Annotated in this window: 47 protein-coding genes and 3 pseudogenes (1 of these 50 running past the window's edge); 29 read left to right on the top strand and 21 right to left on the bottom strand. The window is 62.4% G+C overall.

All coding sequences use genetic code 11. The features are described from left to right. The 3 genes and pseudogenes from HLH25_RS10915 to HLH25_RS10905 all read left to right on the top strand — a co-directional run. Positions 1–272 carry the 3' portion of an ion channel gene (locus HLH25_RS10915; RefSeq protein WP_182974096.1) on the top strand. It extends 679 nt beyond the left edge of the window, so only the last 272 of its 951 coding nucleotides appear in the window; its start codon lies off the left edge, out of view; its stop codon occupies positions 270–272. A 142-nt stretch (positions 273–414) separates the two neighbouring features. Next, positions 415–2,280: a methyl-accepting chemotaxis protein gene (locus HLH25_RS10910; protein ID WP_182974095.1), complete on the top strand. Its 1,866-nt coding sequence runs from the start codon at positions 415–417 to the stop codon at positions 2,278–2,280. A gap of 188 nt (positions 2,281–2,468) precedes the next feature. Further along, positions 2,469–2,669, top strand: a pseudogene (locus tag HLH25_RS10905) (IS3 family transposase); the annotation flags it as partial. A gap of 98 nt (positions 2,670–2,767) precedes the next feature. On the opposite strand, the gene HLH25_RS10900 reads toward HLH25_RS10905, so the two are convergent. From HLH25_RS10900 to HLH25_RS10885, 4 genes are read right to left on the bottom strand one after another with little or no spacing between them, the layout of a single operon-like run. Continuing rightward, on the bottom strand, positions 2,768–3,082 hold the full coding sequence (locus HLH25_RS10900) for an antibiotic biosynthesis monooxygenase family protein (RefSeq protein WP_182974094.1): 315 nt from the start codon (positions 3,080–3,082) through the stop codon (positions 2,768–2,770). Next, the gene (locus HLH25_RS10895) at positions 3,067–3,903 is read right to left on the bottom strand and encodes a heme ABC transporter ATP-binding protein (RefSeq protein ID WP_182974093.1); all 837 of its coding nucleotides are present in this window, start codon (positions 3,901–3,903) and stop codon (positions 3,067–3,069) included. Before HLH25_RS10895 ends, HLH25_RS10900 begins: the two co-directional genes overlap by 16 nt. Before the next feature lie 10 nt (positions 3,904–3,913). Further along, positions 3,914–4,942: a FecCD family ABC transporter permease gene (locus HLH25_RS10890; RefSeq protein ID WP_182974092.1), complete on the bottom strand. Its 1,029-nt coding sequence runs from the start codon at positions 4,940–4,942 to the stop codon at positions 3,914–3,916. Further along, the gene (locus HLH25_RS10885) at positions 4,939–5,871 is read right to left on the bottom strand and encodes a heme/hemin ABC transporter substrate-binding protein (protein ID WP_310889092.1); all 933 of its coding nucleotides are present in this window, start codon (positions 5,869–5,871) and stop codon (positions 4,939–4,941) included. Before HLH25_RS10885 ends, HLH25_RS10890 begins: the two co-directional genes overlap by 4 nt. 268 nt (positions 5,872–6,139) lie before the next feature. On the opposite strand from HLH25_RS10885, the gene bfr reads away from it, so the two are divergent. After that, positions 6,140–6,628, top strand: a complete 489-nt coding sequence (gene bfr / locus HLH25_RS10880) for a bacterioferritin (RefSeq protein ID WP_182974091.1) — start codon at positions 6,140–6,142, stop codon at positions 6,626–6,628. A 357-nt stretch (positions 6,629–6,985) separates the two neighbouring features. Here bfr and HLH25_RS10875 read toward each other — a convergent pair whose 3' ends face one another. The 3 genes from HLH25_RS10875 to HLH25_RS10865 all read right to left on the bottom strand — a co-directional run bounded on the left by HLH25_RS10875 (position 6,986) and on the right by HLH25_RS10865 (position 9,608). Then, a complete protein-coding gene (locus HLH25_RS10875; RefSeq protein ID WP_182974090.1) occupies positions 6,986–7,549 on the bottom strand; it encodes a hypothetical protein in 564 nt (187 codons plus the stop codon). A 308-nt stretch (positions 7,550–7,857) separates the two neighbouring features. Next, positions 7,858–8,349 carry a hypothetical protein gene (locus HLH25_RS10870; RefSeq protein ID WP_182974089.1) on the bottom strand — a complete coding sequence of 164 codons (492 nt, stop codon included), beginning with the start codon at positions 8,347–8,349 and terminating at the stop codon, positions 7,858–7,860. Continuing rightward, on the bottom strand, positions 8,346–9,608 hold the full coding sequence (locus HLH25_RS10865) for an aminopeptidase (protein WP_182974088.1): 1,263 nt from the start codon (positions 9,606–9,608) through the stop codon (positions 8,346–8,348). The genes HLH25_RS10870 and HLH25_RS10865 overlap by 4 nt, the downstream gene beginning before the upstream one ends. 122 nt (positions 9,609–9,730) lie before the next feature. On the opposite strand from HLH25_RS10865, the gene HLH25_RS10860 reads away from it, so the two are divergent. Further along, entirely contained in the window at positions 9,731–10,072 is a 342-nt protein-coding gene (locus HLH25_RS10860; RefSeq protein WP_182974087.1) for a Rieske (2Fe-2S) protein, read from the top strand. On the opposite strand, the gene HLH25_RS10855 is transcribed toward HLH25_RS10860, so the two are convergent. The 3 genes from HLH25_RS10855 to HLH25_RS10845 form a co-directional block, all read right to left on the bottom strand. Continuing rightward, entirely contained in the window at positions 10,038–10,436 is a 399-nt protein-coding gene (locus tag HLH25_RS10855) for a DUF4186 domain-containing protein (RefSeq protein WP_182974086.1), read from the bottom strand. The two genes, HLH25_RS10860 and HLH25_RS10855, sit on opposite strands and share 35 nt — an antisense overlap. Further along, positions 10,436–11,677, bottom strand: a complete 1,242-nt coding sequence (gene tyrS / locus HLH25_RS10850; RefSeq protein ID WP_182974085.1) for a tyrosine--tRNA ligase — start codon at positions 11,675–11,677, stop codon at positions 10,436–10,438. The genes HLH25_RS10855 and tyrS overlap by 1 nt, the downstream gene beginning before the upstream one ends. A gap of 322 nt (positions 11,678–11,999) precedes the next feature. Then, positions 12,000–12,665: an alpha/beta hydrolase gene (locus tag HLH25_RS10845; RefSeq protein WP_182974084.1), complete on the bottom strand. Its 666-nt coding sequence runs from the start codon at positions 12,663–12,665 to the stop codon at positions 12,000–12,002. Between the two features lie 610 nt (positions 12,666–13,275). Between HLH25_RS10845 and HLH25_RS10840 the strand changes: the two genes are divergently transcribed. The 6 genes from HLH25_RS10840 to HLH25_RS10815 all read left to right on the top strand — a co-directional run bounded on the left by HLH25_RS10840 (position 13,276) and on the right by HLH25_RS10815 (position 19,072). Next, positions 13,276–14,421 (top strand): cysteine desulfurase family protein, encoded by a 1,146-nt coding sequence (locus HLH25_RS10840; RefSeq protein WP_182974083.1) that lies wholly within the window; start codon positions 13,276–13,278, stop codon positions 14,419–14,421. Next, positions 14,418–15,659, top strand: coding sequence for a cysteine desulfurase family protein (locus tag HLH25_RS10835; protein WP_182974082.1), 1,242 nt, complete (start codon positions 14,418–14,420; stop codon positions 15,657–15,659). Before HLH25_RS10840 ends, HLH25_RS10835 begins: the two co-directional genes overlap by 4 nt. Next, a complete protein-coding gene (locus tag HLH25_RS10830; protein WP_182966579.1) occupies positions 15,647–15,961 on the top strand; it encodes a ferredoxin family 2Fe-2S iron-sulfur cluster binding protein in 315 nt (104 codons plus the stop codon). Before HLH25_RS10835 ends, HLH25_RS10830 begins: the two co-directional genes overlap by 13 nt. 102 nt (positions 15,962–16,063) lie before the next feature. After that, positions 16,064–17,176, top strand: coding sequence for a tRNA 2-thiouridine(34) synthase MnmA (gene mnmA, locus HLH25_RS10825; RefSeq protein WP_182974081.1), 1,113 nt, complete (start codon positions 16,064–16,066; stop codon positions 17,174–17,176). A gap of 110 nt (positions 17,177–17,286) precedes the next feature. Continuing rightward, a complete protein-coding gene (locus HLH25_RS10820; RefSeq protein ID WP_182974080.1) occupies positions 17,287–17,955 on the top strand; it encodes a glutathione S-transferase family protein in 669 nt (222 codons plus the stop codon). A 10-nt stretch (positions 17,956–17,965) separates the two neighbouring features. Continuing rightward, the gene (locus HLH25_RS10815; RefSeq protein ID WP_182974079.1) at positions 17,966–19,072 is read left to right on the top strand and encodes a glycosyltransferase family 4 protein; all 1,107 of its coding nucleotides are present in this window, start codon (positions 17,966–17,968) and stop codon (positions 19,070–19,072) included. 4 nt (positions 19,073–19,076) lie between these two features. On the opposite strand, the gene HLH25_RS10810 is transcribed toward HLH25_RS10815, so the two are convergent. Further along, complete coding sequence (locus HLH25_RS10810; RefSeq protein ID WP_182974078.1) at positions 19,077–19,808, bottom strand: hypothetical protein; 732 nt, start codon at positions 19,806–19,808, stop codon at positions 19,077–19,079. Positions 19,809–19,990: 182 nt separating this feature from the next. On the opposite strand from HLH25_RS10810, the gene HLH25_RS10805 reads away from it, so the two are divergent. Both HLH25_RS10805 and HLH25_RS10800 read left to right on the top strand, forming a co-directional pair. After that, a complete protein-coding gene (locus HLH25_RS10805; RefSeq protein WP_182974077.1) occupies positions 19,991–20,977 on the top strand; it encodes a CobW family GTP-binding protein in 987 nt (328 codons plus the stop codon). A gap of 5 nt (positions 20,978–20,982) precedes the next feature. Beyond that, a complete protein-coding gene (locus HLH25_RS10800; RefSeq protein WP_182974150.1) occupies positions 20,983–22,050 on the top strand; it encodes a WD40 repeat domain-containing protein in 1,068 nt (355 codons plus the stop codon). Positions 22,051–22,105: 55 nt separating this feature from the next. Here HLH25_RS10800 and HLH25_RS10795 read toward each other — a convergent pair whose 3' ends face one another. From HLH25_RS10795 to HLH25_RS10785, 3 genes are all read right to left on the bottom strand, one after another. Further along, positions 22,106–23,476: a chloride channel protein gene (locus HLH25_RS10795; RefSeq protein WP_182974149.1), complete on the bottom strand. Its 1,371-nt coding sequence runs from the start codon at positions 23,474–23,476 to the stop codon at positions 22,106–22,108. Positions 23,477–23,670: 194 nt separating this feature from the next. Continuing rightward, positions 23,671–24,567 (bottom strand): cation diffusion facilitator family transporter, encoded by an 897-nt coding sequence (locus HLH25_RS10790; RefSeq protein WP_182974076.1) that lies wholly within the window; start codon positions 24,565–24,567, stop codon positions 23,671–23,673. 4 nt (positions 24,568–24,571) lie between these two features. Continuing rightward, on the bottom strand, positions 24,572–25,642 hold the full coding sequence (locus HLH25_RS10785; RefSeq protein ID WP_182974075.1) for a cation diffusion facilitator family transporter: 1,071 nt from the start codon (positions 25,640–25,642) through the stop codon (positions 24,572–24,574). A 130-nt stretch (positions 25,643–25,772) separates the two neighbouring features. Between HLH25_RS10785 and HLH25_RS10780 the strand changes: the two genes are divergently transcribed. Then, on the top strand, positions 25,773–27,458 hold the full coding sequence (locus HLH25_RS10780) for an NAD(P)/FAD-dependent oxidoreductase (RefSeq protein WP_182974074.1): 1,686 nt from the start codon (positions 25,773–25,775) through the stop codon (positions 27,456–27,458). A gap of 36 nt (positions 27,459–27,494) precedes the next feature. On the opposite strand, the gene HLH25_RS10775 is transcribed toward HLH25_RS10780, so the two are convergent. Next, positions 27,495–28,736, bottom strand: a complete 1,242-nt coding sequence (locus tag HLH25_RS10775) for an MFS transporter (protein ID WP_246402021.1) — start codon at positions 28,734–28,736, stop codon at positions 27,495–27,497. 123 nt (positions 28,737–28,859) lie between these two features. Between HLH25_RS10775 and HLH25_RS10770 the strand changes: the two are divergent. Further along, positions 28,860–29,164: pseudogene (locus HLH25_RS10770) on the top strand (transposase); the annotation flags it as partial. A 189-nt stretch (positions 29,165–29,353) separates the two neighbouring features. Next, positions 29,354–30,349: a GDP-mannose 4,6-dehydratase gene (gene gmd / locus HLH25_RS10765; protein WP_182974072.1), complete on the top strand. Its 996-nt coding sequence runs from the start codon at positions 29,354–29,356 to the stop codon at positions 30,347–30,349. Positions 30,350–30,848: 499 nt separating this feature from the next. Here the strand turns inward: gmd and HLH25_RS10760 are convergent. Together HLH25_RS10760 and HLH25_RS10755 are read right to left on the bottom strand one after the other, a co-directional pair. Next, a pseudogene (locus HLH25_RS10760) lies at positions 30,849–31,191 on the bottom strand (transposase); the annotation flags it as partial. A 62-nt stretch (positions 31,192–31,253) separates the two neighbouring features. Next, complete coding sequence (locus HLH25_RS10755; protein WP_182974070.1) at positions 31,254–34,265, bottom strand: glycosyltransferase family protein; 3,012 nt, start codon at positions 34,263–34,265, stop codon at positions 31,254–31,256. Positions 34,266–34,627: 362 nt separating this feature from the next. On the opposite strand from HLH25_RS10755, the gene HLH25_RS10750 reads away from it, so the two are divergent. From HLH25_RS10750 to HLH25_RS10730, 5 genes are all read left to right on the top strand, one after another. Continuing rightward, positions 34,628–35,563 carry a GDP-L-fucose synthase family protein gene (locus HLH25_RS10750; protein ID WP_182974069.1) on the top strand — a complete coding sequence of 312 codons (936 nt, stop codon included), beginning with the start codon at positions 34,628–34,630 and terminating at the stop codon, positions 35,561–35,563. Positions 35,564–35,729: 166 nt separating this feature from the next. Beyond that, positions 35,730–36,543, top strand: a protein-coding gene (locus HLH25_RS10745; protein WP_182974148.1) for an IS5 family transposase whose coding sequence is annotated in 2 segments (ribosomal slippage) — positions 35,730–35,924 and positions 35,926–36,543 — 813 coding nt in all. Because the reading frame shifts where the segments join, the coding sequence is not laid out codon by codon here. Between the two features lie 459 nt (positions 36,544–37,002). Further along, complete coding sequence (locus tag HLH25_RS10740) at positions 37,003–40,947, top strand: hypothetical protein (protein WP_220791781.1); 3,945 nt, start codon at positions 37,003–37,005, stop codon at positions 40,945–40,947. 484 nt (positions 40,948–41,431) lie between these two features. Further along, a complete protein-coding gene (locus tag HLH25_RS10735; RefSeq protein ID WP_182974067.1) occupies positions 41,432–43,270 on the top strand; it encodes a M3 family oligoendopeptidase in 1,839 nt (612 codons plus the stop codon). Between the two features lie 34 nt (positions 43,271–43,304). After that, the gene (locus HLH25_RS10730) at positions 43,305–44,636 is read left to right on the top strand and encodes an ABC1 kinase family protein (protein WP_182974147.1); all 1,332 of its coding nucleotides are present in this window, start codon (positions 43,305–43,307) and stop codon (positions 44,634–44,636) included. Between the two features lie 22 nt (positions 44,637–44,658). On the opposite strand, the gene HLH25_RS10725 is transcribed toward HLH25_RS10730, so the two are convergent. Continuing rightward, positions 44,659–45,447: a DNA polymerase III subunit epsilon gene (locus HLH25_RS10725; RefSeq protein WP_182974066.1), complete on the bottom strand. Its 789-nt coding sequence runs from the start codon at positions 45,445–45,447 to the stop codon at positions 44,659–44,661. Between the two features lie 120 nt (positions 45,448–45,567). Here HLH25_RS10725 and uvrB point away from each other — a divergent pair, with 120 nt between their 5' ends. The 8 genes from uvrB (at position 45,568) to HLH25_RS20015 (ending at position 54,008) form a co-directional block, all read left to right on the top strand. Continuing rightward, the gene (gene uvrB, locus HLH25_RS10720) at positions 45,568–47,805 is read left to right on the top strand and encodes an excinuclease ABC subunit UvrB (protein WP_182974065.1); all 2,238 of its coding nucleotides are present in this window, start codon (positions 45,568–45,570) and stop codon (positions 47,803–47,805) included. Positions 47,806–48,042: 237 nt separating this feature from the next. Then, entirely contained in the window at positions 48,043–48,930 is an 888-nt protein-coding gene (locus HLH25_RS10715) for an aldose 1-epimerase (RefSeq protein WP_182974064.1), read from the top strand. Between the two features lie 15 nt (positions 48,931–48,945). Beyond that, entirely contained in the window at positions 48,946–49,494 is a 549-nt protein-coding gene (gene greB, locus HLH25_RS10710) for a transcription elongation factor GreB (RefSeq protein ID WP_182974063.1), read from the top strand. 91 nt (positions 49,495–49,585) lie between these two features. Further along, a complete protein-coding gene (gene gshB / locus HLH25_RS10705; protein WP_182974062.1) occupies positions 49,586–50,581 on the top strand; it encodes a glutathione synthase in 996 nt (331 codons plus the stop codon). A 114-nt stretch (positions 50,582–50,695) separates the two neighbouring features. Further along, positions 50,696–51,427: a class I SAM-dependent methyltransferase gene (locus HLH25_RS10700; RefSeq protein WP_182974061.1), complete on the top strand. Its 732-nt coding sequence runs from the start codon at positions 50,696–50,698 to the stop codon at positions 51,425–51,427. Positions 51,428–51,580: 153 nt separating this feature from the next. Beyond that, positions 51,581–52,918 (top strand): cbb3-type cytochrome c oxidase subunit I, encoded by a 1,338-nt coding sequence (locus HLH25_RS10695; protein ID WP_182974060.1) that lies wholly within the window; start codon positions 51,581–51,583, stop codon positions 52,916–52,918. Further along, positions 52,915–53,859 (top strand): heme o synthase, encoded by a 945-nt coding sequence (cyoE, locus tag HLH25_RS10690; RefSeq protein WP_182974059.1) that lies wholly within the window; start codon positions 52,915–52,917, stop codon positions 53,857–53,859. Before HLH25_RS10695 ends, cyoE begins: the two co-directional genes overlap by 4 nt. Before the next feature lie 11 nt (positions 53,860–53,870). Further along, positions 53,871–54,008, top strand: coding sequence for a hypothetical protein (locus HLH25_RS20015; protein WP_183010607.1), 138 nt, complete (start codon positions 53,871–53,873; stop codon positions 54,006–54,008). A 21-nt stretch (positions 54,009–54,029) separates the two neighbouring features. Here the strand turns inward: HLH25_RS20015 and HLH25_RS10685 are convergent, their stop codons facing one another. The 3 genes from HLH25_RS10685 to HLH25_RS10675 form a co-directional block, all read right to left on the bottom strand. Further along, a complete protein-coding gene (locus HLH25_RS10685) occupies positions 54,030–55,484 on the bottom strand; it encodes a transposase (RefSeq protein WP_182974058.1) in 1,455 nt (484 codons plus the stop codon). 73 nt (positions 55,485–55,557) lie between these two features. Next, entirely contained in the window at positions 55,558–56,211 is a 654-nt protein-coding gene (locus HLH25_RS10680) for a VC0807 family protein (RefSeq protein ID WP_182974057.1), read from the bottom strand. After that, positions 56,208–57,581: an 8'-apo-carotenoid 13,14-cleaving dioxygenase gene (locus HLH25_RS10675; protein ID WP_182974056.1), complete on the bottom strand. Its 1,374-nt coding sequence runs from the start codon at positions 57,579–57,581 to the stop codon at positions 56,208–56,210. Before HLH25_RS10675 ends, HLH25_RS10680 begins: the two co-directional genes overlap by 4 nt. Positions 57,582–57,671 lie beyond the last annotated feature (90 nt).

Here is a 57,671-nt window from a genome sequence, read left to right as displayed (position 1 = left end):
TCCTGCGTTTCGCCTTTTCGCCGATGCATGTCATCGACGCGCACAGCCCGCTGAACGGCCTGACGATCGAGGCATTGCGCAAGGAGGAGGCGGAGATCGTCCTGACCGTGACTGGAACCGACGAGGTCTCGGGGCAGAGCGTCTTTGCCCGCACGGCCTACGGCTTCGACCGGGTGCTGTACAATCACCGTTTCGTCGATATCATCGACGCCTCGGCCGACGGGCGGATCACGGTCGATTATACCCGCTTCCATGCGACGGAAGGGGAGTGACCGGCAGGAAGCCTCTCGGGTACCATACCGGGCTGGTAATGCTGCATCGCACAATGATGCGGAACTGAATCTGCCCGCTTGTTTATTTTGGCTGACGAGCGCCTGATTGCGCAAATGCTTGCATTTGGAGATGAGCATGCGCATGACCGGGAAAACCGGCCTCGTTGGCACAGTAGTTGGGGTGACCTGTATTTTTATGCTGGTCTGTGTCGTCTTCGTAGCGACCAGCGTCACGCATGTGGTCCGTCGGGAGATGGAACAGGCGGAGACAGCCAATCTTCGCAATGGCATGCGTGCGGCGGTCGCCATTCTGGAGCGGGATCTTCCGGGCGTGCATGTGGCATGGGGGCCGAACGGCACCGTGGGTCGCATTACCGCCGATGTTCTGCCGGCCCGTTTCAGCAGCCATTCCATGGTCGATGCCGTGGGCGACGTGGTGGCCGGAGGCACGACGCTGTTCGTGCTGGATGAGGCCGGCCATGATTTCATCCGCCGGACGACCAATATCAGGGGACGTGACGGGAAGCGCGTGATCGACACGCCGCTTGACCCCGCCGGCGCACCGTTCAGGGCCATGATGCGGGGCGAAGCTTTCGAAGGCGTGGCCCAGGTTCTCGGGGTGCCGTATTATACTCTGTATCAGCCGATCTTTTCTTCTCAGGGCAACAGGATCATCGGTGTCGATTCCGTTGCGATCGTGGCGACGCGCGTCGATGCCGTGACCGACAATCTGATCTGGACGATCGTCTGGGTCGCGGGCGCGATGCTGGCGCTGAGTGCCGTTCTGATGAGTGTGGTCACCGTTCGGCTGATGCGGCCGCTGCCGGTCATGACCCGCGCGATGAAGGCCCTTGCGCGGGGAGAGGTCGATGCTCCGATCCCCTTTGCCGGGCGTGCGGACGAAATCGGCGCCATGGCCAAGGCGGTAGAGGTGTTTCGCGTGGCCGCCATCGACAATGCGCGGCTTGAAGCGGAAACCGCAGCCAGCCGCAAGGCCGAGATCACACGGCTGGAACGCCAGGCGAAGGCCGATGAAGAGGCCAGGGAACGTGTGCGGGTTGTGACCAGCGGACTGGCGGATGCGCTGAGCCGGGTTGCCGGGGGCGACCTGTCTATCCGGATCGAGACGGCATTTTCCGAAGAGTTCGAAATCCTGCGCAATGATTTCAACCGTTCGGTGGAACAGTTGGCCGGGACGTTCGCCTCGGTCTCGACCACCGTGGATGCGATCGACAACGGCACGCGGGAACTGGCGAGCGGGGCCGACAATCTGGCCAGCCGGACGGAGCATCAGGCGGCATCGCTGGAACAGACGGCTGCTGCCGTCGCCGGGATCGTGGAGAGTGTTCGCGTGGTGGCGCAACGCTCCGAGGAGGCCCGCAAGATCGGTGCGCAGGCGCGGGAATCGGCTTCGCTTTCGGTGACGATCACGGGGGAGACCGAAGAGGCCATGGGGCGGATCGAAAGCGGGTCGAAGGAGATGGCGTCGATCGTGGATGTGATCGACAATATCGCCTTCCAGACCAATGTGCTTGCGCTGAATGCCAGTGTGGAGGCCGCGCGCGCCGGCGAGAGCGGACGGGGCTTTGCCGTGGTGGCGACCGAAGTGCGCGCCCTGGCGCAGCGTTCTGCCGATGCGGCGAAGGAGATCCGCACGCTGATCCGCCGATCGGCGGAGGATGTGCGCGAAGGGGCGAGCCGGGTGCACAGCAGCGGCAACGCCCTGCGGACGGTCACAACCTTTATCGGCGAGATCAGCCAGCATCTGGATGCCATCGCGATGGCGACGAAAGAGCAGTCGTCCAGCCTGTCGGAAGTGAATGTCGCCGTTGGCTCGCTGGACCAGACGACGCAGCAGAACGCCGCCGTGTCGGAGGAATTCAACGCCGCGTCGCGCAGCGTGGCGGGGGAGACGACCCGGCTGGCCGCGCTGGTACGCCAGTTCCGGCTGCCGGCGAACGGGAAGGGGCATCGAGTCTCGCGGCGCGCACCGCTCGCACTGGCCTGAAGCTGGGCAGGTCTTCTGGCAACGGGACCGTCCCGATCCGTTTCCCAGCGCCTTGCCAAGGGTGGCGTTGTCCGTTGTTAAAATAATAATGTCTCACAATTGAGTCTTGCGGATCAGTGATCGGGTCGCGATCGAACCTATTGGTGGGGCGTTTGAAACAGCCACATGGCTGGGGCGGTCGAGGGAACAAGCTTGGCGCGGCAGAGATTTTTAATTCGGATCAGGTCGCAGTTCACGACACCCCGGTTCACGGAAGTGCTGGAGGAACGTCAGGTCCGCATCAGCATGGACGGTCGCTGAAATACGAATGCGTCTATCTGCACGCGTCCGAGATGGGATCGGAGTTGCGAACGGACCTGGCAAATTGGATCGGGTTTTACAACGGCCGATGGCTGACAGTCACGCCGTCAGAATGGCGACGTGACACCAATCGGGTATAGCTTATCAAGGCCGTAAATCTGTCCGAACAACCTGGGGCACCTCTGAATTAGAGTGTGACGTTCTGCAGCACTTCGAACCCTTCGAAGACCGGCGGCCCGATCGTCAGTTTCTTGCCTTCGCCAGCGGTGGCATGGGCCTGGCGGAACTGTTCGGATTGCGTCCAGGCGATGAAGGCGTCACAGGATTCCCAGACGGTGTGGGAGGCGTACAGTATGTAGTCGTCGCGCCGGGGACCCTTGAGGAACTGGAACGAGACGAAGCCTGGAACCGTCTTGAGCAGCACGTCGCGGTCCAGCCAGCGGCGCTGGAAGGCCGCTTCGCATTCGGGGGTGACGCGGAACCGGTTCATGGCGATATACATGATGCGCTCTTTCTTTCGGTTGTGGCCCGGAACCGGGCGAAATCATGCGGAATGACGAACGGACGTTCGGTTTCCACATGGATGCGAAGGCGGGGGGCGGCAATGTCGAACGCCGTCTTCAGCATGTCCGGCGTCAGGACCTCGGCTGGCGCTCCTTCCGCGCAGGTGCGGCCATGGTTCAGCACGAGGATGCGGTCCGCGCGGCTGGCGGCCCAGTTGAGGTCGTGCAGCACCATCAGGCAGCCACCGCCCTGGCGGGCATGGTCGCGTGCGATGTCCATCACCAGGCGCTGCCGGGCGAGGTCCTGGGCCGAAATCGGTTCGTCGAGCAGCAGGAAGCCGGGACGGCCCGCGTGCATGGATGGGGCGAGCTGGGCGAGCACCCGCGCGAGGTGCGCCCGTTGACGCTCGCCGCCCGACAGGCTCATGACATCGCGCCCGGCGAATGCCTCCAGGCCGACGCGTCGCAGGGCTTCGCTGGCGATGGCCTCGCGCCGGGCGGGCGGGCATGGGGGGCGGATGCCCAGCCGGACCAGCTCGGCGACCGAAAAGCGGGCGCGCAGGACCGAATCCTGGCCGAGCATCGCCCGTCTTGCCGCCAGTCGTTCCGGTGGCAGGTCGCCGATCGGGGTGCCGTCCAGGCTGACCGTGCCCGAGGTCGGGGCCACGAGCCCGCTGGCCAGCCGCAGCAGCGTGCTTTTTCCCGCGCCGTTCGGCCCGATGACGGCGACGATCTCTCCCGGATGGAGCGTCAGCGACACGGCATCGAGCAGGGGGCGCTCCCTGCTGTGAAGTGACACGGTGTCGAGGCGCAGCGTCATGGGTGATCCGTCATGACGGGACATCGACATCGTGGAGGCGGATCAGCAGCCAGACGAAGAGGGGCGCGCCGATGGCGGCCGTGACGACGCCCACCGGTACGTCCGCCGGAATGGCGATGATCCGCGCGATCGTATCGGCCGTCAGCAGCAGGATGGCGCCCAGCAGCGCGCTGCCCGGCAGGACCAGCCGGTGGTCCGGCCCGGTGACCATCCGCACCAGATGCGGCACCACCACGCCGATAAAGCCGATGACGCCGACGAAGGCCACGACAGGGCCGGTGGCAACCGAAACACCGAGCATGGCCAGCCGCTTGGCCCGTTCGACGCGGTAGCCCATCAGCGCCGCGTCGGCCTCGCCCAGCAGCAGGGCGTTCAGGGGGGAGGCGAGGCCGGCCATGAGGATCGCGGCCGCCAGCAGGAAGGGCAGCAGCAGGCCGATGCGTGTCCATGTCGCGCCGGCGAGGCTGCCCATGGTCCAGAAGGTCAGGTCGCGCAGGGCGGTGTCGTTGGCACGGAAGATCAGGATGCCGGTCAGCGCGGCGGCGAAGGCGCCGAGCGCGACGCCGGTGAGGATCACCAGGTTGGTGGAGGTCACGCCCTCGCGGGTCGTGATCAGATAGAGCAGCGCCGTGCTGGCGAGGCTGCCCGCCATGCCGCCGACCGGTACGCCCCAGCGCCCGATGGCGCCGCTGCCCAGCCACGCGCCGCCGGCCGCGATGACGATCGCGGCCCCCAGCGCCGCGCCGGACGACACGCCGATCAGCCCCGGATCGGCCAGCGGATTGCGAAACAGCCCCTGCATGACCGCGCCGGAGGTGGCGAGTGCCGCGCCGGTCAGGGCCGCCAGTACCACCCGAGGGGCGCGGATCTGGCTGAGGACCAGCCACGCCACGTCGTCGCGGCCCGCCGAGCCCGGATGCAGCAGCCCGCCGAGGCCGAAGCCGGTGGCGCCGATGGCCAGTGCGGCGATGGCGGTTGCCAGCAGCAGCACCGCCAGGCCGGCCATCGTGGCGCCGAAGCCGGGGCGGCGGATGATCATGCCGGCATCGCGGCGTCGATCATCCGGGCGAGGTCGAGCGCCGCGTCGGGCGTGCGCGGGCCGAAGCCCAGCAGGCGTTCGCCCTCCATGGCGATGATGGCGCCCTTCTGGCCGGCCGGCGTGAGGCGGAAGCCGGGATCGGCGAGCAGGGCGGCGCGCAGGCTGGCGGCGTCCTGTGCCATCGTCAGTACGATATCCGGCCGCAGGGTCAGCAGGGCTTCATCCTCGACGATCTTGTAGCCCTGCATGCCGGCCCCGGCGTTGGTGGCACCGGCCAGCCGGATCACCGCGTCCGCCGCCGTTCCGCTGCCGGCGGCCAGCGGATGGCCGTTGGTCATCCGCATCACGAACAGGATGCGCGGCGCCCGTGGATGGGCGGCCCGCCATGTCGCAAGGGCGCTGAAGCGGGCGTCGATCGCGGCGCTCAGCGCGTCGCCAGCCGCCCTGGCGCCGACCACGCGGGCCAGGAAGCGGGTCCGGTCCCGGATCGCGTCGGTGGAAGGCGTGGACTCCACGAACACCACGGGAACCGAGGACGCAATGAGTTGGTCCATGGCCGTTGGCGGACCCGCATCGTTCATCGCGAGGATCAGGTCCGGGCGCAGGGACAGCACGCCTTCGGCGGAGATCGCGCGCATGTAGCCGAGGGATTTCTTCTCGCGCAGGGCCTGTGCCGGCCATGTGGACGTGATGTCGACCGCGACGATCCGGTCTGCCGCGCCCAGCGCGTAGAGGGTTTCGGTAATGGTGCCGCCGATGCTGGCAATCCGTCGAGCCGGGCCGATTGTGACGGACCGGCCCCGGCAGTCGGTGATCTTGCCTGCGTCGCTGATGCCTGCCGCCATGGCGGAAAGGGGACAGGCGCCAGCGATCGCCATGATCGCCGCGCGGTGGAACTGTCTGCGGTCGAGAAGGCGGGGCTGTCGCACTGTGTCGTCTCCAGAACGGCGAACCGATTGTACCGGCACGCAGAATGTCGATTTTTCGACTCTATATGAGAATGATTATTATTACAAGCATTGCGCATTCGGGCGACCTTCCGCGACCGCGGGTGCCGCCAATTCGGGGGCTTGTCGCTTGCGAGTGATAATCACATCTATTATCATATTGATATATATGCGTTTTATGTTTGCAATCGGAGCGTGGCCGGGTGTAGTTCAGGGAACGAAGCGTTGCCCCAATCATCGGAGACGGCACATGGCCATCAAAGACCCCAAAGTTATCGAACACCTGAACACGCAGCTCACCAACGAGCTGACGGCGATCAACCAGTATTTCCTGCATGCCCGCACGCTGCGCCACTGGGGCGTTACCCTGCTGGGGAAGAAGGAATACGAGGAATCAATCGAGGAGATGCGTCACGCCGACTGGCTGATCGAGCGCATTCTCTATCTCGGTGGCCTGCCGAACGTGCAGCGGCTGAACACCATCCTGATCGGCCAGAACGTCCAGGAGATCCTGGAATGCGATCTGAAGCTCGAGCAAAAGGCGCTCGACGACCTGCGCGAGGGCATCGCCTACTGCGAGAGCGTGCGCGATTACGTGTCGCGTGACCTTCTTCTGAAGATCCTCGATAACGAGGAAGAGCATGAAGATTTCCTCGACCGTCAGTTCGACCTGATCAAGCTGGTTGGAATCGAACGCTACATTCAGCTGAACTCGGCCCCCGCTCCCGACCAGACCTGAGACCCTGCCTGTAAATGCGCGCTGGTGGCGATCCGGCGCGCGTTTCCTGCGCTCCGGTGCTCACGGCCATTGAGGCCGCTCCGCTCCGATGCTCGGAAACACACGACGGGCGCGGCCCTGGCGGGCCGCTCTCGCTCACCAGCCCACATTTCCAGGCAGGGTCTGCGTGGCCGCCTGAGAAAGGCTGCTGACGGCCACCAAGGCTGCTCCGCTCTGGCGTTCGGAAATACACGACGGCGTGTCGCTTTGCGGCGTTCTGGTTCACCAGCCTACATTTCCAGGCACGGTCTGCGTGGCTGCCTGAGAAAGGGGCCTGTTCCGCTTGTCCGGCCGTATTCCCATTCCGGCTGTGAAGGCTCAGGACGCGGCGTGTTCGGGCGCTGTGCGGGGCCACAGGACACGGGTGGTCTTGATATCCAGCCCGTGCCAGCGGGACATGGTCATCAGGCAGGCACCGCCGAGCACCAGCTTTTCTTCCGCCGGGAGGCGCGGCTGGGCGTAGGGCAGCCGGTAGCCGGATGCCGTGAGATAGTCGCCCAGCATCTTTACCGCCGCCACGAACCGGGCATGGACCGAGGGGCGGGAAAAGACACGATACAGGGCCGCGCCGACTTCCGGCGTGTGGCCCTGCTGGGCGGCTGCCGTGGCATGCAGGAAGCTCTGCTCGGTGGCCGTAAGCTGCGCGGCGCCGGCCGTGCCGACCGCGAGGCCGGGCAGGCAGAGATGCGCCATGCGACCGAAGGCGTCCTGGAAGGCGTGCGCCATGGTGGCATGCGCGGCCCGCGAGCGTGATACGGGCGGCTGGGCGGTCAGTCTGTTCGCCTGCCGGGTCGCCCATTGCGCGGACAGGCGCCGGATGATCCGGACCGTCAGTCTCTCAGCGGGAGACAGGTCGTGAAGGCGGGGCATTGCGTCAGTCATGGGACACTCCCGATCGGCCGTTGCGCTTCGTGCGTGAACATGGCCTTAACTGAGAACGCCTCTCAATTGCAATACAAAACCCACTGTTCATCATGCCGTCATGACGCGTGGGGGCGTGTCTGGTTTCCTAAAAGCTGTGATTTTTTGAAGAGGAATCAAGTCCGTCTGGATCCGTGCCCGGTGGCGTTTTTTTCTGCGGGCGGTCTCGTCGGGGGTGATCACGCTTGCGTGAAACGATGACGCCCCGATTCCGTCATCCGAAATCGGGGCGTCGTTCAGTCATGGGCCGCTGCTGGAACCGTCGGGTCTCAGTTCATCGCCTGCAACAGGGCATCGGCGTCCTGCTGGTGGGCGCGCAGCAGGGCGACATTGGCCGGGTTGGGGGTGGGCGCATGCGCATCCGCCGGCGGCGGCTGGCGGATCAGGGACTCGGTCAGCCCGAACGAACTGAGCCCGAGCACGAAATCGCGGGCCGTGAAGCCGTGCGCGGACAGGATCGGCGCCAGGCCCGGTATGGCGGCGGTCTGGTCGATCGTCTGCGCCAGCGACAGGTTCTGGGCGTTCGGCGGGCTGATGTTGGCGGCCCTGATGGCGTTCAGGGTCGCCGTCATGCGCGGCAGGAAGTCGGCCGGCAGCGGATATTGCGCCGCCGTCTGCATGTCGCGCTGGAAAGCCGCGATTTCGGCGGCCGAGGGCTGGCGTGCCTGCTGGGGTTGCTGCTGCCGGGCTTGCTGGGCCATAGCCGCCGCGGGCAGGGCGGCGGCCAGCGCGGCCGCCAGGATCGTCAGTCGTTTTGTCATACCGTCTTGACCCATTCACCATGTTTCATCAGGGGTTCGCGGGCGCCATCCTGGGTGATGGCGGTCACGTCGATTTCGGCCGAGCCGATCATCCAGTCGATATGGATGAAGCTGGTATTCGCGCCTCGGGCCTCAAGCTGCTCCGGCGTCTGGCCTTCGGTTTCCACCATGCATTTCGTGTAGGCCTGGCCCAATGCGATGTGGCTGGAGGCGTTCTCGTCGAACAGCGTGTTGCGGAACAGCACGCCGCTCTGCGAAATCGGGGAGGAATGGGGCACCAGCGCGACCTCGCCCAGGCGCCGGGCGCCGTCGTCGGTCGCCAGGATGCGTTCCAGCACCGTCTGGCCCTGTGTCGCGTGGGCCTCGGTAATGCGCCCGCCCGCGAAGCGTACCGCGATGCCGTCGATCAGCGTCCCCTGGTGGAACAGTGGCTTGGTGGCGCGGACGAAGCCTTCGACCCGTCGCGCGTGCGGGGTGGTGAAGACTTCCTCGGTCGGGATGTTGGGGTTGCACACGATGCCGTTGCGCGCGGGCTCCGAGCCGCCGGCCCAGGCATGGCCGTCCGCCAGGCCGACCGTGAGGTCGGTGCCGGGCCCGGTGAAGTGCAGCGCCGCGAAGCGCCGGTCGTTCAGCCAGTCCGCGCGCCGGTGCAGGGTCTCGTTATGGGCGGCCCAGGCGGCTACCGGGTCGTCGACCGTCACGCGCGACGCCTGGAAGATCGCATCCCACAGCCGCGCCAGCGCCCGCTCGGGGGGCTCGTCGGGGAAGACCTGCTCCGCCCATGCGGGGGTGGCGCAGGCGACGATGTTCCAGTTCACGGCGAAGCTGGTGATCAGTTCCATCGCCGGGCGGCCGGCCAGCGACGCGGCCTTGCCGGCGCGGGCTACGCGGTCGGGGTCCTCCTCGCTCAGCAGCACGGGGTTGCCGCCGGTGATGGCCATGCGGGCCGCGCCCGCGCGGTAGGCATTCGCCATGCCGTCATGCAGCCAGTTCGGCGCGATGTCGAACGCATCGTCCGGCGCGTAATGGAAGCGCGCCAGGGTCACCGCGTCGTCGGCATAAAAGGGGGTCACCAGCGACGCACCGGCCCGATAGGCATGTTCGGCGATTTTCCGCACCAGCGGCACGGCGTCCAGCGGCGCCGTGATCAGCACCTGCTGGCCCGGCGCGACGTTCAGCCCGGTCCGGACCGCGACTTCGCCCAGACGGTCCAGAAGCCTGTCATGGGACAACCCGTCAGGGGACGATGAGGATGTCATTGAAAGCGGATATCCTGCTCACGTTGATGCGCTGACCCTAGCCTGATCGCTCCGGACCGGATAGGCAACCGTCCCGGAAGGATCGGAGGGGAACACAATTGGACGAGGATTGCGGCCGAAGCATGGATGGCTGGGTGCGTCTGTGTGAAACCCAGGCGGCGCGGACGGCGCCGCACCGCGTGGTGCTGGACGGGACGGGGTTGGTCGCGTGGCTCGCGACGGACGGCACGCCGCGCGTCTTCGTCGACCGATGTCCGCATCGTGATGCCCGGCTCTCGGCGGGATATATCGAGCAGGGGCGCCTGATCTGCCCCTTCCACCTCTGGGCCTTCGACGAATCGGGCCATTATGTCGGCCTCGATGGCGTGGCCGACCCGCAATGCGCGGTGGCGCGCTTTCCCGCCCGCGCGCGGGACGGCGCGATCTGGGTCAGGGACGTTCCCGCTCCAGCCACGTCCGGATGACCGTCAGGACGTAGGCGCGACCAGTCGGGTCCAGCGGCTGCCCCTTGGCGAATCCGTGCCATTTCTCCAGGCAGCCACGACAGCAGGTGGCGGTGGCATGCTGGGCGACGAAGACCGGGTGGCCGCGCCACGGCGTCTGCCGGCCGTCACGCGCCGGTCTGGCAGGGGCGAGGCGGCGGGCGATGAAATCCGCCGCGTGCTCCATGATCGTCGGCAGGCCCCTGTCTTCCAGATAGGCGCGGTCTTTCGCGTCCAGATGAAAGCGCGCGCGGAAGGTCGAGCGGGCCAGGGTCTGCCACAGCGCGTCAGGGATCGGCGGGGGCGGGGTGCCGTCGTCGGGTCCCCCGTCCCCCGGCCGGGTCATCAGGCCGGCCGCACCAGCAGGTGATGCTTGCGCCCGGAGGACAGCTTGATCGCGCCGTCCACCAGGTCCGCCGGGGTGACCATGAGCGATTCGTCTTTTACCGCCACGTCGTTGATCCGGGCGCCGCCGCCACGGATCAGGCGCCGTGCCTCGCCATTGCTGGCGGCCATGCCGCTTTCGGCGAACAGGCGGAAGGCGGGGATGCCGGCGCTCAGCAGGTCGGCCGGAATCGTCGTCGCGGGCAGGGCGGCGGGGGATTCTCCGGCCTCGAAGGTGCGGCGCGCGGTCTCGGCGGCTTCCTCGGCGGCGGCCCGGCCGTGGCATAGGGCGGTTACCTCGGTGGCGAGGATCTTCTTGGCCTCGTTGATCTCCGCACCGTCCAGCGCGGCCAGGCGGTCGCACTCGTCCAGCGGCAGGTCGGTGAACAGGCGCAGGAAGCGGCCGACATCGGCATCCTCCACATTGCGCCAGAACTGCCAGTATTCGAACACCGGCAGGCGCTCCGCCGACAGCCACACCGCGCCGCGCGCCGATTTGCCCATCTTGGCGCCCGAGGCGGTGGTGAGCAGCGGCGTCGTCAGCCCGAAGACCTGCTTCTGGTCGGTGCGGCGCACCAGGTCGATGCCCGAGACGATGTTCCCCCACTGGTCGGACCCGCCCATTTGCAGGGTCACGCCCATCGTGCGGTTCAGTTCGCGGAAATCGTAGGACTGGAGAATGGAATAATTGAACTCCAGGAAGGTCAGGCCCTGTTCGCGCTCCAGGCGCGAGCGCACCGAATCGAAGGCCAGCATGCGGTTGACCGAGAAATGCACGCCGACATCGCGCAGCAGGTCGATATAGGAGAGCCGGTCCAGCCAGTCGGCATTGTTCGCCAGCCGGGCGCCGGTATCCCCCTCGAATGTGAGGAACTGGCGCAGGCAGCCTTCGATCCCGCGCAGATTGGCGGCGATCGTCTCCTCGGTCATCAACTGGCGGGCTTCCTCGCGGAACGAGGGGTCGCCGATCCGCGCCGTGCCGCCACCCATCAGCGCGACCGGCCGGTGGCCGTGCTTCTGCATCAGGCGCAGCATCATGATCTGGATCAGGCTGCCGACATGCAGGCTGTCGGCCGTGGGATCGAAGCCGATATAGCCGGCCACCGGGCCAGCCGTCAGGGCGGCGTCCAGGGCCTCCATGTCGGTGCACTGGAAGATGAAGCCGCGGGCCTCGGCTTCCTGGATGAATTCGCTTTTCGGCATGGTCGGCTCACTCTGGTCTCATATGCGGCCCGGCCGGGTGAAAGGCGCCGGACAGGGGCGGCGATCCTCTAGCATGCCGGCCCCGAGACATGAACCCGGAGACGGACCTGTCTGGAAATGCGGGCTGGCGGTGGCCCGGTGGCCCACGGCCATCAAGGTCGCTACGCTGCGGTGCTTGGGAACGCATGGCGGGCGCGGCCCTTGTGGGCCGCTCTCGGTCACCCGCCCGGATATCCAGACGGGTTCCGAGGCCGGGGCGGGGCTGGAGCGCCGCCGATTGCCGTGCCGCCGGAAGGAAGCCCGGCGGCGCGGCAACAGGGGGTCAGTCGGCGGCCAGGGCCAGCGCGCCGCGCGCCATGATGGTGCTGACGTGGTCTTCCAGGGCTTCGGCCACCTGGTCGGCATGGTGGGCGAAGACGTGGTCGGCACCGGTGAAGATGCGATAATCCACCGAGACGCCCTTCTGGGTGTTCAGCTTGTCGACCAGCTTGCGGATCGCGGGTTCGGGAACCAGTTCATCCGCCTCGCCGGCGATCATCAGCCCGCCACAGGGACAGGGGGCCAGAAAGCCGAAATCGTAGTGATTGGCCGGCGGCGCGACGCTGATCCAGCCGGTGATTTCCGGCCGGCGCATCAGAAGCTGCATGCCGACGAAGGCACCGAACGAATAGCCGGCGATCCATAGCCCGCCAGCATTCGGGTTGACCATCTGCATCCAGTCCAGCGCCGCCGCTGCGTCGGAGATTTCACCGATGCCGCCATCGTAGCGGCCCTGCGAACGACCGACCCCACGCGAATTATATCGCATGACCGAGAAACCCATCTTCTCGAACGAGCGATACATCGCATAGGTGATGCGGTTGTTCATGGTGCCGCCATGCAGCGGATGCGGATGAAGGACCAGGGCGAGCGGCGCATTGGGCTCGCTGGAATGATGATAACGTCCCTCAAGGCGGCCGTCGGGGCCGGCGAACATGACCTCAGGCATTCGTATCCCGCAATATGCTTCCCGCGCCCCCTGGCATGGCGTCGGGATCGTTACTGTGGCGGCCGGTGGACGACGATGCCCCGTCGCCTGCCGGCGGATATGGAAGGGCGGCTCACGATCCGCCCCCTACAGATGGGCACATGGCCCTTGCGATCACGCTTGACGTCTGGTCATACCGACAGCGCCGATCCGAACGGGATGGGGGCAAGCCGACATTGCATCCTCATTAGTGGCGCAACGCGAAGGCGGCGCGAAATGCCGGTTCGTCAGGCGTGGATTGCATTTCAGACAGTCATGGAACCCCAGGGAACGCCGCCTGATGCTGGCTGGTTGACTTCCTGCGGGGTGTGGCCATAGTCCATTATCCCTTCATTGCATCAGGGCGGTAGCCACCGTCCATGAAAACCCGTGCGGACGACGCTGTTCCGCCCGGCATTGACAATACTCATCGCGCTTTCGGCGGTTCATGGACCGACCGCCTTGCTGTAGGGATGTATATAGCGATCCGGAATCGCCAATTGCCAGATAATTCGTATTTACATTGGCCGACACGGTCCGCGGCGTGTCGTCATGCCGGACGGGCGGGCACTGGGGGCAGGGGGAGATTGGCATGGAACGGGACTGGATCTATTTCGATGCCAACGCCTCGGAACCGGCACGGCCGGTGGCGCTGGAGGCCATGGTCCGTGCGGCATCCGTGATCGGGAATCCGTCATCGGTGCATCGGGCGGGGCGTCAGGCGCGTTCCGTGCTCGAATCGGCGCGGGAGCGGCTGGCGGGCCTGTTCGGCACCCGGCCGGACAATTGCGTCATGACCTCGGGCGGCACCGAAGCCAACCTGCTGGCGGTGGCCGGACTGGGGGAGGGGCGGCGGGTGCTGGCCTCGGCGGTGGAGCATGATGCGGTGCGCGCGGCGGCGGTCGCGGATATCATTCCCGTGGCTGGTGACGGCGTGGTGCGGCTGGATGTGCTGGAACGCATGCTGGGCGAGCCGGAGTCCCGCCCGGCGCTGGTCTGCCTGATGCTGGCGAATAACGAGGTGGGCACGATCCAGCCGGTGGCCGAGGCGGCACGCCTCTGCCACCGCCATGGCGCGCTGCTGCATGTCGATGCCGTGCAGGCGGCGGGGCGGATCGCGGTGGATCTGCGCGCGCTGGGCGCCGACAGCATGGCGCTATCGGGGCACAAATTCGGCGGGGTGAAGGGGGCCGGGGCGCTGCTGCTGGCCGGCGAGGCGACGCGGACGCTGCCGCCGGTGATGGCGGGTGGCGGGCAGGAGCTGGGGCGGCGCGGCGGCACGCCCGCCCTGCCTGCGATCGCCGCGATGGCCGAGGCGGCGGTGGAGGCTGTCGGGGCGCTGGCGAACGCGGACGCGGCATCCGTCATGGCGGGCTGGCGCGATGCGATCGAGGCGGCGGCGGTGGCCGTGGGGGCCGTGGCCTGCGGGGGGGCTGCGCTGCGCCTGCCCAACACCATATCTCTTGCGCTGCCGGGGCGCGCTGCCCAGACGCAACTGATCGCGCTGGATCTGGCCGGGTTCGGGGTGTCGGCCGGCTCGGCCTGTTCGTCGGGCAAGGTGGCGCGGTCGCATGTGCTGGACGCGATGGGGCTGGGGCCGCTGGCAGGCGAGGCCATCCGGGTTTCGCTGCCCTGGACGACGCGGGAGGATGAGGTGATGCGCTTTATCGACGCCTATCGCGCAATGGCGGCCCGGCTGCCTGCGCGCCGCGCGACGCTGGAGGAGGCGGGGGCATGACAGCGGACATTTCCGGCGCGGACGGGCGGCCGCTCTATCTGGATTATCAGGCCACCACGCCCTGCGACCCGGAGGTGGTGGCGGCGATGATGCCCTGGTTTGCCGAGGATTTCGGCAACCCGCACAGCGTGGACCACGCGATGGGCCGGCAGGCGCGCGACGCGGTGGAGGCGGCGCGGGCGGAGGTTGCGGCGCTTCTGGGAGCGGATGAGCGCGAGATCGTGTTCACCTCCGGTGCGACCGAGGCCAACAATATCGCCATCAAGGGCGCGGTGCGCCATCTGGCGGCGCGGGGCGATGTGCGGCGGCGCGTCGTCACCGTGGCGACCGAGCATAAATGCGTGCTGGAATCGGTGCGCGACCTGGCGGCGGAAGGGTTCGAGCCGGTGATCCTGCCGGTGGGGGCGGACGGGCGGCTGGACCCGGCGGTGCTGCGCGCGGCGCTGGCGGTGCCGACCCTGCTGGTCAGCATCATGGCGGCGAATAACGAGACCGGCGTGCTGCATGACATGGCCGCCCTGGCGCTGGAGGTGCGCGCGGCGGGCGCGCTGCTGCACAGCGACGTGGCGCAGGCGGCGGGCAAGGTGGCGCTGGATGTGCGGGCGATGGACTTCGATCTGGCATCGGTTTCCGCTCACAAGCTCTACGGGCCGAAGGGCGTGGGGGCGCTGTATGTCCGCCGGCGGCCGCGCGTGCGGCTGGCGCCGCTGTTCTCCGGCGGCGGGCAGGAGCGGGGGCTGCGCTCGGGCACGCTGGCCACACCGCTTCTGGTCGGGTTCGGCGTGGCCAGCCGCATTGCGCGGGTGGTGCGGGTGGATGAGGCACGACGGATGGCAGGGCTGCGCGACGGTTTGCTAAACCGTTTGCAGGCGGCCATTCCAGGTATGGTGGTCAATGGCTCCATGGCTCATCGGTTGTCGGCCAACCTCAATCTGCGGTTCCCCGACGTGCGGGCGCTGGATGTGATCGCGCGGGCGCCAGACCTGTGTGTTTCCACCGGATCGGCCTGTTCTTCGGCCGAACTGGTGCCGTCCTACGTGCTGACCGCGATGGGGCTGGATGCGGATGAGGCCGCGCGAAGCTTGCGTCTGGCGGTGGGACGCTATACCTCAGCCGCCGATATGGATCGCGCGGCGGCGATCCTGTGCCGGGCGGTGGCGGATGCGCGCGCGGCGGGGGTCGCCGCCCTTCACCCCACTGATGACGACACGGCCAGGATAGCAGAATGCCGCATATGATTTTCATCGAGCATGACGGAACCCGCCGCGAGGTCGACGCACCGGTCGGCCTGTCGGTTCTGGAGATCGCCCACAAGCACGGGGTCGATCTGGAAGGCGCGTGCGAGGGCTCGCTGGCCTGCGCCACCTGCCACGTCGTGGTGGACCCGGAATGGGCGCCGAAGCTGGCCGAGCCGACCGAGGATGAGGAAGACATGCTGGACCTGGCCTTCGGGCTGGAAAAGACGTCCCGCCTGGGCTGCCAGATCGTGATGACCGATGCCCTGGACGGGCTGGTCGTGCGCCTGCCTCGTACGGCCTGAGTGCCGGCCCGGAAACGTACGACGGCCGTGCCGCTTGCGCGGCACTCTCGCTCACCAGCCCATGTTTCCGGGCCGACATTTGATACCAAGGGGGTATGATTGATGCGGATCATGGTCGCTATGTCGGGCGGCGTGGACAGCAGCGTGGTTGCCGCGCGTCTGGTGGCCGAGGGCCACGAGGTCGTGGGCGCCACGTTGCAGCTCTATGATTCGCGGGCCAGCGCACGCAAGGGTGCGTGCTGCGCGGGCCGCGATATCCATGACGCGCGTCGTGTGGCCGACCGGCTTGGCATTCCGCACTATGTCATCGACGCCGAAAGCCGGTTTCGCGAGAGCGTGATCGAGACGTTTGCCAGCGCCTATGCCAGCGGCGAAACCCCGGTGCCGTGCGTGGCCTGCAATCAGGGCGTGAAGTTTACCGACCTGCTGGGCATGGCGCGCGATCTGGGCGTGGATGCGATGGCGACCGGCCATTATGTTCGCCGCATCGAAGGGGCGGCCGGGCCGGAATTGCATCGCCCGGTCGATGCGTCCCGCGATCAGTCGTGGTTTCTGTTCGCGACCACGCGCGAGCAGCTCGATTTCCTGCGTTTCCCGTTGGGCGACATGCCGGACAAGGCCGCCGTGCGGGCCGAGGCCGAACGCTTCGGGCTGGAGGTCGCCGCCAAACCCGATAGCCAGGATCTGTGTTTCGTCTCCGATGGTTCGTATGCGGAAGTGGTCGAAAAGCTGCGTCCCGAGATGGCGGGCAGCGGCGAGATCGTGGACGAAACCGGCCGGGTGGTGGGTCAGCATGATGGCGTGACCCGCTTTACGGTCGGGCAGAGCCGCCGGTTGGGCAACGCCGCGATGCGCGACGGCGAGCGGCAGATGGTGGTGGGGATCGAGCCGGCGGCGCGCCGGGTGGTGATCGGCCCGCGTGCGCGCGGCGCGGTGCATGAGGTCTCGCTACGGAACATGAACTGGCTGATTCCGCCGCCGGAAGAGGATCTGCGCTGCATGGTGCAGATCCGTGCGCGCGAAGAGGTGCGGGCAGCGACCGTGCGACGGACGGCGGATGGTGCCCTCGTGACGCTGGACGAGCCGGCGATGCCCGCACCGGGGCAGGCCTGTGTGCTGTATGATGGCAGCCGGGTGTTGGGTGGCGGGTTCATCCGGCGGCGGGAGCCGGTAGCCTCTTCTTTTTCTGAAGAAAAAGAAGCAAAAAGACTTTGATTCGTTAAAGAGCCTCGGACGCCCCCAGCATAAGGCGCCCTCAACGGATCAAAAGTTTTTTGGTTCTTTTTTTCAAAAAAGAACAAGAACTCTCGCAAGGGGTAACCACCATGGCGGACGGCAAACTCTATATCGGCACCCGGCGCTATTCCTCCTGGTCGCTCCGTGGCTGGCTGGCCGTGCACCTGGCGGGGCTGGATGTCGAGGACGTGGTGATTCCGCTAGCCGGCGGCGGTGGCACGATTGCGATCAAGGCGGTCTCGCCCAACGGGATGGTGCCCTATCTGGAGCATCGCGGCGCCCGTGTGTGGGAAAGCCTGGCGATCGGCGAATATTGCGCCGAGATAACGCCTGCCCTGTGGCCGCCGGACCGGCTGGCGCGGGCGCATGCGCGCAGCATCGCCGCCGAAATGCATGCCGGCTTCCGGCCGCTGCGCATGGCCCTGCCGATGAATCTGGGCCGCCATGGCCGACCGCTGGCGGGAGGGCTGGCCGATGATGTGCAGGCCGATATCGCGCGGATCGACGCCCTGCTGTCGGGCACCCGTGCCGCGTTCGGGCAGGGCGGCCCGTATCTGTTCGGAGCCGACCTGACGGTGGCCGATGCGATGTTCGCGCCGGTGATCGCCCGCTTCCTGGGCTATGGTGTGCAACTGTCGACGGTGGCGGCCGATTACGCGGCCCTGCTGCGGGCGCACCCGCTGATGGCGCGCTGGTATGACGATGCGGCCCGCGAGCCGGAAGCGTGGCATCTCGAACGGTTCGAGACCCTGGCCTGAACGGTCGGTGATGCGGAGCGCACCGGTCCTGACCGTCATGCCGCCGCGCGAGCGGTTCGCGCCTGGGCACGCAGGCGCGATCAGCCTGCTGGTGCATAGGCTGGCCGCGCCCGGCGATATCGTGGTCGGATCGCCTGTCGAACAACCTTTTGCCGACGTGGAGTTTCTGGCGGTACATCGCGTGCCATGGATCGTCTGGCCCCGCAGCACGGTAGGGCGTTATTCGGCCGGCGTGGCACGGATCGTGCGTCAGGTCAGGCCGGGGCTGGTCGAAATCCACAATCGGCCCGATATCGCCCTGTCATTGGCAGGCTGCTTTCCCGACCTGCCCATGACGTTGACCCTTCATAACGATCCGCGCGGGATGCGGGGGGCGATGTCTCCCGCACAGCGGGCCACGCTGGCACGGCGCATGCGGGTCATCGTTGTGTCGGACTGGGTGCGCCAATGCTTTGCCGAGGGGCTGTCCGATGTCGCGGTGACGGTGATGCCGAACTGCATCGACATGGCTTCCCTGCCGCCGCCACTGCCGGCGGCGGCGCGCGAGCTGACGATCTTGTTTGCCGGACGGGTGGTGGCGGACAAGGGGGCGGATGCGTTCGTCGCCGCCTGTGGGGAGGTGCTGCCGCATCTGCCGGGGTGGCGGGCACGCATGATCGGGGCCGATCGGTTCGGCGAAGACTCGCCCGAGACATCGTTTCTGCGGACGCTGCGCCCTGCCGCACAAGCGGCCGGAGTCGAGATGACAGGGTATCTGCCGCATGGGCAGGTGCTGGAAGAGATGGTACGGGCCGCGATCGTCGTGGTGCCCAGCCGCTGGGCCGAGCCATTCGGCCTGACGGCCCTGGAGGCGATGGCTTGTGGAGCCGCGCTGGTCGCCTCGCCGGTCGGCGGGTTGCCGGATCTGGTGGGCGATGCGGCGATTCTGGCACCGCCGGACCCTGTGGCCGGGTTGGCGGCAGCGATCGACGATCTGGCAGCCTCACCCGAGCGGCGGGCCGCGCTCTCGGTGCGTGGGCGGGCGCGGGCGGCGCTATTCGATTGCGTGGCGGCGCGTGAGAGGCTGGGCGCTCTGCGTCGGGCTGCTGTCGCAGGACGACTGCCGGATGGTTTGTGACCGTCTATAACTGCGGCAGGGTCTGTTCGACCTCGTTCAGGGCACGTTGGGCGGCCTGGATGTCGCTGTCCGGTTGTTTTTTCAGGTGGTGCCTTGCTGCATGGAGCAGGGCTTCCATCTGCTTTGCCAGCGTCCGGACGCTCTGCTGGAAAGCCTGATTGTCGTTTGTTGCCGTGGCACCTTGTCCGGTCTGCGAAGTGCTTCCGGATGCGGGATCGGGGGAAGCGGTCTGGTCTGGAACATCCGGAGTGCTCTGATGGTCTTGCGCCGGGGGCTGCGCCGTGGTCGTGACCATGGCGCCGATGTTGGCAAGGCTGGGGGCCGATCCCTGATTCTGCGCATATTGTTGCACGGCGACCGCAAGCTGATGGGCGAGTTGCGCCAGTTCGCCGGCCAGGGCCTTCGGCGCCGTGAAGGCCTCCATGAGCATCAATTGCCGGATCTGCGCGGTGAGGCGATCGACCCATTGTTCGGCCATGGCCCGGATGGTTCGCCTGCTGGACTGGATATCCTGATCCAGCCGCGCGAGCGCCGTCTGTGACGAGGACTGGCTGCTTTCCCCATGGGTAGGCGAGCCGGTTAGAAAAGCCAGGCCTGCCTGCGACAGCGTGATGATGTCCGATGACGCCTCGGCCCGATCCGGCTGGCCGGAGGTGGTGACGAAGACGATTTCGCCTTCCGCGATGTCGGCCGAAGAATAGGTGCCGGTCTGGGTGGTGACGGAGGAAACGGGCATCGTTCTATCCCTTGAAGCTCCCGGAGTGTTCGGAAGAATCGTTAACAGGTGGTCAATGGTGCTCGGTGCGGGATGGGGGCGTCGGCAGGGTACGCGCCGTTTCCCTTCACACGGGGGATGGGATGGACGCGCGGGGACGCCTATATGCTGAAGCGAATATGGACGCATGGACAGGAGACGACATGTCTGAGACCCAAGCGGCGACCGGCGACGGGCTGGTGCCGGTCACGGTGCTGACCGGCTTTCTCGGTGCCGGAAAGACGACGCTGCTCAATCATATCCTGACGGCCGAACACGGGCGGAAATACGCCGTCGTGATCAACGAGTTCGGCGAACTGGGTGTGGATAACGACCTCGTGGTGGATGCCGACGAGGAAGTGTTCGAAATGAACAATGGCTGCATCTGCTGCACCGTGCGGGGTGACCTGATCCGCATCCTGGGCAGCCTGATGAAGCGGCGCACGAAGTTCGACGGCATCATCGTCGAGACCACGGGACTGGCCGATCCGGCACCCGTCGCGCAGACTTTCTTCGTCGACGAGGATGTGCGCGGCAAGACGCGGCTAGATGCGGTCGTGACCGTGGTCGATGCGCTGAACATGGTGCAGACTCTGGAGGAAAGCCCCGAGGCGGTGAACCAGATCGCCTTCGCCGACGTGATCATCGTGAACAAGACCGATCTGGCGGACGAGGCGACGCTGGCTGCCATCGAGGCGCGTATCCGCACCATCAACCCGGTCGCCCGCCTGCATCGCGCCCAGCGCGGCAATGTGGCGCTGGCCGAGGTGCTGGATCAGGGCGGGTTCGATCTGGCGCGGGCGCTGGAACATGCGCCGCACTTCCTGGAGGACACCAGCCATTCGCATGAGGAGAACGTGACCTCGGTCTCCTATGTGGTGGAAGAGCCGCTGGATGCCGCGAAATTCCAGGCGTGGATCGGTGCGGTGCTTCAGGAGCAGGGGGCGGATATCCTGCGGGCCAAGGGCATCATGAACTATGAGGGCGAGGACCGGCGTTTCGCCTTCCAGGCCGTGCATATGATGGCCGATGGCGGGTTCATCGGGCCGTGGAAAGAGGGCGAGAAGAAGGAATCCCGTCTGGTGATGATCGGCCGCAACCTCAATCGCCCGCGCCTGCGTCGCGGTTTCGAGAACTGCCGCGCACGATGACGGGGATGCAAACCGAGAGCGGAGCCCCGGCCGGGCTGCTCGAACGGCGGGGCGCCACGCGCACGCTCGATGGCCATGTCATCGGCTGCGTGGCGTCGCGCGACAGCAACCAGTTCGCCTTCGCCACCGCCGAGGGTGATGTGGCGCTGGCGACGCGCGGGGATTTCGCCAACGCCGCCGCGTGGCAGGTGCAGACGGTGCATGACGGCGCGATCCTCTGCCTGGCGCCGGACGCCGCGCCGAGCGGCTTCCTGACCGGCGGCGACGATTCCACGCTGCGCCGGATCGGCGCGGACGGCGCGGTGACCGACCTGGTGCGCGGCCGGCGCTGGATCGAGCATGTCACCACCTGGATCGACGCCAAGGGTACGCCGAAATCGGGCGTCATCGCCTTTGCCTCCGGCAAGCAGGTGGAACTGCGCGATGCTGCCGGCACGACGACGCTGAAGGTGCTGGAACATCCCTCCACCGTCAGCGGCCTGACCTTCGATGCCAAGGGCAAGCGGGTGGCGGCGTCGCACTATAACGGGGCGTCGATGTGGTTCGTACAGGCCAAGATCGACAATCCGAGGCGGCTGGACTGGAAGGGCAGCCATACCGGCATCATCATCCATCCGGGCGGCGACGCGCTGGTGACCAGCATGCAGGAAAACGAACTGCATGGCTGGCGGCTGGCCGACGGGCACAACATGCGCATGAGCGGCTATCCGGCCAAGGTGCAGTCGATGGCGTTCTCGCGCACCGGCAAATGGCTGGTGACCAGCGGGGCGGACAGCGTGGTGATGTGGCCGTTCTTCGGCGGCGGCCCGATGGGCAAGGCACCGGTCGAACTGGCCGGAATGCCCGGCGTGATCTGCCGGCGCGTAGCGTGCCATCCGGTGCATGAGATCGTGGCCGCAGGCTTTGTCGACGGCACGATCCTGCTGGAAGATGCTGCGGCGCAGAAGGTCCTGCCGGTGCGCGATGCCGGCGGTGGGGCGATCTCGGCGCTGGCCTTCAGCCCAGACGGCACCGGCCTGGCATTCGGAACCGAAGACGGCGCGATCGGGATCGTGGATCTGGCAGCCCGCTAAAGGCTGTGGGGCGTGCGCGCAGGCAAGCGGGCGCGCCTCTTTCAGCGTCTCTCGTTCACGAAGCGCGTTCGCCGTTGGTCGGGGCGGGCAGGGCGGTGCCCCCCTCGGGTTTCGGCGTTTCGGCCGGCGGCGCCTGTTCCACCACCGAGAGGAATTTCTCGGCCAGTGCGCTATAGAGCGAGCGGGAGCAGATCATGCGGGAGACGGCATAGGCGAGGAACGACGTGGCGAGCAGTGCCAGCGTCACCTGCTGGTTGTCCGACATTTCCATCACGATCACGCTCGCCGTCAGCGGCGCCTGCACCACGGCCGAGAAATAGGCCACGGTGCCCAGAAGGACCACCGCGCCGGGCGTGGTGTGCGGCAGGAACTGCGCGACCCAGCCGCCGATGCCCGCCCCGATGGCCAGAGACGGCGCGAACAGCCCGCCCGGAATGCCGGAACAGTAAGATACGATGGTGGCAATATATTTCAGGATGAAGAACGATGCCGGATAGCTTGTCTGCCCGGCGATGATCTCGCGTGCCTGAAGATAGCCCGTGCCGTAGGTGATCCCGCCCGAAGCGATCCCGAGAATGGCCAGCACCAGGCCGCAGCTTGCGGCGAAGGCGATCGGTCGGCGGACCACGAACCGGCCAAGGATGCCCGGCAGGCCATGCTGCGAGGTCCGGATCAGGATGGCCGAAAACACACCGCCGCTGATGCCGCCCAGAATGCCGCAGGTCAGCACTGCCATCCAGCTTATGCCGATCGGGACGACGACGTCGGTATGGCCGAAATAGGTATAATTACCGACCAGCGCGATGGCGGTGACACCCGACAGGATCACGCCCGTCAGCATCGTGCCGCTGGTGCGCTGTTCGAAGGAATGGCTCAGTTCCTCGATCGCGAACACGATTCCGCCCAGCGGCGTATTGAAGGCCGCCGACACGCCGGATGCCCCGCCGGCCAGGATCAGTCCGCGCCGGACGCTGACCGTGGACAGGTTAAGCCATCGTCCGAAATTATGCATGATGGCCGCACCGACCTGTACCGTCGGCCCTTCGCGCCCGATCGAGGCGCCAGCCAGCAGGCCCAGCGTGGTCAGCAGGATCTTGCCGAAGGCGATACGCATCGACAGCAGCCGGTCGACGATGGTGAAATTTTCCAGGTGAAGGGCGGCGATCGTCTGCGGAATGCCCGAACCCTGGGCACCGCGGAACCAGGTTCGCGTCAGCCAGGTCGACAGCGCCAGCCCGGCGGGGGTCAGCGCCAGCATGATCCACGGGTCCCACGCGACCAGCCGGGTCCGGAGCGCGGCCGCGCTGTCCGCCGCCGTCGCGAAGCCGACCGCCACCACGCCGACCAGCACCGCGGCCGCCCAGTAGACGATCTTGCGGCGCCATTGCGCGGTCGTGACCCGGGCGGAACGGCGCAGATGTCGCATATGACGGATGCGCAGTTCGGTCAGGTCGGTTTTCATCGTCGCGTGTCCAGGGCAATAGCCTCTCCGAACGGTGTCCGGGTGGCGATGGCGGTTACGTACCGCCCTTTACTCCGTATATGTCGGCTGTTTCCACAGGAACCGTGTCCTTATCCGTGACCGGAGAGGGAGGCTGTGTTGTCACCGACACAAGGGAACTACCGCGGAATCGCGATCCCGCAATGCTTGGCCTTGCGTTCCGGTTCGACATGGATGTGGATCAGAGCCTCGCCGACGCGCGCGCGCAGCGCGGCCTCGATCCGGTCGCAGATCTCGTGCGCGGCATCCACGCTCATGGCGCCGGGGACGACAAGGTGAAACTCCACGAAGGCCATCGCCCCGACGATGCGGGCGCGCAGGTCGTGCGCCTCGATCGCGCCGTGTCCGCTGGCGGCGATGACCTGGCGGATCGTCTCCAGGGTCTCGGCGGCGGGTGCTTCGTCCATCAGGCCGGCGATGGATTCGCGCATCATGCCCCAGCCCACCCGCAGCACATTGAGTGCAATCAGCCCTGCCAGCAGCGGGTCGATCCACGGCCAGCCGGTCAGGGGGATCAGGATGAAGCCGCCCACCAGCCCGACGGTGGTCCAGACATCGGACATGACATGCTGGCCAGCCGCGACCAGGGTAGGCGAGCGTTTCGCCCGCCCCGCCCGCAGCAGAACCAGCGCCCACGCCAGGTTCAGCACCCCGGCCGAGCCGTTCAGTGCGATGCCCAGCAGCGGGGCATCAGGCAGGCTGGGATGCTGCCAGTCGATCCATGCTTCGCGGCCGATGACGAAGGCCGTGACCAGTACCAGCACGCCCTCGGCCACGGCCGAGAGATATTCGGCCTTGTAATGGCCGTACGTATGGTTCTCGTCCGCCGGCAGGCTGGCGATATGCAGCGCCCACAGGCCCGTCAGGGCGGCGACGACGTTGATGATCGTCTCGACGGCATCGGAATAGAGTGCGATCGAGCCGGTGACGCGCCATGCTGCGTATTTCAGGCCCAGTGCCGCGATGCTGACGCCAAGACTGGTCCAGGCCAACGCGGTCTTGCTGATGTCCGGCATGCGGTCAGGGTACGCTTGCGTCGGCCAGCACGCAGCGGGTGGCGTAGGACTGGGTTTCGATCTGAAAGGTCGGGTGACCGATGCTGAAGCGGGTGCGCAGCGTCTCGGTCGCATCGCTCAGCAGCGTGTCGTCGGCCGGGACGGCGCAGACCAGATGCACGGTCAGTGCGGTTTCGGTGGTGCTGATCGGCCAGATATGCAGGTCGTGCAGGTCCTCCACGCCCGGCAAGGCGCGCAGATAGGCTTCCACGCCCGTGCGGTCGATGCTGCGGGGCACGCGGTCCAGCGCCATGTCCAGCGAATCGCGCAGCAGAGACCAGGTGCCGGCGACGATGGCGCAGGACAGTGCCAGGCCCACGATCGGGTCCAGTCGGACCCAGCCGGTATAGTAGATGACCGCCCCCGCGACCACGACACCGGCCGACATCACCGTATCGGCCAGCATATGCAGGAAGGCACCGCGAATGTTCAGGTCGTCGCCGCCATGGGCGAACAGCAGCGTCGTGGCACCATTGACCACGATTCCTCCCGCCGCCACGGCCATGATCGTGCCGCCCGGAACGGCCGCGGGTTCGATCAGGCGCAGGATCGATTCCCAGACGATGCCGCCGGTCACCAGCAGCAGCGCCACGGCATTGCCCAGTGCCGCGAGGATCGAGGACCGCCGCAGCCCATAGGTAAATTCGGCACTGGGCGCGCGCTTCGACAGCGTATGCGCCAGCCACGCCGCCGCCAGTGCCAGCACATCGGAGAGGTTGTGCCCCGCATCGGCCAGCAAGGCCAGCGCGTGAGAACTGACGCCCCAGGCGGCCTCGGCGATCACGTAGACCAGGTTGAGCCCGATCCCCCAGGCGAAAGCGGCGCCGAACGACGTGGGCGCATGGACATGCCCATGTCCGTGATGTCCATGATGGTCATGGTCATGGTCATGGTCATGGTCATGGTCATGGTCATGGTCATGGTTGCAGGCGTGCGCCCCGTTCGGCCCGGTATGCTCGTGCGCGGATGAGGAATCGTGCGAATGGGCCATGGATGCGGATTCTCCTCGAACGGCGGCTCTCTCTATCAGAAGCATTGCGCCGGGGGCCAGTCCCGCGTTCTTTCGTCATGGCAACCGGTCGTGATAAGGCACGGCGCATGGTTGCCGGTCGCTCCGGCTGCCTTTGTACACTCCCGTAATCCCGCAAACGGATGCTCCGCCCCGCATGATCCGATTGACCGAAATCAGGCTTCCTCTCGACCATCAGCCCGACGCGCTGGTGGCGGAAATCGTGCGCCGGCTGGGTATCGCGGGCGAAGACCTGCTGAACCATACGATCTTCCGGCGCGGTTACGACGCGCGGCGACGAGCGGCGATCACGCTGGTCTATACGGTCGATTGCGCGGTACGGAACGAGGACGTCGTCCTGGCGCGGCTGTCCGGCACGCCGCATGTCGGCGTCGCGCCCGACACCGAATATCATTTCGTCCTGCGCGACGGCCCGGATTTTGCCGACCGGCCGGGTTATCGCCGCCCGGTGGTGATCGGGGCAGGGCCGTGCGGCCTGCTGGCCGGTCTTCTGCTGGCACAGATGGGCCTGCGCCCGCTGATCCTGGAACGGGGCAAGGTGGTGCGCGAGCGCACCGTCGACACCTTCGCGCTGTGGCGTAAATCGGTGCTGACGCCCGAGAGCAACGTGCAGTTCGGCGAGGGCGGTGCCGGCACGTTCTCCGACGGCAAACTATACAGCCAGGTCAGCGATCCGCGCCATTACGGGCGCAAGGTGCTGCATGAATTCGTCAAGGCGGGTGCCCCGGAAGAGATCCTGTATCTCTCCAAGCCGCATATCGGCACCTTTCGCCTCGTGTCGATGGTCGAGCATATCCGCGCCGAGATCGAGGCGCTGGGCGGCACCTACCAGTTCGATACCCGCGTCGAGGATATCCTGCTGGCCACCGATGAAACGGGCGCGCGACGGGTCGCGGGGCTGCGCCTGGCCGATGGCGAGGAGATCGCGGCCGATCATGTCGTGCTCGCGGTCGGCCACAGTGCGCGCGATACGTTCACGATGCTGCATGGCCACGGCGTGGCGATGGAGGCCAAGCCCTTTTCAATCGGCGTGCGGATCGAACATCCGCAGTCGGTGATCGACGCAGCACGGTTCGGCGCGCAAGCGGGCAATCCGCTGCTGGGGGCGGCGGATTACCGGCTGGTGCATCACGCCTCCAATGGGCGCGCGGTCTATTCCTTCTGCATGTGCCCCGGCGGCACGGTGGTGGCCGCGACCTCGGAGGAAGGGCGCGTGGTCACCAACGGCATGAGCCAGTATTCCCGCGCCGAGCGCAACGCCAATGCCGGGATCGTGGTCGGTGTGACGCCCGAGGCCGACTACCCCGGCGGCCCGCTGGCCGGCATCGCCTTCCAGCGGCATTGGGAGCGTCAGGCATTTCTCGCGGGCGGGGGCGACTACCGCGCACCCGCGCAGCGTGTAGGCGACTTTCTCGCCGGCCGACCCTCCACCCATCTCGGCACTGTCGAGCCCAGTTATCGCCCCGGCGTCACGCCGACCGACCTCGCCATCTGCCTGCCGGATTTCGTGGTGCTGGCGATGCGTGAGGCACTGGCCGCATTCGGCGGACAGCTTGACGGGTTCGACATGGCGGACGCGGTGCTGACGGGCGTGGAAACCCGCACATCCTCGCCACTGCGCATCCCGCGCGGCCCGGACGGGCAATGCACCAACGTCGCCGGCCTGTATCCGGCGGGCGAGGGGGCGGGCTATGCCGGTGGCATCCTGTCGGCGGCCATCGACGGCATCCGCGTGGCCGAAGCCGTAGCCCTGACCATGGCGGGCCGGCCAGTGGACGGGCTAATCCGTCAGACCATGACCCGCGCTGCCCAGGCCCAGTAGTCTTCCCGCCTGACCGACGAAGGGTGCGTAGATCGGCTATTTCCCGAACCGGCGTTGTAACAGGAAGAGATGCACCACCGGCCAGAAACTGAGAATGGCGGCCACCAGCAGCGACATGCGCAGGGCATCGGCACCGAAATGCGGTGTCAGCATATCGCTGATCCATCCGAAGAGCGGCGGGCCAAGCCCGATGCCGATCGCATTGGCCGGTAGCGCGTACATCCCCACTGCGGCTGCCCGGCGATGCGCCGGAACCACGCTGGGGATCGCCCCGTAAATCGGCCCGGTGCACAGGGCCGAAAGCGTCGATGTCAGCACCAGCATCGTCAGCGACAGATCAAGTGAATGCGTCAGCACCTGGATGACCTGAAACGGTTGGGCAATGAGATAGGACCAGAAAGCAAACCGCATCGCTCCACGAAAACCGAAGCGTGATGCCACGCGGTCGGCAATCGGGCCGCCGAGAAACGTCCCGACCACGCTTGCGATCCCGATACCGATGCCGAACCATGCGCCAGCCTGGCCAGATGACAGGCCAAATGACCGCATATAGAAGGAAACGCCCCACAAGGTGACGCCGTAGGTCACGACCTGACTGGTGACACCATACAGCAGCAGGTCGCGCAACGGCCGGTTGGCGAGCAATGCGCGCCACGATTCCGCATTTCGCGCGACATGCGGCAGGCGCGGTTCGCGGACGAAAAGAACCATCAGGATCGCAACCGGAATCCCTGCCAGCCCGACTGCCGTAAATGTCATGCGCCAGCCGACATGCTCCACCAGCCAGCCGCCCCCTGCCAGCCCGATGATGTATCCAAGATAGGATATCCCATAGGCAATCGAAAACGACGTGCTGCGCTTCTCGGCAGTCGAATAAGCCGCATTCAATGCGGCAGATGAGGGCGAGAATGCAGCCTGCCCTAGCCCCACGCACACGCGGGCGGCCGCCATGCTGGCGATGCCATGTGTGCGCCCCATCAGGGCGGTTGCGGCACTCCACAGCGCAATGCCGAACGACGCCATGCGCGCGGCAAACCCTCGATCGGAAAGCAGCGCGAACGGCAGGATCATCACGCCGTAGAGCAATGCGAAGGCGGTCCCTCCCAGCAGCCCCACCGTGGCATCCGATAGATGCAGATCGTGCTTGATCGCATCATTTGCCGTTGAGAACACGAACCGATCGATGAAATCGAGCATACCCGCGACACCGAGCAGCAGGATGACAACAGGTGACCAGCCACGCTTGCCCAGACTGCCCTCTGGCCTCGTTCCGCTCATGCCCGACGCCCGAACGCCCAGAATGTGTAGTGTGTCATCAAATGCTTCCATTTTTGTGCGCGGTCTCAACCCGTAGCACAGCCAGGAAAGCTGCGGAGGACCGCCTGCCATGAGCAATGAGAGGTGGCCCCGTTTTTTGGACAGGGTGATAAAGTTATCCCCGGCCTGGAAGTGGCTCTTGAGGCGATCCGTGGCGAGCAGAAGTTATCGGAACTGGCGTCGAGGCACGGTGTGCATCAGACGATCATTGCCCAGTGGAAGCGCCAGACGATTGAGGGCATGACTGCGACCTTTTCGGGCAAGGCCGTTGCGGAACCTGCGACGAGCGCAGCCGAGGTCGAGAAGCTTCACGCGAAAATCGGCCAGCTTTTGGTGGAACGGGATTTTTTGCAGGATGCCTCTGTTCGCTTGGGCGTGACCAGAGGCGGAACCCGCAAATCTGTCCGAACGAATGGGGCCACCTTTTCACCTCTATCGAACGCGTTGCCGAAACCAAAAAAATTGTCTAGATTCTTTTTTTCATTTTCAGCATCGACGACTTATGTGTGTTCCTTGTTGATAAGTGATGGTTGTGATATGGCATAATTTATTAGAATTAAGTAGAGGTAAGCGCTACAGTGACGAGACGTGCATTAATCACCGGCATTACCGGGCAAGACGGTGCCTATCTTTCTCAATTTTTGATCGAAAAAGATTACGAAGTCTTTGGTGTCGTACGCAGGTCGTCTCATAGATCGGTGGATGACCATCGTCTGCGTTGGCTGGGTATTGCCGATAAGGTAAACTTGGTTGATGGCAATCTGGCTGATGTCTCGAGCTTAATTCGCATCATGCAAGATGTTCAGCCGGATGAGGTGTATAATCTTGCGGCTCAGTCATTCGTTCCCACATCATGGCAGCAACCGTTATTGACGGCCAATATCACTGCCGTCGGCGTAACGAACATTCTTGAAGCGATTCGTATTATTAAGCCGGATGCCCATTTTTATCAGGCGTCATCGTCAGAGATTTATGGTCTCATACAAGAACCGATGCAGTCTGAGACAACGCCTTTTTATCCGCGATCGCCCTATGCGGTTTCAAAACTGTATGGCCATTGGATTACCGTGAATTATCGCGAAAGCTTTGGCCTGCATGCTTCTTCAGGGATACTTTTCAACCATGAGAGCCCCCTTCGCGGAGCAGAATTCGTAACACGAAAAGTCACAAAAACTGTTGCTGAGATTAAGGTGGGGTTAGCTACCGAGCTTCGTCTGGGCAACATTGACGCGCAGCGTGATTGGGGTCATGCGCGTGATTATGTGCGCGCGATGTGGATGATGTTGCAGCAGGACAAGGCTGACGATTACGTGATTGCGACAGGCGTTACGACGACTGTTCGTGATATGTGTCGCATCGCATTTGCCCATGTCGGACTGAAAATGGAAGACTACCTGATCATCGATCCGGCTTTTTATCGCCCCGCTGAAGTTGATGTGCTTCTTGGCAATCCTGCAAAAGCCAAGGAAAAAATCGGTTGGGAGCCGCAGATCTCACTGGAGAACATCATCTCGGAAATGGTCGAGGCCGATCTGCAACGGGCGGAGATCTGCAAGCGTTCGCTTGATCGATAGATATTATGAGTATTGCTTGGTAGTTTCACTGGTTGCAACAGGGAAGGGGCGGGCAGTAATCTCGTCGATGCATCACATTTTGCGGCGGTTCGCCTTCCTACTTCCGAGGTCACGCTCTTTAATTTTTTCCGTCAACGACGCCAAGTCAGACAGTCAGAGATCGAAAAAATTAAATGCGGTGAGGATAATACTTCCCGATCTGCATTAATCGGCTGGCGTCGCCAATATCGGTTGAGAACAAACGCGAATTCGTATTCAGGCCATGAGGCAATTTATCAGAACTTCGGCAGTCTGACGTGCTCCCCGAAAACCCGGCCAATTTGAGTTGGAATTTTCCATGTAAGATCCCGTAAGCGGGACGAGGAGAGTTCCATGAAGGCATCTAGAGCATAATCCGATCAATCTGGTTCATACCCTGCTGCGGTGAAGCAGGCGGCGGCTTGGCTATGAAAGACATCGTCGATTGCGCCGCACGCCGCGTCCTGGAGTGCATCGATGGTTCGGGGCGCCACTCGTCTGATCCATGCCTGCACCTTGGCGAAGATGTTCTCGACAGGGTTGAAGTCGGGACTGTAAGGCGGCAGGAACAGCAGGCAGGCACCGACTGCCTCTACAGCCTCCCTCGCTTCAGCACTCTTGTGTGCCGGAAGGTTATCCGCAATGACGACGTCTCCCGGCAACAGCGTTGGAGCGAGTACCTTGTGGGCGTCGGCGGCGAACCATTCACCAGTCATTGGGCCGTCCAGCATCATTGGCGCGGTCATTCCGGACAGGCGCAGTCCGCCGATGAACGTCGTGGTTTTCCAATGTCCATGGGGCACAGACATTCGACAGCGCGTGCCAGTCCATTGGATCAAGATCTAACAGGACCTGGACATTGTCCTTTCTCTGATGTCTCCGGTGTTCACTCATCAAGAAGATTGACTACCGGCTTGACGAATTTATGAGAATGGAGTGACGTTTCAACTGAATCCGAAAAAGCATCATCGGTGTCGGGCATTGCGGTCGCCTCATCGATAGCCACCAAGTCTTCACACGGAAGAATGCCAACTGCCGCGACGTACAACCCGAGATGGCGATGATCTAGCGTCTCTCCAGCCTCGTTCATTACCTGTTCAGCGTGATGAAGCGTCAGACTGACAGAGATGCGCCGCGCCTTCGAGCTCAAAGAGCGTGGAATTGGGAACCGGAGATCCTGTAGCGCTTCGCCGACCATCTGATTGCCACATCGCAGACCGTTAACCGCTACCGAAATGCTCTGTGACGCACCGTCTCGGGACGCCCGTCCGCAAGCCAGCAGGTAGAGATCGCATCCACCCACGGGCTCGTCCACCAGAAACTCCATCCGAGCATAACGCCCGTTCATCCAGACAAAATCATTTTCTGGAAACGAAAAGCCTCCTCTCAAGAAGACGAGGCCATCGCTATTTATGGATAATTCATGAAGGACACCTATTTCTGCTGGTCCTTTCCTCAATGCATGCTCAGAAAATCCCTCCGAGGTTGCCGCCCGCTCCAATTGAGTTGGTAGCTGAATCTGATCTTCCGGAGCATCTTCATGCGGAACGATACCAACCGCTATAATAAACAATCCGAGATGGCGCGGGTCCAAAACAACGTCGCCAGTCTCGTTCATTACCTGCTCAGCATGATGAAGCGTCACACTAACAGAAATACGTCGTGCTACGGGATTCACAGTATCCGGGATTGGAAACCACATGTCTCGTGGTACACTACCAACCGTGTGAGTGCCACAACTCCGACCATTGATCATTACAGAGACAGTCTGCAAAACGCCGTCTCTGGACACTCGCCCGTTAGCCAACAAGTAGAGATCATGACCGCCCACAGGCTCGTCCATCAGGAACTCAAGACGAGCATAGCGACCGTCTATCCACACACCGCTGTTCTCCGGCGACGAGAAGCCACCCTTCAGAAGTGAGAGGCCTTCGCTGTTGTGCGACAAATCGTAGATAAAGCCAATCTCTTTGGGCATCTTCGTCAAGGCCAGCGAGTTCGTCGCCTCAGTCGCAAGCCGAAGTTCGGCCGACCGTTCGATCCAGCGTTCGTTGCCGCGATAGGCATCCAGCACGAAAGATGCCTGTTCTACCTCAGGAAAAACGAGGTCGATATGTTCCATCTGCCACCGGAGATGGACGTATGTCGCGCGACAGGTCTGAGCCAGCGAGCCACGCAAGAGCGCTTCGACGTTTAAATAGCGACTATGAAAGCTGTCCAGCAAAGACACTAGCGGTTTCGACATATTGTCGAGCAACGAGGTGCGATAGAGGAAACGACCTATCTCACGAGGAAGCGCACAATGCACTATATCAGCGAGACGATCGAACCGCAGTTCCTCAAGATGCCGTTTCGCGATTTCGTCGATCTGCATATCCTCGACGATCTTGCCGGAGCATGCAAAACTGCTCTCTGGGGACGCTTCTAGGACCTCGGCGAGCGAGACCACATGGTCATGGAACCACAGATCATCCGGGTGAATAAAACAAAAGAATGGCGTCTGGATGTCGGATAACGCTCGCAACATTAACGGGCCGGTTCTGTTCCGTCGCTGCGGTTCGATGTCGAATTGCTCGCCGGCAGAAGAAAGATTATCAGAATAGATCCGAACAGATCGGAAAAAATAAAGCTTCTTGCGACGAAAGTCAGGTGTAAAACGCTCTTCAAGGCGCTTGTCACAAACGATAATCAAATCAATCTGGCATCTTTTCTGCTGACTAACGAGGTTGATCATTCCCATCAGCAAGGAAAATTCGAGACCCGTATATTCGACAAGAACAGTGATTTCTTGGTCCGGGATGCTATTTCGCTCGTGCAGTTGCGCGATACGCTTGTCATGCTGGGCAATGATGTCAGTGAGACACCGTTCCAGTGTGAACATTTCCCTGAAACGGCGCTGAGCCGTGAGTGCACGCGCTCGCGCACTCGCAGGATCCTTACGGATCGCCAGCACTAAATCCCTAACCTGATCGGCAAGCGCCTTTGGCGCTTGCGTATCGTCAATAATATAAACACAGTCTGCAAAATATCGATCGATAAAAGGGTTGGGATTGGCAATGATCACGGCCCCGGCCGCCAACCCTTCGAACAACCGGTTGCTCATGATGCCGGATTGCTGATGAGATTTTGACGATAACGCGAGACAAATTCCGGAACTATGAACACGTTTGACGACGCTCTCCCCGTCAAAGGGGATTTCGTCTCTGTAGCATTTAAATCCTCGCCAGGGCTCAGCATTTAGAAAGACCTTAGGGCCATAGATATCGATCAGATCTTCCGCATCAAGCAATGCAAGAAGGTCATGGTGACGGCCACGTTCACCAGTAATCCGTTCCCAATTAATGCCGACATAGAATAGACGCGACGTCTCGCTCACAGACGGCTCAAAATGAAAATCCGGAACACTATGGAAGAGTGTAGGCAATGTTTCTTCTAATGGACGCCCAAAACCGGCAAAAATATTGCGTGCATGATCGTCTGCCGTCGTCGAATGGCAAGATAGCGCCGCATCGTGGCTCGCGAGCGAGCATGTCGTTCGAACGTAGCCCGGCCCGACAAAAAAATCTGGCGGGTTCCAAAGGGTCGCGTAGGAAAAAATATCATAAAGTTTGGGCGATTCAAAATGCAGCGAGATGACGAAATCGCAATCTTCTTGAGTAATCCTGACGTTGGAACCGGTCTTTCCCTCAGTGCTCGACCAAACCTTATATCCATCATTATCAACGATAATCGTCTCGACGCCGATATTGCGTGCGGCGCGCCGAATTCTCTGGACGACTTCATATTCGGCGTTCTTAATATCTACCCAAGTGAGAACAATTGCCAAAGTGCGAGAATTATGTTGATCTTCAGAAGACATTCTGCTGGGCCTCAACGTTAAAATAATAATTTTCTTCAAGGGTCTATCATTTATCGTAGCACTGAGTCTTGTGCAAGAACTCTAACCCAATCTTATTGGTCATTATAATTCACCGCGCCCGCACTCGGCTCTCGCTGGACGTATGCTCGATGAGGCGTATCATGGGTTTGCTCCGACACCGTTGCCGGGGTTAGCCCCGGCAACGGTGTCGGTCAGCGACAACGAGAAATTGGCGGCATAGCAACACCGGGCAATAGCTTATTCAACCCGCAAATCTGTAGGAGCGAATGGGGTCACCTCTGGTCGATGGGAAATATGAGCATTGATTTATCGTAAAAAATGGCTAAAAATATCAAGCTAAAGACACTCATTGTAAGTCGTGGCGGAGCGTGGGAAATAGAATGCTCGATAAAAATGAAACGATATTGATTAGTGGGGCCGGCGGAGTTATCGGTCGTGCTTTGGTAAGAGAATTAAATTCAAGAGATTATAATCATGTTGTAGCATTGACGTCATCTGATGGTGATTTGCGAGATCAAGCCACAACCAATAAAATATTTTCGGAAGTAAAGCCTAAAGTCGTTTTCCATCTTGCCGCTCGTGTGTCGGGTATAATGGGCAACATGAAAAATCGAGCCGCAGCATATGTAGATAATATACGTATCAATACGAATGTTATCGAAGCCGCACATTTCGTTGGCGTAAGAAAAATCGTTGCCATGGGTACGGCCGCTGTCTATTCGGATTTATGCACATTACCCATTTCAGAAGACGATATCTGGCTCGGGCCGCCGCACTCATCCGAAGCTCCTTATGGGCATGCCAAACGTGCGATGTTGGCGCAACTTGAATCTTTCAAAGAGCAATATGGTCTCGACTATGCTTACTGCATATCGACCAATCTATTCGGACCGTATGACAAGTTCGACGAAAAATTTGGCCATGTTCTGCCGTCTCTCATTTCGAAATTCCATCGTGCGGTCAGTGATGGCACTGAGGTAACGATATGGGGCGATGGTTCGCCTCAGCGTGACTTTCTTTATTCGAGAGATGCTGCATCGGCGATGCTTCTAATTGCAGACCATGTCAGTGGATCGGTGAACTTGGCCACGGGTCAATATGTTCGCATCAGGGATGTCGTAGACATTCTTGCACGTATCTCTGGATACAAAGGTAAAATAAACTGGGATACGAGCATGCCAAATGGACAGATGCTTCGGGAATATTCTGTCGAGAGGTTGAAGAACGCCGGGTTCGTTCAGGAGTATTCATTGGATCGTGCACTTTTTGAAACATATTCTTGGTACTCAGAGAATTTTTCTTCCGTAAGAAGGTAGATTGTGTTTGATTGTAGGGTCCCGAGAGTAAATTAATGCTCCTTTTTTATAAAGGGAGGCAATTTTTTTGGTAAGTGTCTCACCGGAAACGAGTTGAGTGATTTCAGTGACTTATGATTCATGGGTTTTGCGAGAGCCTGATGAGATCAGGATGGCCTAGACTGAAATCACCCGCGCACAGTATCGCCGGGACGACCTTGAGTATGCAAGTGACCTGCGCGATGCGGAGTGGGCGCTTATTGTGCCGCGGATGCCCGAGAGGAAGCGACTGGGAAGACCGCTACGCACGGATTTGCGCCGGGTCATGGAGGCGATCCTCTATATCGTCACCACGGGCTGCCAGTGGCGGCAATTGCCACGTCAACTTTCCCGCCTTCAGGACCGTACAGGGCTATTTCTATCGCTGGATCCGCGAGGGACGATGGGAGGCCATGAACCATATTCTCGTGATCCTGTCGCGTGAGCAGGAGGGACGAGACGCGACACCTTCGGTGGGCATTATCGACAGCCAGTCAGTTAAAACCTCTGAAAATGGCGGCTCACGCGGTTATGACGCGGGCAAGAAGATCAAGGGACACAAGCGGCATATCGCGACCGACACGCTGGGTCATGTCGTGGCGGCTGTCGTGCATCCCGCCGACGTTCAGGATCGTGACGGTGCGCCGCTGGGAGCGGCCAGGATACGCTCCTTGTTCCCCTGGCTTCGCCATCTGATCGGTGACGGGGGATATTCCGGTGAGAAGTTGCGTGCTGCGCTGGCTGAACTCGGCCGATGGACGATCGAGATCGTCAAGCGTAGCGATCGGGCCGAAGGCTTCGTTGTCCTGCCGCAACGCTGGATCGTGGAGCGTAGCTTTGCATGGCTCGGACGCTGCCGCCTCACGAAGGATTTTGAGGCAACAATCTCCTCATCCCACGCGTGGCTGATGATCGCTCATATCCGCAGAGTTCTACGAAAAATCAATCAAACCGCTTTCTGATTTAGGCTCTAACCAAAAACGACCCAGTTTGTCGGGAGCAGATCAGGTCGCTGACCGCCCCATAGTCGCCATTTTATATCGCTTTGGAACTCTGCACCGATTTGATATGATACGTACAATCCTTATAGCGTATGATGCGCACATCAAGATTTAACTAGAGCATTTCCATCGAAAACCGGTTCGGTTGAAATGCTCTAGTTTATCGCTTTTACGAGCATCTTCACCTACTTGAATGCACGCATTCAAACAGGATATGGTCTGGTTGAACGCATAATTAATGACGTGTATGTATATTCCCGCCCAAATTGATGTTGGGGTTATTTCCCAGCCTGCGGTATCGACCTCATTTCGGAGAAATTTAACCTTGTCTGAACGAATGCATGGGCCGCCTGACGAGTATGCAATCAGAATCGGTTGGTCAATTTTATAAAAACTTCATGGAGAGGTATGAAAAAGAGCATGACAAAAAAAAACGATACAGACTGGAGTACTTTAATTGATCTTATTGATCGTAGCGAAGTAGTATCCTTTGATGTATTTGAAACCCTTGTCTGGCGTATATACCAATATCCTGTTGATCTGTTCGCCCATATTGAAGAAAGCTGTGGCGCTCCAAAATTCAGGGAAGAGCGGCAGACCGCCGAAATGCGGGCGCGTAGCCTGGCCCGGGTTGCTGGGCGTGATGAAGTAACGCTAGACGAAATTTACCAGCAGCTTCCAGCCGCCCTTCGTAAGTACAAGCAGATCGAAATCGATCAGGAAATTGCTTCCTGCTATCGTGATGACTGGATGTACAATATCTATTCTTATGCTCTCTCGAAGGGAAAGCGTATCGTCCTAGCCTCCGATATGTATTTGCCAGAAACAGTCATCAAAACAATACTGTCAAATGCAGGATATGATAATTATGAGCGCCTTTTTCTCTCATCTGTAACCCTACACCCTAAAGCGACCGGTCTGCTTTTCCGTGATCTTATCGATTATGCCCAGGTGCCCGCAAACAAAATCCTGCATATCGGCGATAATAACCATTCAGATTTCGTGATGCCGCAGGCCGCAGGTCTGCAGGCCTATCTTTATGTCCCCGCGCTTGAACGCCTAGGTGGCGTAGCGGAACAGACCCTGTTCCAGACCCTTGCCCAAGCTCCGTTTGCGGGTTCGGCGGTTAATTCTCTCTTCCAGGGGCTGGTTGCACATTACCGGATGAAAAATCCGGAGCCAGATTACTGGGAACGCTTCGGATACGTATATGGGGGGCCAATCGCATCTGGCTTCTGTCAATGGATCCGTGAGCAGTGCGACGAGAATAAGATTTCCCATGTCGCGTTCCTGGCCAGGGATGGATACATCTTCAAGGAAGCGTTCGACGCGCTTTATCCGGATTTCAGCACAAGCTACGTTTATGCATCAAGGCGTTGCTTTCTCCTTGCTGCGCTGAAGAGTGTCGATAAATCATTCCTCGATCTCATAGCTAGTGAGCATCTCCTTGATCGTTACGATATTCCTTGGACTTTTAAGGATTTCCTCCATCAGCTTGCCCTTGACGAGCCCGAATTGGCCCTTGCCTTCAGGGAGCGTTTCCCTGAACAGGATGCTGCGGTCAAAACAGCCGAACAGCTTGAGAAAGTGCGTGAATTCTTTGAAGATTACGAGGACACCTTGCTGGCGGCGGGTGCTCGGGAACGTGCTGACCTTCTTGCATATTTTGATCGGCAGGGTCTCTTTTCCGAACCATTGGCAATTGTCGATCTTGGGTGGAAAGGCACGCTGTATAAAAATATGCGTGCGATCTGTCGGCTGGGAAATAAAACGTTTGATCCGCTCCCTCTCTATTACGCAACGCATGAATACGACACATTTGATTGCCAGCTAGCGAGTTACGCACTCGATCAGGGCCGCCCCCAGGAGAGTGTGCTCAACACACATCTTGGCGTTACGCTTTTGGAGATGATGTTCTCTGCGCTGCATCCGAGCATCCTGAAGCTGCGCCGGGCGGGCAATGAATTCGAGCCTGTCTACCGCGATGAAGACAACGGGAATGATAAGGCGCGCCTTGACGAGCTTTCTCGTATCAAGACTGGTATCCTGAAGTTTGTCGAAGATTATGCCAAGGCTACGAAAGAACTGCCGCTTGATATTCCTGGCGAGTTGAGTGTCGGCCCGCTCAAGTCGTTCATCGAAAACGTTACCGTTGATGACAGGCGGCAGTTTGCCAATGTCGATTATGTTGGCGGTATCGGTAACGTACAGCGCTATGAACGGATCATGCCCCCCTATCAGGAGCGGTGCTTTGCGCTAGTATCGCCATGGCCCGGTAGTCTGAGTGCTGAGAATGAACTGATCGTCCGGATATGCAAGGCAGCACGGGAAATCGGTGTGCAGGCGGTACCCGTCTCATGTGACGGCAGGCTGTTGAACCGTGAATATCAACTGACTGGTAATGTCATTGTAATCGAAGAAATCCCGTTTGCGATTGCACTCCATTATGACACCATCAAGACACTTGATACCTTCTATTATTTTTCTCTGTGGAACCCGCCTGAAATTCCCTTGCGGACCCCGCTGTACCCACGTGCCGTGGATAGCTACATCTCTTATGATGACTACCTGACAACCGGATCGACACGGATCAGGAATCATCTTCGCAGCATCACGCGGGATACGCCACGGCCGCTTGATGGAATGAGTGAACTTTTTCCTTCATTCAGTGCCTCTGCAATGATGGAACCCTCCTTACGCAAACCGATTTTATTCTACTGTGGGATGAATTGGGAGAAGGTTGTTTACGGCACAGGCGCTCGTCATGAAGGGCTGCTGAAGCTACTTGACCGCTCCGGGAAAATAAAATTTTTCGGCCCGGAACGTATCGCGTCCTGGGGCGGCATCCATGCATGGGAGGGATTTACGTCCTATTGCGGGATGATTCCGTTTGATGGTCATTCAATTATTGAAGAGATCAACAAGTGCGGTGTGGTGCTGGTTCTTTCGTCGAACGATCATCGGCGCTCCGGAATGGCGACCACGCGTCTCTATGAGGCTTGCGTTGGGGGAGGGGTGATCATTTCAGATGACAACCCCTTCGTACTCGAACATTTCAAGGACGCCGCACTCTTTATCGATTATGACGTCAACAATCCGACCCGTACCTTCAGCCAGATCATGGAGAAGTTTGATTGGATCCAGACGCATCGGGAAGAGGCCATCGATCTCGTCAAGCGTGCACAGGCTATTTTCCGCGCCAAATTTACGCTTGAAGGCAGCCTGCAGGCGATCTTTGCCAAGCATGATGAGCGTAAGGCGCTGGTCTCACAGTACCTGCATGCACGCTCGGAATCCGAAAAGGTTCTGGCTGTCTATGTGATCGAAGGAGGATTTTTCGATATCTGGCAGAAGGTCAGGCTCGAGCGGATCATCGAGAACGTCCGTCGGCAGGATTATCAGAACATCCATCTGGTTGTCGCTTGTGACGTAAGTATCCAGCACCTTATTCGATACTATTGTGAGAAAAAAGCGGCTGGCGTTCAGATAGACATAGTGCCGCGCAAGATGATCAACAAGCAGGGTACGTCCATTCTCACGCAGGGAAACGTGATTGACGACATCTGTCGCGAGTTTGAGCATGATTTCCTCATGTTTACCGGATCGACCGAAATATGGTACCGCGATCACGTCACGACGTTAAAACGTCAGCTTGAGAATAATCTTGATGCAGTCATTGCCTATTCTGGCAGGAGTAGTGCGGAACGGGACGGTCGTCGTACGCTCAACAGATTTGGTCCGGTAAATATGTACCTGTTCCTGGAAGCGACGGATATCCTTCCTGGTGAACTTCTGTTCCGCAGGACCGTAGAGGAATACCTGCAACCATTCGATTTCGACTTTCTAGATGGAATCGAGTATTTTGCCTATTTCCTGATGGCTCATTACAAGCATGGCAAGCAGGCTGTATTCTCCCATCGTATCACCTTTGCCGTAGCGCCTTTCCTTCCCGCAAGGAATGAGGCTCTGGCTCTGATCAAGGCGGCGCAGATACGATTTGTTCGGGATCTCGTTCGCTTTGAAATTGACAGTATTCGCGCTGAGTCCCTTCAGGGACCCGGTGATGCGACGGCTCCTGCAGGTAACGGGCAGGAGGCGCTGTCTCTCAGGAACGAGCTTCTCGCTAGAACGACGGAGTTGGTCACCATGAAAGCTGCACTACAGGAAGCTATATCTGTACGCGACAAGCATTTGGAAAATGTACGTCGCGAATTGGCTGAACGTACGGCTGTTTCCGAAGCACTCCTGTCGGATATTGCCGACCGTGATGAAGAATTAATTAAAATAAGGGAGATACTTGTGGAACGGACACGCATTGCTGAAGATGCCATTGCGCAACTCAATGCGATGGATGCTCTAGTATAGGGGCTTCATTCGCTAGATTTTTATTTTATTGGTCTGGTCTGAATCTTCCAAACCGCTTCAGATCAGACTATTTTTATTTGTAAAAACGAATATGTTCCAATCGTGCATCTGTCCGATCTCCGGTAAAGCAGATGCTACCATGCAGGGTAGTCAGGGTATCAGCACGCCCGAGATCCTTCACCGGTCTTGGAGCCTCGATCTAGGACTCACGGCTGAATTTCCGTCTCGTCATATCCCCCTATCCAGTTCCTTCATCTCGATCTTATCTACGTGCTTACAAAACCGCCAGCAGCCCATTATGAGAATATATGGTGCGTGGCCTTTCACCGCCCCTCGCGTGTCTATCGATAGAAATGGTCTAGCATGGTTGTGGAGGCGGGAAATTGCTACGGTCACTAACGGCGACATGTGGGGAACAGTCTGTTAGATGTTGCGGCATGATCGCCTCGAATGACCGTGCCGGGGACGATAGAGGAGCGTAGCGATGCAACATCCGACTCTCGTCTTTGGCCCGACGGGCTTCCCTGCGGCACAGGCGGCCGATGACGGGGGGCCAGTGCGGACGGTCGGGGACCTGCCGCGTTGGGATCTGCAGGACCTGTATGAAAGCCCCGAATCGGATGTACTGCGCACCGATCTGGCACAGGCAGAATCGGATGCCGCTGCTTTTTCCGCTGCCTGGAAGGGGCGGCTGGGCGAGGTCACACCGGCCGGACTGGCTGAGGCGATCGGGGAGTATCAGCGGATCGACGAGGTGCTGGGGCGGGCAGCGTCCTACGCGCAATTGCTGTTTGCCGGCGATTCGTCCGATGCCGGAATCGGACGGTTTTCGCAATCGATCAATGAGCGGCTGACGGATATTTCCAGCCATCTTCTGTTCTTCACCCTGGAGTTGAACCGGATCGGGGATGAGGAATTGTCCGCGCGTCTGACTGATCCGGGGCTGGCGGTGTGGGGGCCGTTCCTGCGGGATCTGCGGGTTTTCCGACCGCATCAATTGTCCGACGAGATCGAACAGGTCCTGCACGAAAAATCGGTGACGGGGGCTTCGGCGTGGAGCCGGCTGTTCGACGAGACGATGGCCGGGTTGCGCATTCCGCTGGACGGGCGGGAGTTGACGGTGGGCGAGGCGCTGAATCGGCTGTCGGATCAGGACCGCGCGGTGCGCGAGCGGGCGGCGAAGGCGATCGGCAGCGTGTTCGGCGGTAATATCAAGCTGTTCTCACTGGTCACCAATACGTTGGCCAAGGACAAGTCGATTATCGATTCGCTGCGGCACTATCCGCGCCCCGGTTCCTACCGCAATCGCAGCAACATGGTCGAGGATGAGGTCGTCGACGCGCTGGTGCAGGCGGTGACCGAGGACTATCCCCGCCTGTCGCATCGCTATTACGCGATGAAGGCGCGCTGGCTGGGGCTGGAAAAACTGGAACATTGGGACCGCAACGCCCCGCTGCCGGCGGCGGATGAACGGATTATTCCATGGGACGAAGCCACGCGGCAGGTGCTGGCGGCCTATGAAGGGTTCGATCCGCGTATGGGGGAGGTGGCTCGGCGCTTCTTTGACAATCCGTGGATCGATGCGCAGCCGGTGCCCGGCAAGGCGTCGGGGGCCTTTGCGCACCCGACCGTGCCGTCGGTCCATCCGTATCTGCTGCTGAATTATCATGGCCGTGCGCGTGACGTGATGACGCTGGCCCATGAACTGGGCCATGGGGTGCATCAGGTGCTCGCGGCGCCGCATGGTTATCTGATGTCTGGCACGCCGCTGACGCTGGCCGAGACGGCAAGCGTATTCGGCGAGATGCTGACCTTCCGTGCGCTGCTGGATGCCGAGACCGATCCGGAGCGGCGGCGGCTGATGCTGGCAGCCAAGGTGGAGGACATGCTGAATACGGTCGTGCGCCAGATCGCGTTCTACCGGTTCGAGACCTTGGTGCATGACGAGCGGAAATCGGGTGAATTGCTGCCCGAGCGGATCGGCGCTATCTGGCGGCAGGTGCAGACCGAAAGCCTGGGGCCGGCCTTCAACTTTACGCCGGATTATGACGTGTATTGGACCTATGTCCCGCATTTCATTCATTCTCCGTTCTACGTCTATGCGTATGCATTCGGGGATTGCCTGGTGAATGCGCTATATGGCGTGTTTACCTCAGGCCATGCGGGGTTCCAGGACAAATATCTGGACATGTTGCGGGCGGGGGGCACGATGCGGCATCGCGAATTGCTGGCGCCGTTCGGGCTGGATGCGGCCGATCCCGGGTTCTGGCGCAAGGGGCTGGACGTGATTGCCGGATTTATTGACGAACTGGAGCGTGCCTGACGTGGCGGAGGAACGGGATCTCGACAATACCGGCATGTTCGGCGAACTGCGCCGGATGGTGCGGACGTCGGGTGCGGTCGGCGGCATCGCCGCGCGCATCGCGGGCCATAAGATGGGGCTGCGCACCAGCAGCGCCACCCATGCCGGTGATCTGAAATCGGTTCTCGGCAGCCTGAAGGGGCCGCTGATGAAGGGGGCGCAGCTTCTCTCTACCATTCCCGGTGCGCTACCGGATGAATATGCGGCGGAGTTGGCGCAGCTTCAGGCCAACGCGCCGCCGATGGGATGGAGTTTCGTTCGTCGCCGCATGGCTGCCGAACTGGGGCGAGACTGGGAGCGGCGTTTTCGCTCGTTCGAGCATGAGGCGGCGGCGGCGGCTAGTCTGGGTCAGGTGCATCGGGCCGTGCTGCCGGACGGGCGCCGGGTGGCGTGCAAGCTGCAATATCCGGACATGCAGGCGACCGTGGATTCCGACTTGCGCCAGTTTCGCATGGCGGTGGGGCTCTATTACCGCATCGACAGTACGATCAAGCAGGACGACGTGCTGGTGGAGCTGACGGCCCGGTTGCAGGAGGAACTCGACTATCTGCGCGAGGCGGCGAACCTGCGGCTTTACAATCTGATGCTGGCCGAGTGTTCCGATGTCAGTATACCGATGCCGGTCGAGGACCTGACGACGCGGCGGCTGCTGGTGATGGACTGGCTGGATGGGCGGGGCGTGCAGTCGGTGCTGGATACCGACCCCGCGCAGGAGCAGCGCAATGCCATGGCGCGGGCGCTGTTCCATGCCTGGTATGTGCCGCTCTATCGCAATGGTGTGATCCATGGTGACCCGCATATGGGCAATTTCACCGTGCGGTCCGATTACGGGCTGAATCTGCTGGATATGGGGGCGATTCGGATCTTCCCGGCGCGGTTCGTGCAGGGGATCATTGACCTGTATCGCGCGCTGGAGACCAATGACGAGGATCTGGCTTATCATGCCTATCAGGCATGGGGCTTTACCGACATGTCGCGCGAGACCATGCGGGTGCTGAACGAGTGGGCACGCTTTATCTATGAGCCGCTGATGCAGGATCGGGTGCGGGCGATCCAGGAAAATGACGACCCGCAATATGGCCGCGTGGTGGCCGAGCGGGTGTATGCCGGCCTGAAACAGACCGGGGGAGTGCGCCCGCCGCGTGAGTTTGTGCTGGTGGACCGCTCGGCGATCGGTCTTGGCAGCGTGTTCCTGCGGTTGGGGGCGAAGCTGAACTGGTACCGACTGTTCCAGGAACTCATCGCCGATTTCGATGCGGCCAAACTGGCGGCGCGGCAGGCGGACCTGATGCGGCAGGCGCGGGTACCCGCGCCTGTCGAAGGCTGAACCTCGCAGTCCTTCGGAGACGTTAGAGTGGGAGTGCGAGTTGCTGTATAGAGGCGTCGTCGTGCCCCGCGCGGCGGGCGCGTTCCGTACGAAGAGCGAAGGCCAGGTCGGGGCCGGGTGGCTTGGGGCTGGCCAGCAGTCGGTCGAGATCGGAGGATGTCAGTGTGCCGATGCGGCGGCCCCGCAGCGGGCCGTGCGGCACTTTTACCAGAAGCGCCGGTTGGCGCGACCAGCGCAGCAATTGCTCCACTGATGCCAGCGCCAGCATGTCGCGCAGATGGTGGGCCGTGACGTAGGCATCGGGGCCGGCGCGATGGGCGGGATTGCCCAGATGCTTCTCCAGTCCCGCCGGGCGGCGGGAATAGCGCAGCCCCTGATTGGAATGGCCGGGTTCGTCCGGCCACAGGCGCAACGCGCATTTATAGGTGCAGATCCATCTGGTGCCGGCCATCAATGTGGGAGGCAGGAGGGCGCGCAGCCAAGTTTGCTCGAAACTGGCGCGGTGGGCTGCGAACGCCTGAGGGCGAGCCGGCGGATGGAGGATTGCGGGCGCGACGGCGGTGATCGGCGGGGCGTCGCACACGTCCTGGTCGGTGATGTGGTGGATCGCTGTGGTCCATGGTGCGATCGGGCCGCCGGGATAAGTGAGCTGCGCACAGGGAGGCGCTGCCAGATGCCAGCCGTCGGGTGTGTGCATCACATCCTGCCAGCCGATCTCGACGACGCCGCCATGGGCGGCGTCGCGGCCGCTGGTTTCCAGATCGACGACCCGGACATAGGGGGCGGATTGGGGGGACAGGGTACCGTCCATCCGACCAGTGTAGGGACCGGCGGCGGGATTCCAAAATCGAATCGGTAATCCTGGCGTGCCGGCTGATGTGCGCGTTAGGGCTCTTGCGCTGGCGCCGTGTGATCCCCACAGTCCTGAACCATGCCCCCGCCCGCCCGCAAAAAGACCCGTCGTCCCGATCCGTCGGAAGAGATCGTGACCTTCCAGCCCGAACGCCAGCCGGCGAAGGAGAAGACGCGGCGGCTGGTCATCCAGTCGCCCTACGAACCGGCGGGCGATCAGCCGCGCGCCATCGCCGAACTGGTGGCCGGGATCGGCGCGGGAGAACGCGATCAGGTGCTGCTGGGCGTGACCGGGTCGGGGAAGACCTTCACGATGGCGAAGATCATCGAGGCCACCCAGCGGCCGACGCTGATCCTGGCGCCGAACAAGACCCTGGCGGCACAGCTCTATGGCGAGATGAAGCAGTTCTTCCCCGACAATGCGGTGGAATATTTCGTCAGCTACTACGATTACTACCAGCCGGAAGCCTATGTGCCGCGCTCGGACACGTATATCGAGAAAGACAGCCAGATCAACGAGCAGATCGACCGGATGCGCCATGCCGCCACCCAGGCGCTGCTGGAGCGCAACGACGTCATTATCGTGGCCTCGGTGTCGTGCATCTATGGTATCGGGTCGGTCGAGACCTATTCGCGCATGGTGGTGCGGCTGGAAACCGGGGGCGAGATCGACCGCGACAAGCTGGTCAAGGCGCTGGTCGAACTGCAATATCGCCGCAACGATGCCGCTTTCCAGCGCGGAACCTTTCGCGTGCGTGGCGAGACCGTCGATATTTTTCCGGTGCAGAACGAGGATCGGGCCTGGCGGGTTTCGCTGTTCGGCGACGAGATCGATTCGATCACCGAATTCGATCCGCTGACCGGCGACAAGACCGGGGACCTGCAGGAGGTCAGTGTCTACGCCAACAGTCATTACGTGACGCCGCGCCCGACGCTGACCCAGGCGGTGACGAGTATCAAGCACGAACTGCGCCAGCGGCTGGCCGACTTTACGGCGGAAGGTAAATTGCTGGAAGCCGAACGGTTGCAGCAGCGGACCACGTTCGACCTCGAGATGATCGAGACGACCGGCGTCTGCAAGGGAATCGAGAATTATTCCCGTTACCTCTCGGGCCGCAAGGCGGGCGACCCGCCGCCGACGCTGTTCGAATACCTGCCCGAGGATGCGCTGCTGATCGTCGATGAAAGCCACGTGACCGTGCCGCAGATCGGCGGCATGGAGCGGGGGGATTTCGCGCGCAAGTCGATCCTGTCGGAATTCGGGTTTCGCCTGCCGTCCTGTCTTGATAACCGACCGCTGAAATTCGCGGAGTGGGACAAATTTCGTCCGATGACGGTCTTCGTCAGCGCCACGCCGGGGCCATGGGAGATGGGGCGAGTGGGGGGCGTGTTCGCCGAACAGGTGATCCGCCCCACCGGGCTGATCGATCCGGTGACCGAGATCCGGCCGGTGGAGCGGCAGGTGGACGATCTGCTGGCGGAGTGCCGCACGACGATCGCGGCCGGAGGCCGGGTGCTGGTTACCACCCTGACCAAGCGCATGGCCGAGGATCTGACGGATTACATGAACGAAGCCGGTATCCGGGTCCGTTACCTGCATTCCGACGTCGATACGCTGGAGCGGATCGAGATTATCCGCGACCTGCGCCTGGGAGCGTTCGACGTGCTGATCGGCATCAACCTGCTGCGTGAGGGGCTGGATATCCCGGAATGCTCGCTGGTAGCGATCCTGGATGCGGATAAGGAGGGGTTCCTGCGCTCACGCACCTCGCTGATCCAGACCATCGGGCGGGCGGCGCGCAATATCGACGGGCGCGTGCTGCTGTATGCCGATACCATGACGGACAGCCTGCGCTATGCGATCGAGGAAACCGCGCGGCGGCGGGCAAAACAGTCGGAATGGAACACCGAACACGGGATCACGCCGCAATCGGTCCGCAAGCATATCGGCGAGGCGCTTTCCTCGGTCTTCGAGCAGGATTACGTGACCGTTACGCCGACCAAGGGGGCCGACGTGGCGGAATTTGTCGGCAAGGATCTGGGCAGTACCATCGCGGAACTGGAAAAGCGGATGCGCGCGGCGGCGGCGGACCTGGAATTCGAGACCGCCGCGCGGCTGCGCGACGAGATCAAGCGGCTGGAGGCACTGGATCTGGGTCTGGACCCGGTGCCCGTGCCGGTATCGACAGCGGGTGTCGCCGGCAGCACCGGCCGGCCGCCACGGCGGAAAGGGCAGGGGCCTGAACCGCTGGGGCCGGGTGGTGGCGGTTACGACCCGGCCAAGGCGCGCGGTGGCCGTCGGCGGGGCGGACGCTAGAGCATCATCCGACCAGATGGATTGATCTGTTCGGATAAAGATGCTCGAAAAATCAATAGTCTAGAGTCATATCGGTGAACCAGTGTGAACGGATATGGCTCTGGAGAGTAGATCCTGTTTGAATCTTTGCGGTCGAACGGGTGAGGATGTTCGTAAAAACAATTAAGTCAGAGCATTTCCACCGACCTGTGTCCGGTGGGAAAGCTCTGGGGTGAACAGGGACGGGAACAGAAACGGATGATCGAACTGAAGGCGGGAGCGGCGCGGCTTGGCCTGCTTCCCGAACTGGGCGGTGCGGTGACCTTCTGGAAAAGTGGCGGGGTCTGCGTGCTCGAAGCCGTCAGCGACCCGAACCTGCTGGCACAGAAGGGGCACACGGTTGCGGCCTATCCGTTGGTGCCGTTCTCCAATCGCGTCGCGGACGGGCATTTTCGCTTCGATGGCGCGGAATACAGGATGAAACCGAATTTCGGCGGCGAGCAGCATGTGATCCACGGCAATGCCTGGGAACATTCATGGGAACTGGAATTGCTGGCCGACGATAGTGCCACGCTGCAACTGGAATGGCATCCGCCCTATGATCGCCCGATGGATGAATGGCCGTTCGCCTACCGTGCGCAGACCCGTTTCGACCTGCGCGAGGACAGCCTGGCCGTGGGGATGGTGATCGAGAATATCGACCAGCGGCCGCAGCCGGTCGGATTGGGGTTCCATCCTTATTTTCCCCGGCGTGGCGGGGTGAAGGTGGGGTTTTCAGCCGATACGGTGTGGACGAATGACGAGCGGCACCTGCCGGCGTTGCGCGTGCCGGCCACGGGCGAATGGTCGTTCGAGCATATGCGCGCCGTCACCGACCAGGCGATCGACAATTGTTATGCCGGCTGGGATGGCGCGGCCTTTCTGCGCTGGCCGGATGACGGGCTGGCACTGACCATTTCGGCCAGCCCGACCTTTCGGCACCTCGTGCTGTTTACCCCGCCGGACAGGAATTTTATCGCGATCGAGCCGGTGAGCAACATGAACGATGCGCTGAACCACGCCGGCGTGACCGACCGGGGGATCACGATCCTGGCGCCGGGGGCACGGCTGGAAGGGCACATCCATTTTGCACTCACTGCCTGCTGAGGCAGTATGCGGCCCATGACGCACGATGATGACGACGATGACGAGGCGCGGCCGCGCGCCATAGACGGGGTGTGTCGCTACATTACCCCGACCGGCATGGCGGCGACGCGGCGGGAACTGAGTGCCCTGCTGTATGAAGAGCGGCCGCAGATCGTGGAGATCGTGTCCTGGGCCGCTGGCAATGGCGACCGTTCGGAAAATGGCGACTACCTGTACGGCAAGAGGCGCCTGCGCGAGATCGACCGGCGTGTGCGATTCCTGACGCGCCGGATCGAGAAGGCGATCGTGGTCGACCCGGCGGCGCAGACCCAGCGGAATCGGGTCTTCTTCGGGGCCACCGTGACTTATGTGACGGAGGAGGACCAGGAGCGGACGGTCGTGATCGTGGGGGTGGACGAGGCTGATCTGGCGGTGGGGCAGGTCAGTCTGGCATCGCCGATCGCACGAGCCCTGCTTGGTGGCCATGTGGGGGATGAAGTGCGGGTCATGACCCCGTCGGGTGCGGACCTGATCGAGATTATGGCCATTTCCTACCCCGAACCTGTCGGGATGAATGCGCTATGAGGTTTTTCGCGGCCGAGAACTCGACTAAGAAGCAGGGGCCGGTGACAGATCGTGTCATCAAGGTATCGGATTGTGCCTGGAGGTCGCGTTCATGTCCCGCTCGCTGAAGGTTGCCGTGCAGATGGACCCCTTGTCGGGGATCGACATCAATGGTGATTCGACTTTTGCCCTGATGCTGGAAGCACAGGCGCGGGGGTATGATCTGTTCGTCTACCAGGTGCAGGGGCTGAGCCTGCGTGAGGGGCGTGTGGCCGGTGGCACGCGGGCCGAGCGGCTGACGGCGCGGGCGCGCCCGGTGCGGGTGCGGCGGGTTGCGGGCGATCATGCCGAGCTGGGCGATGAGCAGGTGATCGACCTTGCCGCGATGGATGTGATCCTGATGCGCCAGGACCCGCCCTTCGATATGGCCTATATCAGCGCCACCCATATGCTGGAGCATGTGCATGGCGTCGGGCCGGGCAAGGCCCTGGTGGTCAATGACCCGGAATGGGTGCGCAATGCACCCGAGAAGCTGCTGGTCACGCATTTTCCTGACCTGATGCCGCCGACCCTGGTGACGTGGGATGTGCTGGCGATCCGCGATTTCCGCGCCGAATGGCGCGATATCATCGTCAAGCCGCTGTTCGGCAATGGCGGGGCGGGTGTGTTTCGCATCCGCGAAGATGACGAGAACCTCAATTCGCTGCTGGAGATGCATTTCGCGCGTTCGCGGGAGCCGCTGATGATTCAACGCTATGAGCCGGCGGTGCGCCGGGGGGACAAGCGGATCATCCTGGCCGATGGCGCGCCGATCGGTGCGATCAACCGCGTGCCGGCGCAGGGCGAGGCGCGGTCGAACATGCATGTGGGCGGCAAGGCCGTGCAGGTCGAACTCAGTCCCAGGGATCGTGAGATCTGCGAGGCGATCGGGCCGATGCTGCGAGAGAAGGGGCTGATCTTCGTGGGGATCGACGTGATCGGGGACTGGCTGACGGAGATCAATGTCACGTCGCCCACGGGGTTGCAGGAAATCGATCGTTTCGATGGCATCAATTCCGCCGGGCTGATCTGGGACTGCATCCTGCGGCGGCTCGACGGTGGCGAATAACGGGCGCCGGGACGGCGGACGAGGAAAAGGAATGGGTGATTTGCGCTGTGGCATGGGGCTTTGGTCCGCTATCCCCTTGAAGACAATCGCCCGGCAGGGCACAGAGGGTTCCCGATGAGCAACGTTCTTCAAGATGCGCCAGCCGAGGCGGATGCAGCGGCTGGCCTTGCCTGCGCCCCGGTTCCGCGTTCAGCCCTCGATGCCGCGGCTGTCAAGGCCGCCTATCGCCGGTGGGCCGGAGTTTATGACACGGTCTTCGGTGGTGTTTCGGCTTTCGGGCGCAAGCGGGCGGTCGCTGCCGTGAATGGCCTGCCGGGGGCGGCGGTGCTGGAGGTCGGCGTGGGTACCGGTCTGGCCCTGCCGCATTATCGCGCTGACAAGCGCATTACCGGAATCGACCTGTCGGGCGACATGCTGGATCGTGCGCGCCAGCGGGTGGCGCGGATGAACCTGCGCAATATCGACGCCCTGTTGGAAATGGATGCCGAGGATACGCGGTTCGCGGATGCGTCATTCGATATCGCGGTGGCGATGTTCGTAGCGTCGGTCGTGCCCAATCCCCGCCGTTTGCTGGCGGAACTGAAGCGCGTGGTGCGGCCGGGTGGGCATATCCTGTTCGTCAACCATTTCCTGGCCACGGGCGGCGTGCGGCTGGCGGTCGAACGCGGCATGGCGCGGGCCTCGCATTCGCTGGGCTGGCATCCGGACTTCGCGATGGAAGCGTTGCTGCCGCCTGACGATCTGGCCCGCGCCACCATTCAGCCGGTGCCGCCTGCCGGTCTGTTCACGCTGGTTACCCTGCCGCGCCTGGCCGCGCCGGCCCGCGTGGAGAAGCCCGCCGCCTGAAGCAGCTCCGCCGTGTCGGCATGACCGGAATGCCGGCCATGCCGGAGGCGGGGGCTGCTGGCTCTCGTCTTGAGTGTCCAGTTTCGGTAACATGATCATGATTTCGAGCACAGTCGCCCTCCGGGCGACCCATCGGCGCAGGAGAAGTGGCGTATGCCGGCAGAGAGGCAGGTCCGGACGAAGGTCGCAGCCGGGGGCTTCCTGATGCGGGGCGGCGGCCTAAGCGGCCATAAGGCGGTTGGAACGCTTTATCTGGTCATGGCGGTTTTGGCCGGCCTGATCGGCGGGGGGCTGGCGCTGCCGTTGCGCATCGGGGTGGATACAGATGCCTCGTGGGGCCGGATGGCGATCGATCACGGCGCGCTGATGGTGTTGTTCTGCGCCCTGCCTGCTCTGGTCGGTGGCTTCGGTTCGTGGTTCGTGCCACTGCTGCTGGGCGCGCCCGACATGGCGTTCCGCCGCCTGAATCTGGCCTGCTGGGCCGGGGTGGCCCTCAGCTTCGGTCTGGTCGTGGCCGGTGTGTCCACGGCGGCCGCGATGGTGCTTTGGTGCGTGGCGATGCTGGGACTGGCGATCAATATTGTTGCCACGGCCTTGAATATGCGTGGCCGTACCGTCGCGCTGGGTGCCATGCCGCTGTTCGTCTGGGCACAGGTTCTGACGGCGATGATGATGGTGATCGTCCTTCCGGTGCTGGCGGCGGCGCTGACGCGCGGTCTGCTGGCCGGTGCGGGCTTCGATATTGTGGTAAGGGCGATGCATGCCTTTTCCGGCCCGGAAGTCGGGCTGCTGCTGCTGCCGGCGGCCGGTGTGATCTGCCAGTTGGTCGAAACCTTCTCGGGTGTCGGACTGCGCCTGCGCGAAACCGCCCTGGGGGCGATGGTCGTGCTCTCGGTCGGCGGGGCGTCGGTCTGGGTGCATGATGTCTTCGCCACGGGGCTGGTGGCGCAACCTGATGCGCGGCCGCTGATCGAGCAGGCCGTCATGGCGTTGCCGATGCTGGTACTGCTGGTGGCGTGGGGCAGGACGATTATGGCCGGGCGGCCGGTCTTCCGTGTGCCGATGCTGTGGGCGGTCGCCTTCATGGCGATGCTGGTTGCTGCGCCGTTGCAGGTGCTGGCGGATGGCGGGGCCGGTGCGCATGCACTCTTGCTGCCGGCGGCGCTGTTTGCCGCGTTTGGCGGTTTTTATTACTGGATCGGCAAGATGGCCGGTGGCGCCTATCCTGAATGGATGGGGCGCCTGCATGTGGCGCTGGCGGTCGGCGGCAGCGTCTTGAGCGTGTTGCCGGGTGGCGTGATGGCGGGTGTGGCGATGCAGGGCCTGTCGATGCTCGCCTTCGTTGCCGTGCTGGCCGTGGCGCTGCTGGGGCGACGCCGTGTTTCGGGCAATTACTGGGGGGCGGGTGCCCGGACCCTGGAATGGACGTTGCCCTCGCCCGCGCCGCGTGACTCCTTCGCCGGCTTCATGGTCGGAGGGGCCGGGGCATGAGCGCCAGCGCATCTGCCTCCGAGACGCCGCGTTTCGACGCGGCGCTGGTCGGGACCGAGGCCCGCGACTGGTTCGCGCTGCTCAAGCCGCGCGTGATCTCGCTGGTGGTGTTTACCGGTGCGGCCGGCATGGCCATGGCGCCGGGCCATTTGAACCCGGTGATCGCGTGCGTTGCCATCCTGTGCATCTGCATGGCGTCGGGTGCGGCAGGTGCGATCAATATGTGGTATGACCGCGATATCGACGCGATCATGACCCGTACCGCGCGGCGTCCCATTCCTGACGGGCGCATTCATCAGGATCAGGCGCTGGGGTTCGGCATCGGTCTGTCGACGGCGTCGGTGCTGCTGATGTGGCTGGCGACGAATGCGCTGGCCGCGTTTATCCTGGCGTTTTCGATCTTCTTCTATGCCGTGATCTACACGATGTGGCTGAAGCGCTCGACGCCGCAGAACATCGTGATCGGCGGGGCGGCTGGCGCGTTTCCGCCCATGATCGGCTGGGCGGCGGCGACCGGATCGCTGGATGTGATGCCGGTTGTGATGTTCGCGATCGTGTTCCTGTGGACACCGCCGCATTTCTGGTCGTTGTCGCTTTATGCGTGCAAGGATTACGGCCGCGCGGGCATTCCGATGCTGCCGGTGGTGCGCGGAGCCCGGCATACGCGCTGGCAGATCCTGATCTATACGCTGATCCTCTCGGCGGTGTCGCTGGTGCCGTCGGTGCTGCATCAGGCGGGATGGCTGTATTCCGTCACCGCGGTGCTGCTGAATGCCGGATTCGTGGGATGTGCGGTGGGTGTGCTGCGTGACCGGCAGGATGCGGCCGGCGTAAGTCTGACCGGTGACGGCGCGGCGCGGCGGGCATTCCGCTTCTCGCTGCTCTATCTGTTCCTGCTGTTCTGCGGCCTGTTGGCCGATCATTTTCTGATCATGGGCTGAGGAGGCCGGTGATGGACCAACCGTTTGCCATGACCCCCGACCAGTCCCGGGAATGCGTGCGCCGCCATCGTGGCCGGGTTCTTGGTGTCGCTTTTACGCTACTCGGCCTTGCGGCCGTGTTTTATGGTCTTGCCCTGGTGCGCATGTAACGACCTGGGGTTCAAGGTTTCTCACGACGCGGCTTTTCTAGCTGGGTTCAGGATGAGGAACAGAAAAGCCAGCGCGGCCTGGTCGTCGGGGAAATAGCCGCGTGCCTGGACAGTCCGTCCGAGCATTGCCTGCATCGCCTTGATGGTGCTCATGGCGGATAGGAGCATCCGTCCCCACGGGCTGTCCGCAACTGTGGCGAAGGGCATTTTCCCGGCGATGGGTGGATAGCCCTGCAAAGCGGCGAAATCGGGCAGATGGTGCAACAGGTGGTCGATCGAGGGGTGGATCAGTGCCTGCGGGAAGGCCGTGTGGATGGCAGCCGGAAAGTCGTTATGCTCATCGACCACAGCCATCAGGATATCTTCCACGCTCCGCTTCTTTAGCGCATCCATGATGTGCTGCCCCAGTGCGGGGCTTTCGTGCTGTTCGATCCATAGGCCGAGAACGTCAATAGTGCCGTCGAGGCGCATGCCCAGCACAAGATGTACCGGTTTGTCGTACACAATGCCGCCGTCACGGATCCTCATTCGCAATGTCTCGAAGAAGATCACAGGATAGAGCGCGTTCAGCCGGCCTCCCTGCCAGGCAGCGACGGTATCGAGAAAGGCACCGGTTACCTGACCGGTCCGCTCCGGGGACAGGTCCTCACCCTCGGTCTCCTGCACGGGCTCCTGGATCGTGCGGTTACCCATTGCGGGCGCATACATTGCGACCATTCGCTCGTCGACTCCGGGGAAATGTTGGACCTCCTGGGCGAGGGATTCGGGATCGAGCGTCTCTGTGAGGTCGGGGGAAAGGTCCGGCACGATGGCGTCGGTATCGGTCTGCGTGATGTGCGGCCCGTTGCCGATATGGCGAGCGGCCGGGAGATGCGTGCCCGGTTCTTGATCCAGTCCGCTGTTGAGCAGACGTTCGGTCAATATCTCTTCCTCGGTCGCGCGGCCGCCGCTTTGTGTCCTGTCGGGGATCGTGGGGTCTGTTTGAGCCTGCTTCAGGAGAAGGGCGGTGCTCTCGTGGCTGGCCGGCGAGGTGGCCTGATCCGGAGCCGACATCAGGGTACGTTCATAAGCCCGTTCCCGGGTGGCGGGATTGGACATTTCTTCAGCGGTCGCCATCATGATGAAAGCTTGATCCATGGTGGCTTGCGCGGCGTCGTCGGCGGCTGGCGGGATCTGGCCTGCCGGGACAAGTGGTGTGTCCGGGTCCATGATCTGGTCTGAGTCGGCTGGAAGTGCGGCCGATGGGAGGGGAACGTTGTGGAGGGCTTCGGGGCTGTTTGCCGCCTCGGCTGAAAGGAAGGCCAATGCCGCAATGGCTTCGGGCGACAGGGTGACGGTATCGCCTTCAGCGGGGGGCGGAGACTTGTCGGAACGGTTGCCGCCGGGCGGGGCGCCCCCGGCCTTCGAGGTGTCGCTCTCTGCTCCTGGAAAGGAGATGGGGATCGACTCCGGTTGTATGGGGGCGATCCTGGTCATCGGGCTTTTCCATGGGCGGAGTGGGAGCCGGTAAGGTCTCTTTCAAGGATTAGTAAATCGTTAAGATTGTGTCTTATGTCGTGGTCGGAGCTTGGCCCATGGTGCCATGCCGTATCCGATGGCGCCGGTACAGAAGCGTCCATAGCGCGAGGCCCCCCATTGTGGGGTAGCCGAGGATCGGGCCGACCACGAGATATGTGCTGATCGGCAGGCTGTAGATGAGCGCGACCGAGACGACGACGTTTGCCAGGAGACCCAAACCCCACACCAGTGTCATGACCATGATGGTGCACCGGACGCGGGTATCGTTTCGGTGCGTGTCGAAATCGGCGAGGGCCTGGGAGGATTGGCGTGCCATTGTGGCCCGTGCCAGCGGGGCGATCAGTGGCTTGCCGATCGCAGCCGAGAAGAGGAAGGCCAGGCCGATCAGAAATGTCACCGCCTGTTCGCGCAACTCCAGCAGTCGTGCCGATCCGCTGCCGATGAAGGCGAGCAGTGAGAGTGCGATGCCGGCCAGGGCAATGAGGGAAAGCGCATCAATCCGTCGTCTGATCACGAATCCGCCGACGCTCCACAGCAACGGCGGCATGGACGAGGCCAGGAGTGCCTGCACGTCGCCCCAGCCGGCTTGCATCCGGTCGTAGATCAGCACGGGAGCGGCGAAATTTACCGTCAGATCGAGCAAAATGAGCGCAAGACCGGGGCTGCGACGGCGCAGACTGTTCATCGGGTTTCACCCCTGCCGATCCAGTTGCCGTGGAAGCCGGGCGGTACGCGGTGGGGCAGATGAATGGTTGCGACGGGTGGTTCCTGAAACCGGCGGGCATCGAGGATGACGAGGTCGGTCGTTTCTGTTGCCATGTCGATGACGAAGCCGATCAGCCAGCCATGCCCTTCGGGACTGTCCGCTGTCTCGGGCACGAAGACGAACTCGCCGGGATAGTGGTTGGCGCCGAAATCGTGGATCTGCCGTTCGCCCGTCGTAAGGTCGTGCGCGTAGAGCGCCGTGGCGTCGATGAAGCGATCTGCCGGATCAGGCGGCAGGGCGAGGCTCCAGACATAGCGATAGGGCTGGCCGAAGAAACGTTCGTCCGGGCGGGGAAATTCCTGCGGTGCGGCGTCGAGCGTGCGGATGGTGACCGTGCGGTCGGCGGGGTTGATGATCCAGCGTTCCAGTCCGCGTGATCGTGCATCCGGCCCCTGAGCGCCGGTTCCGAACATCGTATCATAGACACATAAATCCAGGATAACCTTTCCGTCTGCCGTATCATGGGCGTTGGCGACGTGGAAAGCATATCCAGGGGACACCGGACACCAGATGATGTCTTCCTGCCGGCCCTGGCGCGGCATCAGTCCGACCCGTGCGGCGTGTGCCGGGTTCCAGCGATAGGGGAAGCCGTGTCCCGCGACGAGGGTCTTCATCGAAAAAGTGACCGGCAGATCAAGGATAATCACGAAGCGATCGGTGATTGCGCAGTCATGGATCATCGGGCCGTGCTTTACAGCGACCGGTTCTTCGCGGATCACCTGCCGGGTGGCATTGACGACGACGTGGCGGATGATGCCCGGTTCGTGGCCCTCGTAGCAGATCGCGTGCTGTTCGCCGGTTTTCGGATCGCGGTGCGGGTGCGCGCTGAAGGAGCCTTGCAGCGTGCCGTCGAACGGATTGTAGCACTGGTCGTCGAGCGTCTCGCCGAGCTCGACCGGGTAGCTGCCTGCCTCGACCAGGGCGAAGGTGCGGCCGCCGATCGCGACGACATTGGTATTTACCGTATCGAAATCATGGCGCGGCCCCGGCGCGGGGGCGACGCCGCGCGCCCTGGCGACGGCGTTGGAACGGATCCAGCGGTTGCGATACCAGACGGCCCGGCCGTCGGCGAGCGCGAGCCCGTGCACCATGCCGTCGCCGATGAACCAGTGATAGGAGGCGGGATCGGGTGCGACCGGGTTGGGGCCGATACGCAGGTAGCGCCCGTCGAGCCCGGCGGGGATCGTGCCTGTCACGGCCAGTTCGGTGAGCGTCCGTTCCTCGGTCATGGGCGTGTGCATGCCGGTCAGGAACGGGTTGGCGTGCGTGGGGGCAACTGTGTTGATCATGTGATCTGCAAAGTCTGACCTTTCTGGATCATGGCATTGAGGATGACGAGAAGCTGGCGTGCGATGGCGATAAGGATGGTCTTGGGTGCC

It is taken from the genome of Gluconacetobacter dulcium (assembly GCF_014174165.1).
GTDB classification, from domain to species: domain Bacteria; phylum Pseudomonadota; class Alphaproteobacteria; order Acetobacterales; family Acetobacteraceae; genus Gluconacetobacter; species Gluconacetobacter dulcium.
Note: the sequence above shows the minus strand (reverse complement) of the source record. Positions and strands in the feature narration are given on the sequence as shown.

What these genes read in the sequence shown, in the direction of transcription:
- greB (WP_182974063.1), top strand. Translation starts at nt 48,946, where the DNA reads ATGACGCACGATGATGACGACGATGACGAGGCGCGGCCGCGCGCCATA.
- HLH25_RS10840 (WP_182974083.1), top strand. Translation starts at nt 13,276, where the DNA reads ATGGAACGGGACTGGATCTATTTCGATGCCAACGCCTCGGAACCGGCA.
- HLH25_RS10910 (WP_182974095.1), top strand. Translation starts at nt 415, where the DNA reads ATGACCGGGAAAACCGGCCTCGTTGGCACAGTAGTTGGGGTGACCTGT.
- HLH25_RS10775 (WP_246402021.1), bottom strand. Translation starts at nt 28,736, where the DNA reads ATGAGCGGAACGAGGCCAGAGGGCAGTCTGGGCAAGCGTGGCTGGTCA.
- HLH25_RS10815 (WP_182974079.1), top strand. Translation starts at nt 17,966, where the DNA reads ATGCGGAGCGCACCGGTCCTGACCGTCATGCCGCCGCGCGAGCGGTTC.
- HLH25_RS20015 (WP_183010607.1), top strand. Translation starts at nt 53,871, where the DNA reads ATGGACCAACCGTTTGCCATGACCCCCGACCAGTCCCGGGAATGCGTG.
- HLH25_RS10805 (WP_182974077.1), top strand. Translation starts at nt 19,991, where the DNA reads ATGTCTGAGACCCAAGCGGCGACCGGCGACGGGCTGGTGCCGGTCACG.
- HLH25_RS10795 (WP_182974149.1), bottom strand. Translation starts at nt 23,476, where the DNA reads ATGCGACATCTGCGCCGTTCCGCCCGGGTCACGACCGCGCAATGGCGC.
- HLH25_RS10890 (WP_182974092.1), bottom strand. Translation starts at nt 4,942, where the DNA reads ATGATCATCCGCCGCCCCGGCTTCGGCGCCACGATGGCCGGCCTGGCG.
- HLH25_RS10845 (WP_182974084.1), bottom strand. Translation starts at nt 12,665, where the DNA reads ATGCCTGAGGTCATGTTCGCCGGCCCCGACGGCCGCCTTGAGGGACGT.
- HLH25_RS10860 (WP_182974087.1), top strand. Translation starts at nt 9,731, where the DNA reads ATGGATGGCTGGGTGCGTCTGTGTGAAACCCAGGCGGCGCGGACGGCG.
- HLH25_RS10870 (WP_182974089.1), bottom strand. Translation starts at nt 8,349, where the DNA reads ATGACAAAACGACTGACGATCCTGGCGGCCGCGCTGGCCGCCGCCCTG.
- HLH25_RS10790 (WP_182974076.1), bottom strand. Translation starts at nt 24,567, where the DNA reads ATGCCGGACATCAGCAAGACCGCGTTGGCCTGGACCAGTCTTGGCGTC.
- HLH25_RS10855 (WP_182974086.1), bottom strand. Translation starts at nt 10,436, where the DNA reads ATGACCCGGCCGGGGGACGGGGGACCCGACGACGGCACCCCGCCCCCG.
- HLH25_RS10725 (WP_182974066.1), bottom strand. Translation starts at nt 45,447, where the DNA reads ATGGACGGTACCCTGTCCCCCCAATCCGCCCCCTATGTCCGGGTCGTC.
- HLH25_RS10695 (WP_182974060.1), top strand. Translation starts at nt 51,581, where the DNA reads ATGCCGGCAGAGAGGCAGGTCCGGACGAAGGTCGCAGCCGGGGGCTTC.
- HLH25_RS10685 (WP_182974058.1), bottom strand. Translation starts at nt 55,484, where the DNA reads ATGACCAGGATCGCCCCCATACAACCGGAGTCGATCCCCATCTCCTTT.
- HLH25_RS10735 (WP_182974067.1), top strand. Translation starts at nt 41,432, where the DNA reads ATGCAACATCCGACTCTCGTCTTTGGCCCGACGGGCTTCCCTGCGGCA.
- HLH25_RS10750 (WP_182974069.1), top strand. Translation starts at nt 34,628, where the DNA reads ATGCTCGATAAAAATGAAACGATATTGATTAGTGGGGCCGGCGGAGTT.
- HLH25_RS10875 (WP_182974090.1), bottom strand. Translation starts at nt 7,549, where the DNA reads ATGACTGACGCAATGCCCCGCCTTCACGACCTGTCTCCCGCTGAGAGA.
- HLH25_RS10675 (WP_182974056.1), bottom strand. Translation starts at nt 57,581, where the DNA reads ATGATCAACACAGTTGCCCCCACGCACGCCAACCCGTTCCTGACCGGC.
- HLH25_RS10740 (WP_220791781.1), top strand. Translation starts at nt 37,003, where the DNA reads ATGACAAAAAAAAACGATACAGACTGGAGTACTTTAATTGATCTTATT.
- tyrS (WP_182974085.1), bottom strand. Translation starts at nt 11,677, where the DNA reads ATGCCGAAAAGCGAATTCATCCAGGAAGCCGAGGCCCGCGGCTTCATC.
- HLH25_RS10680 (WP_182974057.1), bottom strand. Translation starts at nt 56,211, where the DNA reads ATGAACAGTCTGCGCCGTCGCAGCCCCGGTCTTGCGCTCATTTTGCTC.
- bfr (WP_182974091.1), top strand. Translation starts at nt 6,140, where the DNA reads ATGGCCATCAAAGACCCCAAAGTTATCGAACACCTGAACACGCAGCTC.
- HLH25_RS10830 (WP_182966579.1), top strand. Translation starts at nt 15,647, where the DNA reads ATGCCGCATATGATTTTCATCGAGCATGACGGAACCCGCCGCGAGGTC.
- mnmA (WP_182974081.1), top strand. Translation starts at nt 16,064, where the DNA reads ATGCGGATCATGGTCGCTATGTCGGGCGGCGTGGACAGCAGCGTGGTT.
- HLH25_RS10865 (WP_182974088.1), bottom strand. Translation starts at nt 9,608, where the DNA reads ATGACATCCTCATCGTCCCCTGACGGGTTGTCCCATGACAGGCTTCTG.
- cyoE (WP_182974059.1), top strand. Translation starts at nt 52,915, where the DNA reads ATGAGCGCCAGCGCATCTGCCTCCGAGACGCCGCGTTTCGACGCGGCG.
- HLH25_RS10700 (WP_182974061.1), top strand. Translation starts at nt 50,696, where the DNA reads ATGAGCAACGTTCTTCAAGATGCGCCAGCCGAGGCGGATGCAGCGGCT.
- HLH25_RS10895 (WP_182974093.1), bottom strand. Translation starts at nt 3,903, where the DNA reads ATGACGCTGCGCCTCGACACCGTGTCACTTCACAGCAGGGAGCGCCCC.
- HLH25_RS10810 (WP_182974078.1), bottom strand. Translation starts at nt 19,808, where the DNA reads ATGCCCGTTTCCTCCGTCACCACCCAGACCGGCACCTATTCTTCGGCC.
- HLH25_RS10780 (WP_182974074.1), top strand. Translation starts at nt 25,773, where the DNA reads ATGATCCGATTGACCGAAATCAGGCTTCCTCTCGACCATCAGCCCGAC.
- HLH25_RS10900 (WP_182974094.1), bottom strand. Translation starts at nt 3,082, where the DNA reads ATGTATATCGCCATGAACCGGTTCCGCGTCACCCCCGAATGCGAAGCG.
- HLH25_RS10800 (WP_182974150.1), top strand. Translation starts at nt 20,983, where the DNA reads ATGCAAACCGAGAGCGGAGCCCCGGCCGGGCTGCTCGAACGGCGGGGC.
- HLH25_RS10785 (WP_182974075.1), bottom strand. Translation starts at nt 25,642, where the DNA reads ATGCTTCTGATAGAGAGAGCCGCCGTTCGAGGAGAATCCGCATCCATG.
- HLH25_RS10730 (WP_182974147.1), top strand. Translation starts at nt 43,305, where the DNA reads ATGTTCGGCGAACTGCGCCGGATGGTGCGGACGTCGGGTGCGGTCGGC.
- HLH25_RS10715 (WP_182974064.1), top strand. Translation starts at nt 48,043, where the DNA reads ATGATCGAACTGAAGGCGGGAGCGGCGCGGCTTGGCCTGCTTCCCGAA.
- HLH25_RS10820 (WP_182974080.1), top strand. Translation starts at nt 17,287, where the DNA reads ATGGCGGACGGCAAACTCTATATCGGCACCCGGCGCTATTCCTCCTGG.
- uvrB (WP_182974065.1), top strand. Translation starts at nt 45,568, where the DNA reads ATGCCCCCGCCCGCCCGCAAAAAGACCCGTCGTCCCGATCCGTCGGAA.
- HLH25_RS10835 (WP_182974082.1), top strand. Translation starts at nt 14,418, where the DNA reads ATGACAGCGGACATTTCCGGCGCGGACGGGCGGCCGCTCTATCTGGAT.
- gshB (WP_182974062.1), top strand. Translation starts at nt 49,586, where the DNA reads ATGTCCCGCTCGCTGAAGGTTGCCGTGCAGATGGACCCCTTGTCGGGG.